The organism is Conexibacter sp. CPCC 205762, from assembly GCF_030646155.1.
Classification (GTDB): Bacteria; Actinomycetota; Thermoleophilia; order Solirubrobacterales; family Solirubrobacteraceae; genus Conexibacter.
Genome location: NZ_JAUTDN010000007.1, coordinates 53,856 through 107,828 on the forward strand (window position 1 = coordinate 53,856; position 53,973 = coordinate 107,828).

The window sequence follows — 53,973 nt, forward strand, 5'->3', positions numbered from 1 at the left end:
GGTCGTGATCCAGGCCCGCGACGACGGGCTCGTCGCGCCCGCGGTCGGGGCGCGGCTGGCGCGCGGGCTGCCGCGGGCGCGGCTCGTGACGGTGCCCGGCGGCCACATGGTCCCGCTCGTCCACCCCGCCGTGGTGGCCGAGGCAGTGCGTGCCTGCGCCGCCGGTTGTGGTACCAATAAAAGCGCTCGATGAGCGACGCCGCCCTAGACGAACCTCCCGGTAGCAGTCCCAAGCGCATCCGTTCCCGACGGTCTCGGACGGGTGCGCGATGATCGAGCTGCTGCTTCTGCTTGCAGCGATAGCCCTCGTGGTGATCTGCGGCGTCTTCGTCGCGGCCGAGTTCGCGTTCGTGACGATCGACCGGGCGACCGTCGACCGCGCCGCCGAATCCGGTGACGCAAGATCCAGAGGCGTCCAGCAGGCGCTCAAGACCCTTTCGACGCAGCTGTCGGGCGCTCAGCTCGGCATCACCGTCACCAACCTGCTGATCGGCTACCTGTCCGAGCCGGCGATCGCGGAGCTGATCAAGGGCCCGCTGGAGACCGCCGGCGTCCCGCACGGCGGCGTCCACGGCGTCGCGATCGCGATCGCGCTCGTGCTCTCGACCGTCTTCACGATGGTGCTCGGCGAGCTGGTGCCGAAGAACCTCGCGATCGCCAGGCCGCTCGCGACCGCGCGTGCGGTGCAGGGCTTCATGCGCGCCTTCACGCTCGTCAACCACGGTCTCATCAACTGGTTCAACGGCGTCGCCAACGCGATCCTGCACCGGCTCGGGATCGAGCCGCAGGAGGAGCTGGCGTCGGCCCGCTCGGCCGAGGAGCTGACCTCGCTCGTGCGCCGCTCGGCCGAGCAGGGGACGCTGGAGCTGGAGACCGCGACGCTGTTGCAGCGCTCGCTGACCTTCGGCGACCGCCGCGCCGACGACGTGATGACGCCGCGCGTGCGGATGCGCACGCTGGAGGCCGACGAGCCGGTCATCAAGGTGATCGAGGCGGCGCGCGAGAGCGGCTTCAGCCGCTTCCCCGTCGTCGGCGAGTCGCACGACGAGGTCGTCGGCATCGTCCACGTCAAGCACGCGGTCGGCGTCGACCACGAACGGCGCGGCGAGGTCCCGATCAGCGAGGTGATGGCGAGACCGGTGATGGTCCCCTCCTCGATCGAGCTCGACCCGCTGCTCGCGATCCTGCGCGAGGGCGGTCTCCAGATCGCCGTCGTGGTCGACGAGTTCGGCGGCGTCGACGGGCTCGTGACGCTCGAGGACGTCGTCGAGGAGATCGTCGGCGAGGTCGTCGACGAGCACGATCGCCGCGACATGAGCGCGCGCAGACGGCCCGACGGCAGCTGGATCCTCTCCGGCCTGCTGCGGCCCGACGAGGCCGCGCGCGCGACCGGCATCCTGTTCCCGGAGGACGAGGAGTACGAGACGCTCGGCGGCCTGATCCAGGACGAGCTGAACCGTCTTCCGAGAGCGAACGACGAGGTGATCCTCGAGACGAGAGACCTCGACGGCCACCGCTGCGCGGTGACGCTGACGGTCGTGCGGCTCGACGGCATGCGCGTCGATCGCGTCCTGTTCGAGTCCGAGCGGATCCACAGCGAAGAGGACGAGGACGACTGATGGGCGGCGACCTGATCGCGATCGGCCTGACGGTCCTGCTGCTGGCGCTCAACGCCTTCTTCGTCGGCGCCGAGTTCGCGCTGATCTCGGCCCGCCGCAGCTCGATCGAGCCGCGCGCCGAGGAGGGCGGGCGGATGGCGAGAATCACGCTCTACGCGATGGAGCGGGTCTCGCTGATGATGGCCGGCGCGCAGCTCGGCATCACGATCTGCACGCTCGGCCTCGGTGTCCTCGGCGAGCCGGCGATCGCGCACCTGCTGGAGGACCCGTTCCACTCGATCGGGATCCCCGAGGCGCTGATCCACCCGATCGCGTTCGCGATCGCGCTCGGCCTGATCGGCTTCCTGCACGTCGTGCTCGGCGAGATGGTGCCGAAGAACATCGCGCTCGCCGGGCCCGACCGCGCCGCGCTCGTGCTGGCGCCGCCGATGGTGCTGATCGTGAGAGTGCTGCACCCGGCGATCGCGCTGCTGAACTGGATCGCCAACACGGTCCTGCGGCTCGGCGGCATCAGAGCCAAGGACGAGGTGACGAGCGCCTTCACGCGCGACGAGGTCGCCGGCCTGGTCGAGGAGTCGCGCCGCGAGGGCCTGCTCGACCCGTCGGAGGGCCACGTGCTGGTCGAGGCGCTGAAGTTCGCCGAGCGCGACGCCAGCTCGGTGCTGCTGCCGCTCGACACGCTCGTCTCCGTCGTCAACACGATCACGCCCGCCGAGCTGGAGCAGATCGCCGCCAGAACGAGCTTCTCGCGCTTCCCGGTGCGCGACGCCGACGACGACTTCATCGGCTACCTCCACCTGAAGGACGCGCTCGAGCTGAGAGAGCGCCACCGCACGCGGCCGATCGCGCAGCGCTGGATCCGCCCGCTGCCGCCGGTCCAGCTGTCCGACAGGCTGCGCGCCGTGCTCGCGACGATGCAGCGCTCCGGCGCCCACCTCGCGCAGGTGCTCGACGGCGACGGCAGAACGGTCGGCGTCGTCGCGCTCGAGGACGTGCTCGAAGAGCTGGTCGGCGAGATCCGCGACGAGGCCGCGGCCGCCTAGCCCTCGGCGGCGCCGCCGCGGCGCCGCGCGAGCAGCAGCAGCGTGCCGAGCGTGCCGGCCGCGATCGAGGCGATGAAGATGCCGACCTTGGCGGCATCGGTCAACGCCGGGTCGTCGAAGGCGAGGTCGGCGACGAACAGCGCGACGGTGAAGCCGATCCCGCCGAGCGCGCCGACGCCGACGACCTGGCCGCGCGCCATCCCCGCCGGCAGCCGCCCGGCGCGCAGCTTCAGCGCGACGAGCGTCGCGGCCGAGATCCCCGCCAGCTTCCCGACGACGAGGCCGCCTGCGACCGCCCACGTGACCGGCTCGCTCAGCGCCTCGCCCAGCACGCCGTCGCGGAAGTCGACGCCGGCGTTGGCGAGCGCGAACAGCGGCACGATCACGTAGGCGCTCAACGGGTGGATGCGGTGCTCGATCGCGCTGTGGACGTCGCGGCCGCGGAAGGGGCGCGCCGGCATCAGCAGGCCGAGCAGGACGCCGGCGATCGTCGCGTGGACGCCCGATTCGTAGACCGCGACCCACAGCAGTGCGGCCGGCAGCACGTACGCGAGCGGCCGGGCGACGCCGAGCCGCTGCAGCAGGACGACGACGGCGACCGCCGCGATCGCGACCGCGAACCAGCCGGCCGACAGCCCGGCGCTGTAGACGACCGCGATGATCGCGATCGCGATCAGGTCGTCGACGATCGCGATCGACAGCAGGAACAGCCGCACGCCGGCGGCGACGCGCGCGCCCAGCAGCGCCAGCACGCCGACCGCGAAGGCGATGTCGGTCGCGGCCGGGATCGCCCAGCCGCGCGCCGCGTCGCCGTCGCTGCCGCTGACGACGAGCAGGTAGATCAGCGCCGGCAGCAGCACCCCGCCGGCCGCCGCGACCGCCGGCAGCGCGGCGGTGCGCGGGTCGCGCAGCTCGCCGGTCACCAGCTCGCGCTTGATCTCCATCCCGACGACGAAGAAGAAGACCGCCATCAGCAGGTCGTTGACCCAGCCGTGCAGGTCGAGGTCGATCCCCGCCACCGCGACGTGCGTGTGCCAGAGGTCGAAGTAGGCGTCGCTCCAGGGGCTGTTCGCCCACGCGACCGCGACGACCGCCGCGATCAGCAGCAGCAGGCCGCCGAGCACCTCGTCGTCGAGGAAGTCGGTCAGCGGGTCGACGACCTTCGCGCGCAGTCCCATCGACTGGAGCCTATGGGGCGCTCGCCGTCACGACGGCAGCGGGCCGCCGGCGAGCGCGAGCAGCGCGCCGAGCGCGCCGGCGGTCAGCAGCGTCAGCACGACGCCGCGTCTGAGCACGAGCAGCAGCACGACGCCGGCCGCCAGCAGCGCGATCTGCCACCACTCGCTCAGCCCGGCCGCGAGCGGGATCGCGGAGCCGAGGATCGCGCCGATCGCGGCCGGGCCGGCGCCGTCGAGGAAGGCGCGCGCCGACGGCAGCGTCCGCAGCCGCTCGAAGCGGGCGCCGCCGAGCAGCACGAAGCTGAACGACGGCAGGAAGGCGACCAGCGACGCCAGCAGCGCGCCGCCGAGCCCGTGCGCGGCGTAGCCGACGACGGCGACGGTGTGCGTGACCGGGCCGGGCGTCGCCTGACCGAGCGCGACCGCGTTGAGGAACTCGGCGTCGGTCATCCAGTGGTGACGATCGACCGCGTCGCCCTGCATCAGCGGGATCGTCACGAAGCCGCCGCCGTACGACAGCGCGCCGACCTTGAACGCCATCCAGCAGAGCGCCAGCAGCCCGCCGCTCGCCGCGACCGCGGCGGCCGCCAGCAGCAGCGGCGGCCAGGCGTGGAGGCGGAGGTCGCGGGGGGAGGAAGCGCGCCCGCCGCGCTGCCAGCCCAGCTCGACGCCGCCGCAGGCGAGCAGCACGACGATCAGCCACGGGCCCAGCAACGCCGCCGCCGCACCGCCCGCGACCAGGTAGCCGATCCAGCGGGCGCGCGCCGGCGTCCGCTCCCAGCTGCTCGGCAGCAGCCCGATCCCCGCGTGCAGCGCGATCGCCGCGACGACCGCGCCCGCGCCCGCGCCGACCCCGCGCACCCAGGCCGGCGGGTCGCCGAGGAAGAGCGCGGCGAGCGCGAGGATCACCAGCAGCCCGGGGAGGATGAAGGCGGCGCCGCCGGCGAGCGCGCCGGGCAGGCCGCGAACCCGCCAGGCGCACCAGATCGCCAACTGCGTCGAGCCCGGACCCGGCAGCACGTTCGTCGCCGCGAGGCCGTGCTCGAAGTCGTCGCCGCCGATCCACGCGCGTCTGTCGACGACCAGCTCGCGCAGCATCGCGACGTGGGCCGGGGGGCCGCCGAAGCCGAGGCAGCCGATCCGTCCGAAGTCGCGCAGCAGCGTCGCCAGCGAAGGTGGCGTGTCCCCGATCCGCACGGTGCGGCGGACGATAGTCGAGCGGCCTTCTCAGGTAGCCTCCGGGGCCGCATGGATCTGTGGCACGCGATCGTCCTCGGCGCCGTCGAGGGCGTCACCGAGTTCCTGCCGATCTCGAGCACGGGCCACCTGACGATCCTCGAGTCGGCCTTCGGCTACAGAATCGACGACCCGGACATCACCGCCTTCACGGCGATCATCCAGGTCGGCGCGGTGTTCGCGACGCTGCTCTACCTGCGCAACGACATCATCCGCATCCTGCGGGCCTTCTTCGGCGGGCTGCGCTCGCCCGAGCAGCGCGCGACGCTCGACTTCCGCTTCGCGATCGCGGTGCTGATCGGCTCGATCCCGATCGGCATCGTCGGCCTGCTGTTCAAGGACCAGATCGAGACGACGTTGCGCAGCCTCTGGTTCGTCGGCTCGGCGCTGATCCTCTGGAGCTTCGTGATGTTCTGGGCGGACCTCAACGCCAGACAGGATCGCGGCGAGAGAGACGTCACCCGCAAGGACACGCTGCTGATCGGTCTCGCGCAGTGCCTCGCGCTGATCCCGGGCGTCTCGCGCTCGGGCGCGACGATGTCGGCCGGCCTGCTGCGCGGGCTCGACCGCGTCACCGTCACCCGCCTGTCGTTCTTCCTCTCGATCCCCGCGCTGACCGCCGCCGGTGTGCTGCAGTCGGTGACCGAGTACGACAACATCGCCAACGGGGTCGGCTGGGGGCCGACGATCGCGGCGACCGTCGTCAGCTTCGTGGTCGCCTGGTTCGCGATCTCGTGGCTGCTGCGCTACATCGCCGGTCACAGCTACGCGATCTTCATCGTCTACCGCGTCGCGCTCGGCCTGATCGTGCTGCTGCTGGCCGCGACCGGCGTCCTGAGCGCGACCTGATCCTGTCCGAAAAGGTGGGGTGCGCGTCATTGCTGCCAGCGGGCGGCGGCGCGATGATGGGACGATGCACCGGGTTCTCTTCGTCCTCTTCGACGAGCTCCAGTCGCTCGACCTGACCGGTCCGCTGGAGGCGTTCGCCGGTGCCGACCAGGCGGCCGGCGGCGGCGTCTACGAGCTGGCGACGGCGAGCCTCGACGGCGCGCCGGTGCGGACCACCAGCGGGCTGACGATCGTGCCCGACGGCGCGCTCGGCGCCGGGCTCGCGCCCGACACGCTGGTCGTTCCCGGCGGCGAGGGGACGCGCACGGCCGACCCGCGGCTGGTCGACTGGCTGAGGCAGAACGGCCCGCGCGCCGGCCGGCTCGTCTCGGTCTGCTCCGGCGCTTTCCTGCTCGCGGCCGCCGGTCTGCTCGACGGCCGCCGCGCGACGACCCACTGGGCCTACGCGCACCTGCTCGCCGAGCGCTACCCGCAGGTGGAGGTCGACCCGGAGCCGATCTGGGTCCGCGACGGCGACGTCGTCACCTCGGCCGGCGTCACGGCCGGGATCGACGTCGCGCTCGCGCTGGTCGAGCACGACCTCGGCCGCGAGCTGGCGCTGACGGTCGCGCGCCACCTCGTCGTCTACCTGCGCCGGCCCGGCGGGCAGACGCAGTTCAGCGCCCACCTCGCCGCGCAGGTCGCCGAGCGCGAGCCGCTGCGCGAGCTGCAGCAGTGGATCGCCGACAACCCCGGCGCCGACCTGTCGGTCGAGGCGCTGGCCGAGCGGATCGCGCTGTCGCCGCGCCACCTCGCGCGGCTGTTCGCGGCCGAGGTCGGGGTCACGCCCGGCCGCTACGTCGACCGCGTGCGGCTGGAGACGGCGCGGCGGCTGCTGGAGGAGTCGGCCGACGGCGTCGAGACGGTCGCGCGCCGCTGCGGCTACGGCACGCCGGAGACGATGCGGCGCGCCTTCGTGCGGGCGCTCGGGGTCGCGCCGGCCGACTACCGCGCCCGTTTCGCCCCTGAACCCGTCTGAGGAGGAGGTCTTGTCATGCAGATCGCCATCTACGTCTATGACCGCCTGACAGCGCTCGACGCGATCGGCCCCTACGAGGTGCTGAGCCGCCTGCCGGAGGCGGAGCTGGTCTTCGTCGGCGCGCAGGCGGGACCGGTGCGGACCGACACCGGCAGGCTTTCGCTCGTCGCCGACGCGGCCCGCGACGAGGTGACCGCGCCGGACATCGTGCTGGTGCCGGGCGGCCCCGGCCAGACCGATCTGATGGGCGACGAGGGGCTGCGCGCGTGGCTGCGGGCGGTCGACGCGACCTCGACCTGGACGACCTCCGTCTGCACCGGCTCGCTGCTGCTCGCCGACGCCGGCCTGCTCGACGGCCGCCGCGCGACCTCGCACTGGCTGGCGCTGGAGCAGCTCGGCGAGCTGGGCGCGGTGCCGGTCGCCGAGCGCGTCGTCGAGGACGGCAAGGTCGTCACCGCCGCCGGCGTCTCGGCCGGCATCGACATGTCGCTGACGCTCGCCGGCCGGATCGCCGGCGACGTCGTCGCGCAGGGGATCCAGCTCGGGATCGAGTACGACCCGCAGCCCCCGTTCACCGCCGGCTCCCCCGCGAGAGCGCCCGCCGACCTGGTCGAGCTGCTGCGCGCCGCCAGCCGTTTCGTGCTGGAAGGCGACGGCAGGGCGCCGGCGGCCTAGCGGATCTGTCGCAGTTCGACGTCGACCGCGACGTGCTCCCAGGCGCGGTCGGCGGTCAGCGCGGTCGCGTCGAGCCGGCGCGCGAGCGCGAGGCAGGCGCGATCGCCGAGCGACAGCCCGGCGTCGAGCGTCAACGGCCGCAGGCGGCCGATCTCGATCGCATCGACGTCCGTCAGCGGCTCGACCTCGATCGCGCCGTCGAGCAGGCCGTCGCGGCGGAAGTCGTCGGCGAGCTGCGCCGGATCAAGGCCGCTGCGGGCGATCGTGCTGAGCGCCTCGGCGAGGTTGACCGCGCTGATCGTCGTGCCGTTCGCGATCGCGTCGGCGACGACCTCTGCGCCGGGTTCCTCGTGCAGATAGGCGAGCAGCGCCGATGCATCGAGCACCGTCGGCGGCATCTCCTAGCCGTCCTCTGCGGCGGCCTCGCGGCGTCGCTCGGCGAGCAGCTCGTCGACCGCCGAACCGCTGCCGCGTCTGGCGAGGATCCCGCGATGCCGGTCGGCGACGGCGCGATACGGGCGCAGCCGCAACGAGCCGTCGGGCTCCGTCGTGAGCAGCATTCTCGTGCCGGGGGTGAGCCCGAGCTGATTGCGTATCGCTGCCGGCAGCACGACGCGGCCGCGCTCGCCGATCGTGACGTGTCGCTCCGCGTGGGCCATGGGATCCAACGTACCACGCACTGCAAACGTCCCACGCGTGTCTGTTCAGCCCACAGATCTCTCGTGCTCGGCCAGCCAGGCGTCGAGCGCGAGGCTTCTCTCGGTGTCCTCGTAGACCTCGTACTCGCGCAGCAGGCCCCAGGCGACGCGGCCCCAGAGGACGGCGCGGTTGGTGTAGACGCGGGTGCCGTCGGGTGCGTCGAGGTGGTCGCTGCAGCGCAGGGCTATCGTCGTGTTCCAGGGCGGGCCGGTGACGACGACCTCGTCGGCGTGGAGCTGGAGGCCGATCTCGAGGAAGCGGCCGATCCAGTCGCGCAGCTCGGCCTTCGAGTGGAGCGTGCCAGCCCACGAGCTGGAGCCGGGGAAGGTGAAGCGGACGTCGTCGGCGTCGAGCTTGAGCAGCGGCTCGGGGTCCCCGGCGCGCAGCGCGGCGAGGTTGCGCTGGAGCAGCAGCTCGACGGCGCGCGGGTAGAGCAGCGACCAGGCGCCGGCGCCGGCTGCGCCCCACAGCGCGACCTCACGCGCGCGCGGCATCGGCGGGCTCCTCGGGGGTGGCGGCGGGCGCGGCGGCGGGCGTGGTCGCGGTTGCGAATGCCAGCAGCTCCTCGCGCACCAGCTGCGGGCGGTCGAGCTGCATCAGCGTGCGGCTGTCGTCGACCTCGACGAGGCGCGCGTGTGGCAGCAGCTCCGCCAGTCGCCGGCCGTGGTCGCGGGGCATCAGCTTGTCCTCGCGCGCCCACAGCACCAGCGCCGGGCGGTCGAACGCGCGCAGGCGCTCGGTCGCGCGGGCCGTCCAGGCGCGGTCGAGCGGGCCGCCGGCGTACTTGGCGAGGTCTCGCCGGATCGCGTGGTCGTGCAGGATCGGCGCGAACCAGCCGTCGGTCAGCGCGTGCGGCAGCGGCCGCTTCGACATCCAGCCGAACAGCAGCGGAAAGCGCCGCAGCGGACGCAGCGCGAGCGGCTGCAGCGCCAGCTTGACGCCGAGCGGGCCGCCCTTGCCGGCCAGCTGCGCGAGGCGGCCGTTGATGCCGGGCGGGAAGTTGTCGAACGCCTCGCTCGGCGTGATCGCGAGGCGGCCGACGCGGTCGAGGCCGCCGGGCACGTCGCCGAGCAGCAGCGCGCCGCCCCAGTCGTTGGAGACGAGCACGACGTCGCGCAGGTCGAGCGCCTCCAGCAGCTCTGTCAGCAGCCGCACCATCGCCGGCAGCGACAGGTCGGCGTCGGCGCGCATGGCTCGCCTGTGGCCGCCGAGCGGGAGCGTCGGCGCGATCACGCGACAGTGCGCGGCGAGCGCCGGGGCGACCTCGCGCCAGACGGTCGCATTCATCAGCAGGCCGTGCAGCAGGACGACGGTGGGCACCTCGCCGCCGCCCGGCGCGTCCGCGCGGCCGAACGCGACGTCGCCCGCGGACGCGTCGCCTCGCCCGCTGGCCGCGCCGCTGCCGCCCGGCGGCGGCCCGCTGTCCTCGTACTCGATCGTCCCGGCGCTCAGCTCGATCTCGGGCATCGCTCCAGCCTCCACTAGATAGATCGCTCTAGCGGCCAGCCTAGCTATGCTGACGGGCGATGTCGAGCGAGACCGTCACCACGAAGGAGCGGATCGTCTACGCCGCCGCCGACCTCTTCCGCCGCCACGGCTACGCCGGCACCGGGATGAGACAGGTCGTCGCCGCCGCGCAGGCGCCGTTCGGCTCGCTCTACCACCACTTCCCGGGCGGCAAGGAGCAGCTCGGCGAGGAGGTGATCCGCGTCGCCGGGGGCATGTACGGCCAGCTCGTCGCGGCGATCCTCGACAGCGGTCCCGGCGACCTCGTCGCCGCGACCGAGCAGGCGTTCGCGCTCGCCGCCCAGCACCTGGAGGAGAGCGGCTGGGAGGACGCCTGCCCGATCGCGACGATCACGCTCGAGGTCGCCTCCACGAGCGAGCCGATGCGGATCGCCAGCGCCGAGGTCTTCGAGCAGTGGCTCGCCGCTCTCTCCGCCCGCTTCACCACCGCCGGCATCGACGCGCCGCCCGCCCGTGAGCTGGCGCTCGCATGGCTGATGCTGCTCGAAGGCGGCTTCCTCTTCTGCCGCGCCGCCCGCACCCGCGAGGCGCTCCTCGTCGCCGGCAGACAGGCCGCGGCGGCGGTCGCCGTCGCGCTGACGGCGCGCTGACGCGCGGCGCTCGCAGACTTGAACCGCACTTGAAGTTCTGCTTCGCTTTGAGGCCATGTCGGAGACGCTCACGATCGGCGAGGTCGCGGAGCGCAGCGGGGTCGCGACCTCGGCGCTGCGCTACTACGAGGAGCGCGGGCTGATCCGTGCCGAGCGCAACAGCTCCGGCCACCGCCGCTACGGCCGGCCGGTGATCCGGCGCGTCGCCTTCATCGTCTTCGCCCAGCGCGTCGGGCTGACGCTGGAGGAGATCGGCGATGAGCTGGGGCGGCTGCCCGAGGACCGCGTGCCGAGAAGGGCCGACTGGGCGAGGCTGTCGTCGCGCTGGAGCGAGCGGATCGACGAGCGGATCGCGGAGCTGGAGCGGCTCAAGGAGGGGCTGACCGACTGCATCGGCTGCGGCTGCCTGTCGCTCGCCCGCTGCAAGCTCGCCAACCCCGACGACCGCGTCGCCCGCTTCGGCCCCGGTCCGGTCGTCTGGACCGGCGGCCGCGGGCTCTAGCGGCGCGGCCCGTCGTTGGGGTGCGGTTCGCTCCAGCGGTCGAGCTCGGCGTCGGCGTAGGAGGCGGGGTCCTCCAGCGGCTCGAGGTGGGTGAAGACCGTCGCGTGGCCGAGCGCCTCGCGCAGCGCCGCGTCGACCTGCTCGGCGAGGTCGTGGCCCTGCTGCACGCTCCACTCGCCCGGCACCAGCACGTGCGTGGAGACGAACGCGCGGCTGCCGGCGCGGCGCGTGCGCAGCGCGTGGAACTGGACCTCGTCGGAGGCGAAGGTGCCGAGCACGGCTCTGATCCGCTCCAGCTCGGCGTCGCTCAGCGCGCGGTCGAGCAGGCCGTCGGTCGAGCGCCGCACCAGCCTCACGCCGGTCACGACGATGTTGGCGGCGACCGCGAGCGCGATCAGCGGGTCCAGCGGCTCCCAGCCGCTGACCGCGACCGCGATCACGGCGACGACGACGCCGGCGGAGGTCCACACGTCGGTCAGCAGGTGGCGGCCGTCGGCCTCCAGCGTCATCGACGTGTACTCGCGCCCGGCGCGGATCAGCCGCTGCCCGACGACGAGGTTGACGAGCGAGGCGACGACGGCGATCGCGACGCCGATGCCGACGTCGCTGATCTCGCCCGGGTTGATCAGGCGGTCGATCGCGGTGAAGCAGATCGTCGCCGCGGCCAGCAGGATCAGCGCGCCCTCGACGCCGGCCGACAGGTAGTCGGCCTTCTCGTGACCGTAGGTGTGCTCCTCGTCGGGCGGCCGTGTCGACCACTGCACGACGACGAGCGCGAACAGCGCCGCGACGAGGTTGACGACCGACTCGGCCGCGTCGGACAGCAGGCCGACCGAGCCGGTGACGGCGAACGCACCGAACTTCAGCGCGATCGTGACGATCGCCGCGGCGATCGAGAGATAGACGAGCCGGCGCAGCCGGACGCGTCGCTCTGCCATCAGGTCGGGGCCGGCCATCGGACGGGCCAGTCTAACCCGTCCGATCTGCCGGCTCCGGGCGTGCGGTCAGCGGCGGACGAGCCCCGACAGCCGTTCGATCACGTCGAAGTAGCGGACCGGCGCGGTCCGCGTCAGCAGCGAGATCGCGGTCGCGTCCGGCCCGATCAGGATCCGTTGGCGGCCCTTCAGGACGCCCTCGTGGATCGTCTTCGCCGCCTTCTCTGGCGAGGTCCGCGCCAGTCTCGCGAACTCGCGCACCATTCTCTCGTGGTCGGTGCCGCCCTGGTCGTCGACGTGGAAGCGGGCGTTTCTGACGATGTTGGTCTTGATCCCGCCGGGGTGGATCGTCGTCGCGTGCACGCCGCTGCCGCGCAGCTCGTGGCGCAGCGACTCGGTGTAGCCGCGGACCGCGAACTTCGAGGCGCAGTAGGCGCTCTGGGTCGGGAAGCCCATCAGGCCGAAGACGCTGGAGACGTTCGCGATCGTGCCGCTTCTCTGTCTCAGCAGGATCGGCAGGTAGGCGCGCGTGCCGTGCACGACGCCCCAGAAGTTGACGTTGACGACCCACTCGTCGTCCTCGACGGCGGCGTCGGCGGCCGTCTGCGAGACGGTCACGCCGGCGTTGTTGACGACCAGCCCGATCGGCGCCGGCGCCCACTCCTGCACCGCGGCGGCGAACTGCAGCTGCGCCTGGCGGTCGCTGACGTCGAGCTTGCGCGCGAAGACGGGGCCGGCGATCGCGGCCGCGGTCTCCTCGAGGCCGTCCTCGTTCCAGTCGCAGATCGCGACCGGGCTGCCGTGTCTCGCGAGCCGCTGCGCGAGCGCTCGCCCTATGCCGGACGCGGCGCCGGTGACGACCGCCGTGCGGCCGGCGAGGGGGGCCGCGCCATTCGTTCCCTGTGCCATGGTACGCGAAGGTACCAGTCGCGTCGCCGCGGTGCGCCGGGTCGGTCGCGGCGGTGGGGCGGCGCTCAGTCGCGGCGCCAGGCGGAGACGCCGAGCGCGATCAGCAGCAGCTGCTTCTCGGTGTGGCGGATGACCTCCTCCTCCGCCTCGCGCGAGTCGGTCGGCGCGTCGACGATCGCCTCGGCGGTCGAGACCATCGTGTTGACGATCAGCGTCGCGACGACGCCGAGATCCTCGGTCGGCCACGTGTCGAGGTAGGGGAAGCGCGCGAGGTCGGTCGCCAGCTCGCTCGTGAAGAGGCGGATCTCGGTGCGGATCGCCTGCCGCATCGCCGGCAGCCCGCTCGACCGCTCGCGTGCGATGAAGCGGAAGTGGAGGCGGTGCTCGTGGACGTGGCGGACGAGGATCTCGACCGAGCTTCTGATCACGTGCTCGGGGCTGCGCGGTTCGGCGCGGGCGGCGCGGATCATCTGCCGCAGGGTGCGGAAGGAGTCGTCGATCAGGACGAGCCCCAGCTCCTCGATCGAGTCGAAGTGGCGGTAGAAGGCGGTCGGCGTGACGCCGGCCTCGCGCGTCACCTCGCGCAGCCCGAGGCTGCTGAAGCTCTTTCTCTCCAGCAGCCGCAATGCCGCGTCGAGCAGGGCGACGCGGGTCCGCTCCTTCTGCTCCCTCCGCGTCAGTCTCGCGCTGCTGGGTGACGGGCTGTGCACTGAGTCCGAAGTGGACATCCGGCATCAGATTGTAACTGGATGCTTGACAGAACGGCGATTGGGTAGAACTCTGTGCACAAGTGTTCACCGAATCGACAACCGAACCTCGTCCGGCGCGACTGGGCCGCCGGCTGCTCGGCTCCTCGCTGGCGCGCGCACTCGCGACGCCGCACGGCGTCGACCGCTACGTCGAGCTGGTCAAGCCGACCTTCTCGCTGCGCGACGTGCGCGCGGAGGTCGTCTCCGTGCAGCGGCGGACGCCGACCAGCGCGACGGTGACGCTGCGCCCGAACGACAACTGGCGCGGCTTCCGCGCCGGCCAGCACGTGCTGCTCAGCACCGAGATCGGCGGCGTGCGCCGCACGCGCCCGTATTCGCCGGCCAACTCCGAGCACGACGGCGGGCTGGTCGAGCTGACCGTCCACGCCCGTCCCGGCGGGGCGGTCTCGCCGCACCTGCGCACGCGGCTGCTGGCCGGGGACGTCGTCGGCCTCTCGCAGGCGCAGGGCGACTTCGCGCTGCCGCGGCGGCGCCCGCGCGAGCTGCTGCTGATCAGCGGCGGCAGCGGCATCACGCCGCTGATGGCGATGCTGCGGACGCTCTGCGACGAGGGTCACGACGGCCCGATCGCGTTCCTCCACTACGCCCGCGCGGAGCGCCACATCGCCTACGCCGAGGCGCTCGCCAGACTCGCCGCCCGTCACCCGAACGTGCGGCTGCTGCGCAGCCTGACGCGCGTCGGCGGCCTCGGCGGCGGCGAGCTGGACGGCCACTTCAGCGCCGACCACGTCGAGCTGGCGGGGATCGACCCGGAGGAGGCGGAGGCGTTCGTCTGCGGTCCGGCCGCGCTCGTCGACGCCGTCCACGGGCAGTGGGCGCGGACTGGGCTGGAGCAGCGGCTGCACGTCGAGCGCTTCGCTCCGCCGCCGCTCGCACCGCTGCCGGCCGACGCCGACGCCGCCAGCGGCGCGCTGCGCTTCGCCCGCAGCGGGGTCGAGGCCGCCAACCGCGGCGGCACGCTGCTCGACCAGGCCGAGGCGGCCGGTCTGAGACCGCAGTCCGGCTGCCGCATGGGCATCTGCCACACCTGCAGCTGCCGCAAGCTCGCCGGCGCCGTCCGCGACGTCCGCAGCGGCGAGATCTCGACCGCCCCCGACGAACAGATCCAGATCTGCGTCAGCGTCCCGCTCGGCGACGTGACGCTCGACATCTGAGAGAGGCCGGCATGTCGCAGACCGCTCCCCACCTGACCCCAGAGCAGCTCGACGCCTTCGGGCGCGAGCTGGACGCGATCCGCGAGCGCGTGCTCGACGACCTCGGCGATCGCGACGCCGCCTACATCCGGCGCGTGATCAAGGCGCAGCGGGGCCTGGAGGTCGCCGGCCGCGGGCTGCTGTTCTTCAGTCTGCTGCCGCCCGCCTGGGCCGCCGGCACGGCCGCGCTGGCGCTGTCGAAGATCCTCGACAACATGGAGATCGGCCACAACGTGATGCACGGCCAGTACGACTGGATGAACGATCCAGCCGTCAACGGCCAGAGCTTCGAGTGGGACTCCGCCTGCCCGTCGGAGCAGTGGCGCCACTCGCACAACTACATGCACCACACGCACACGAACATCGTCGGCAAGGACCGCGACATCGGCTACGGCGTGCTGCGCATGTCCGAGGATCAGAGATGGCACCCGTACTACCTCGGGAACCCGCTCTACGCGCTCGTGCTGGCGTCGTTCTTCCAGTGGGGCGTCGCCTTCCACGACCTCGAGATGGATCGTGTCGCGGCCGGCAAGGGATCGCTCAAGGACAAGGCCGGGATGGTGCGCGACATCTGGCGCAAGGGCCGGCGGCAGGCGCTGAAGGACTACCTGCTGTTCCCGCTGCTGGCGGGACCGGGAGCGCCGGCGACGCTCGCCGCCAACCTGACCGCCAACTACGCCCGCAACATGTGGGCGTTCATGATCATCTTCTGCGGTCACTTCCCCGACGGCGTCGAGGAGTTCACGCTGGAGGAGACCGAGGGCGAGAGCAGAGGCGCGTGGTACCGGCGCCAGCTGCTCGGCTCCGCCAACCTCACCGGCGGCCCGCTCTTCCACATCATGAGCGGCAACCTCAGCCACCAGATCGAGCACCACCTCTTTCCCGACCTGCCCGGCCACCGCTATGCCGAGCTGGCGGTCGAGGTGAGGGAGATCTGCGAGCGCTACGGGCTGCCGTACAACTCCGGGCCGCTGCACAAGCAGTTCGGCAGCGTCGTGCGCAAGATCGTGCGGCTGGCCCTGCCCGACGGCGACGCCGACGGGTCAGGGGCAGCGGTCGATGCGGGCGGTCGGCGGGTCGAGGTCGCGCGCGAGCCGGGCGTCGGCGTTGGGGCGGCAGACGAGCGGAGCGCCGCCCGACCGGCGCGGCCCGCTCGCGTCGCGGCCGGCGGCGCCGCCTGAGTCGCCCGGCCCGTCCGGCCCGCCCGCCGACGCGCTGCGCGCCGCGACCGCGTCGAGCAGATACGGGACGGGGTCGATCGGGGTGCCGTAGTGGCGCACCTCGAAGTGCAGGTGCGGACCGGTCGTGTGACCGGTCGAGCCGACGTAGCCGAGCACGGTGCCGCCCGTGACGCTCTCGCCGTCCGACGCCGCGATCCGCGACATGTGCGCGTACCAGGTCTCGAAGCCGAGCCGGTGGCGGACGACGACGAGGTTGCCGTAGCCGCCGCTGTTCCAGCCGGCGAACGTGACCGTGCCGACGCCGGCCGCGTGGATCGGGGTGCCGGTCCAGACGGGGAAGTCGAGCCCGGTGTGCTTGCGCCCGCCGGGGTAGCCGAAGCCGTCGCCTATCCCACCCGGGACCGGGCGCAGGAAGCGGACCGGGCCGACCGGCGAGGAGGACGACACCGGCGTCGTCGTCGGCTGCGACGGCGAGGTGACGGTGCGGGTGCGCAATGCGGCGAGCGTCGACGGGCCGACGACGCCGTCGGCCGTCAGCCCCGCCGCGCGCTGGAAGCTGCGGACGGCGCCGAGCGTGCCCGTCCCGAAGCCGCCGTCGAAGCCGCTCGGCTCGTAACCGCGCACGTGCAGCAGGAACTGCAGCGCCGCCACGTCCCAGCCGCGCATCCCGTCACGCAGCGGGCGGCTGCCGAGTCCGGGCCGGCCGCGGCGGCCGAGCACGGCGCGCGTGCGCGGGCCGGCGACGCCGTCGACAGCGAGATGGTGGCGGGCCTGCACACGCCGCACCGCCGCGCGCGTGCGCGGCCCGGTGACGCCGTCGACCGGGCCGGGACGGGCGCCGACCGCGGCCAGCGCCACCTGCAGCGCGGCGACCTGCGCGCTCGCCGCTCCTGCCGGCGAAGGCGCGACGAGCGCCGGTGCCAATAGCAGCAGCGTCGCCGCGAGCCCCGCCAGCGCATGCGCTCGCGTCGCTCTCATCTGGCGAGCATCGCCATCTCCAGCCCTGCCGAGGCGCCTGCACGAGGTCTTGCGCTCAGTTTGTCGGAGCTATGACGCCGCCACCTCCTGGCGCAGCTCGGCGACCGTCGCCGTCTCGTGCCCGTCGAGCAGCGCCTGCGCGCCGCTGACCGCCAGCCCGCGCAGCCGCGGCGCGTGTCGAGCTCCAGCAGCTCCCTCGTCGCCGGCCCGCAGGCCGGGTCGCTGGCGCGGAAGAGGTCGACACCGCCGACCTTCGGCGTCGTCGTCGACAGCGCGCTGTGGAAGGCGCCGGGCCGGCCGGCGATCGTCGCCCCGGCGGTCGCGTTCGGCGGTTGGCGCCGCACCCGACCGGCGCCCACGCAGAAGTCCGGTCGATAGCGTTCGGGCGTGGGCACGGGGAGATCTCCACAGAGGCGAAGCGGGCGGGGAGCTGGGCGTTCCGAACGTCAGTGGCTGCTGACACCTCTGCCTCAGGTCGCGGGCACGGCTATCGCTGTCGTCGCCGTCGTCGCGACAGTGCTGCCTCAGACGGACGCTCGCGTGAAGGGCGGTCTGCTGCTCGCGCTGATCACGGCCAGCACGCTCGGCGCGATCGCGATGGTCGAGGCGTACCATCGCCACGTCGCGGGCCGGAGCAGCGTGCTGCTGATGGTCGCGGGCGTGCTCGCGGTTGCTGTCCCGGTGGGCTATCCGGCCGTCGGGCCACTGCCGGCCGAGGACGGCACGGCGGATGCGGCAGACGTGGTCGACCCGAGCACCTCGACGGCGACGACACGGCCGAGCACGACGACCGCGTCAGCGCCGGCCACGACGGCGCCGACCGCGACCTCTACGCCCGCCGCGACACCGCCGTTGCGGACCGTCTTCACGCAGACCGAGCCGGACCTGTGGTCGATCGCGCTCGCAGAGGACCCGGGCGTTCCGTCCGAGACGACTGGATGGCGAGAGCTCCTCTCGCGTGGGGGAGTCGAGATCTATAGCAGCAGACTCCAGTTCACGCTCGCCAACCGCTCCGACGAGCCGATCACGGTCAGAGACATCCGTGCGGTGGTCGTCGGAGCCACGCCGCCGCCGACCACGGCCAAGGCGTCGGTCTACACCCAGGGCGACGCGCCCCTGGCCGAGTTCCTCGCCGAGCTGCCGAGCGCGACGCGAGGGGCGGTCGCCAAGCTCCACCGCTTCTACGCCAACGAATCACCGCCGTGGGATCTCGACGATCACACGCCGTTCTTCGATGACAACTACATCGAGCTCGCACCGCACGAGATCTACGAAGGCACGATCACGCTGCGGGCGCGCGCGCCGAAGCTGCTGAGCTACCGCTTCGTCACCACCGTCTCGACCGCCACGCGGACCTACACCGTCGAGGAGCCCGAGCTGCATCGGCTGTCGGGGCTGTCGGGTGACCCGGCCAACTACGCGCACGGCTATCTCGAGGGCTACGCGGCCTGGGCGAAGCAGTCGATATGCCCGACGATCGAGGTGACGCGTTGGAGCGACGCCGCGGACAACGGCCGCTGTCCCGCGCGCGATCGCACCGGCATCACCGCAGAGACGCAGTTTCATTCCCCGGGCGGGCGGGTCGCATGCCGCGTCGGGCCCGCTGCGGCTGTCTGCACGATCTTCGCGATCGGGCGAACGTTCGCGGTCGAAGACGGCATCGGCTCCTCCTACCGCGGCATCGCGGTCGCTCCCGGCATGGGTGATGAGGCCGCATGGGGCGCGAGCTTCAGAGAGGGAGACTTCGAGTGCCGGATGCCCGATGAGGCGGATCCGAGAGGAGTCATCTGCCTCAACCACGCGACGGATCACGGATTCGAGGCCAGCAGAGTGAAAAAGCGCCGCCGCGTCTTCTGAGCGGCGGGGCCTGAGGCGGCTCCGCCGCAGGCCCCGCGGTTCAGCGTCTCGCGGGCGATCTTCGGCGTCCTCTCGTTCTGCCTCTCGCTCTTCTCGCCTTCTGCTTGGGCCCGACCTTGACCTCCAGTACGCGCGAGCCGGCGCCGGCGGCGCTGAAGTTGCCGCTCCACTGCGCGACGAAGCGGCTGGTGCCGCGCGGGACGCGCCAGCTGGCGACGAAGCTGCCGTTGGCGGCGACGTCGACTCTCTGGGTCGCCCAGCCGACGCTGCCGGGCAGCAGCGCCGAGACGACGACGCGGGCGCTGCCGGCCGGGCGCGGGCGGCCGCGGATCGTCACGCGGCTGGGGCTTCTGAGCGTCCGCTGCGGGCCTGACAGCGTCAGCTGCGAAGACTCGCCGGCGCTGCCCCCGGTCGTGCTCGACAGCAGCTGTGAGTCGCCCGCGAGCAGGTAGTCGGTGCCGCCGCGGCCGGCGGCGATCCCGTCGCTGCCGATCGCGCCTCTGACGATGAACTGCGGCTGCCACGAGCGGCCGCCGTCGGTCGTGTGCAGCAGGTAGCTGTCGGCGGTGCCGTCGAAGCGGTCGCGCACGACGTAGGCCGTGTCGGCCGAGCTGATCGCGATGCCGCCGGCGATCGAGGCGCCGATCGCGTACTGCTGCTGCCACGTACGGCCGCCGTTCGTCGTCCGCCAGACGCGGCCGACGTCGTCGAGCAGCAGCACGACCGCGCGCGACCAGGCGCCGACCTGGAGGACGCGCAAGCGCGACCGCTCGGCCCTCGTCGCCCGGCAGGCCGACCGCCGTTCACGTCCGTCCGCTGTCGCCGCTGCGCACGAACGTGCGCGGGCCCCAGGCGTAGAGCGTGCGGTCACGTGCCGCGACGATGCCGCCGAACGCGCGCCGCGCGGCGGCTCTCGCGCGCACGGGCGAGAAGGTCTCGCCGCCGTCGCTCGAACGCCGCAGGCCGCTGCCGCCTGCCGTCAGCACGGTCTCGGCGGACGGCGCCAGCAGCGCCCCCGCGCGCGGTCGAGCCGGTTCCGAGCGTCTTCCACGAGCTGCCGCCGTTGGCGGTGCGGAAGAGGCCGCCGTCGCCGTCGAGCGCGTAGCCGACGGTTGCGCTCGGGAACGAGACGGCGCGCAGGCCAGCCGCGGTCGGGACGCTGCCGCGCGTCCACGCTCTGCCGCCGTCGCTCGTCTTCGCGAAGCCGCCGTTGCCGCCGACGGCGAAGGCGCTGCCGGCGTTCGCGCCGGCGAAGACGCCCGTGTACGTGCCGCCGAGCGCGCCGCCGACCGGCGCGAAGGTCGAGCCGGCGTCGTCGGAGAGGACTGTCGTCCCGCGTGCGCCGAGCGCGGCGATCCGCGTCGGCGAGGCAAACGCGGCGGCGTAGACGGCCGCGCTCGACGGCGTAATCGCCTCCGCGGGCGTGTCGCCGCCGTCGGTCGTGCGCACGAGCTTGCCGCCGTCGGCCGTCGTCAGCACGCACAGTCTCGTGCCGGCGCAGCGGATCGAGCTGTAGGCCACTCCGGCGACGCCGAGGTCCTTCGGCGTCCAGCTCGCGCCGCCGTCGTCGCTGCGCAGCACGCGCGCCGCGCCGACCGCGTAGCCATGGTCGGCGTCGGCGAACCACAGCTCCAGCCCGCCGGTCGCGTTGACCGCTCTCCAGGAGGCGCCGGCGTCGGTCGTGCGGAAGAGGCCGGCGCTGGTGCTGGCGGTGCCGGTCGTCGCGCTCGTGAAAACGACCGAATCCGGCATGTCGGCGCCGCCGCTGGCGTTCGTGCCTGGCAGCGCGGTCCGCTGCGCGAACGAGGCGCCGCCGTCGTCGGTCGTGAAGACGGTCCCGTCGGACAGCAGCAGCCAGCCGAGCGTCGGCGTCACGAACGAGAGCGAGGTCAACTGCGCGCGGCAGCTCGCCTCGATCGGCGCGAACGCCATCGCGGTGAAGCTTCTGCCGCCGTCGACCGAGCGCCGCGCGACGCAGCCGCCGCCGGCGAAGACGGTGTTCCCGTCGAGCGCCTGCACGAGCGTCAGGTTCTGGAAGGTGCCGACTGGCAGCCCGCTCCAGCTGGCGCCGCCGTCGGTCGTCTTCAGCAGCGTGCCGACGTCGCTGGCGGCGTAGCCGGTCGCGCCCGCGAACGACGCGGTGCGCAGCGTGTTTCCCTGCGGCTGCGGGTTGCCCCACTGCCAGCCTGACGCGCCGACCTGGACGTTGGCCGTTTGCGGCAGGGGTGATCGTCGCTGCCCCGGTCATCGCGATCGCGCCGGCGATCAGCGACGCGGTGAGCGCGCGCTTGCGGTTCATCTTCTGTCGCCCCTGAGTCTCAAGGAGTGTGAGTTGATGAACCAACGGCGGGTAAATCGTGGAGTTGCGAAAAGCCAATGTAGTTGCGCACGCAACGACTGCGCGCTATAGTTGCGTACGCAATCACTTGACGGGCCGATCAGGAGCCGAACCGAGATGAAGCTGGAAGGGCTGCACCACATCACGATGATCACCGGCGACGCGCAGAAGAACGTCGCGTTCTACGCCGACACGCTCGGTCTGCGGCTGGTGAAGAAGACGGTCAACTTCGACCAGCCCGAGGCGTACCACCTCTACTTCGGCGACGAGACGGGCGCGCCCGGCTCGATCCTCACCTGGTTCGAGTTCGCCGGCGCCCAGCGCGGCCGCGCCGGCCTCGGGATGGTCCACACGCTTCAGCTCGGCGTTCCCTCCGCCGCCGCGATCGACTTCTGGGAGCAGCGCCTGCGCGACGCCGGCTCCGCCAGCGAGCGCACCGCCAACGGCACCCTTGCATTCGAGGACTACGACGGCCTCGGGCTGGAGCTGGTGGTCAGCGACGACGGCAACCCGCCGCTGCAGGCGGTCCATCCGGAGGTCCCGGCGGAGCACGCGATCGTCGGCCTCGAAGGGGCGCGCGCCTACAGCCTCTACGCCAACGTCGAGGAGAGCCTTCTCACCGACGTGCTCGGCTTCGACTACGAGGGCGGCGGCGAGTACAAGCTGCAGGGCGAGCAGCGCCACTTCCACTGGGCCTACGACCAGGCCGAGGAGGTCGGCGAGGCCGGCGCCGGCACCGTTCACCACATCGCCTGGGCCTCCCAGGACGACGACCACCTGAAGTGGCAGGCGCGCGTGCGCGAGGCCGGCGGCTTCGTCACCGACGTGCGCGACCGCGACTACTTCAACGCGATCTACTTCCGCGAGCCGCGCGGGATCCTGTTCGAGATCGCGACGTTGTCGCCCGGCTTCGCTGCCGACGAGGATCCGCAGACGCTCGGCGAGGCGCTTCGCCTGCCCAAGCAGCACGAGCACCTGCGGGCCCACCTCGAGCAGACGCTGCAGCCGGTCGTCAACCCGCGCACCGCGCGGCGCGAGGCGGGGGCGACGCGATGAGCGCCCTGACCTACCAGGAGCGCCCCGCCGCGAGCGGGGCGCCCGAGGGCCTGCTCGTGCTCCACCACGGCCGTGGCGCCGACGACCACGACCTGCTGTCGCTCGGCGACGTGCTCGACCCCGAGCGGCGGCTGCACGTCGTCACTCCGCGCGCGCCGCTGACGCTGCCGGGCTGGCCGGGCTACCACTGGTACGTCGTGCCGCGTGTCGGCTATCCCGACCCGGAGACGTTCGCGGCCGCGCGCGCGAAGCTGAGCGAGTTCCACGACGAACTGTGGGAGCGGACCGGGATCGCGCCGTCGCGGACGATCTTCGGCGGCTTCTCGATGGGCTCGGTGATGAGCTACACGCTCGGCCTCTCCGGCGACCGTCCCGCCCCGGCCGGAATCATCGCCTTCGCCGGCTTCGTGCCGACCGTCGAGGGCTGGCAGCCCGACGTCGCCGGCCGCGCCGAGGCCGGCACGCGCGCCTTCGTCGCGCACGGCCGCAACGACCAGGTGATGGACGTCGAGTTCGCCCGCCGCGCGACCGCGCTGCTGGGGGCCGGCGGCCTGCCGGTCGAGTACCACGAGTCCGACGCCGCCCATCACATCGACCCGGCGCACGTGCCGGCCGCGGTCCGCTGGGTCGCCGAGACGCTGCCGGTCGAGGCGTCGCGGTGAGCGGCCCCTTCCGCCACGACGAGGCCGGGCGCACGCTGCTGTTCGGCCGCGGCGTGCTGGCCGACGGGCTGGAGCTGCTCGGCGACGGCCTGACGCTGCTGAGCACGCCGCGCGCGCTCGCCGCCGCCCCCGAGGTGGAGGAGCTGGCGGAGCGCGTCGTGCTCGTGCCGGCCGGCAAGGTCGATGCGGTCGCCGGCGACCTGCTCGCGGCGGGGGAGGATCTCGGCCCCGACGGGATGCCGCTGGTCGCGCTCGGCGGCGGCCGCGTGATCGACGTCGCCAAGGCGCTCGCCGCCGCGGCCGGGGTCGACGGCCCCCGCCGCGCCGTCGCCGCCATCCCGACGACGCTCTCCGGCGCCGAGATGACCGGCAGCCACCGTCACGCCCGCGGCGTCCCCGCCGACGCGCCGCGGGTGCGGCCGTCGCTGGTGGTCAACGACCCCGCGCTGAGCGCCTCGGCGAGCGTCGAGCAGCTGGCGGCGAGCAGCGGCAACGCGCTCGGCCACGTGCTGATCGCGCTCTCCAGCCGTCACACGACCCCGTTCGCCTCCGCCGTCGCACGCGAGTCGGCGCAGCGGTTCGCGGCGGCGTGGGCGGGGCTCGGCGCGTCCGCACCCGCGCCCGCCGACGCCTCCGTGCCCGCCGACGCCCCCGCGTCCGCTGACGCCGCCGCCCCCGACCGCGACGAGGTCGCGCTCGGCGCACTGCTGGCCGGCTGGGCGGTCGACCACAGCGGCCTCGGCTTCCACCACGTGCTCGCGCAGACGGCCGTCCGCGGCGCCGGCGTCGGCCACGCGCAGGCGAACGTCGCGCTGCTGCCGGCCTCGGTCGAGGCCGTCCGCCGCCGCCGGCCCGAGCTGCTGGCCGGGCTCGACGCCCAGCTCGCGCTCCCTTTCGCCGACCTCGCGATCCTGCTCCGCACGCAGACCGGCGGCGAAGGCCTGAGCGCCCTCGCCGCCGATGAAGACCTGCTCGACCAGCTCGTCGACACCGCGGCCAAGCGGACCGGAGAGCTGTCCCGCATCCCGCCCGCCCCCGACGCCGCCGAGCTGCGCGCGCTCTACCTCGAGGCGGCGCGCGCGGGCGCCTAGCGTGAAGGCCCGCGGCCGGGTGCGATGTTACCGATCGATCACATTTGGGCCGAAAGTGACCCAGTGATACCGATCGATCACATTGGAATGGTATCGTGGCCGTGTGATACCGATCGGTAACACGCCGATTCGCTCGGCCGACGATTTCGCACGCGCACTGCGCACCCGTCGCCAGGAACTGGAGATAACGCAAGAGGAGCTGGCGGCGGCGACCGGCGTCAATCGCCGCGTGATCGGCGAGCTGGAGCGCGGCAAGGGCACGGTCCGTCTGGAGATCGTGCTCGCACTCGCGCAGGCGCTCGGCCTCGACGTCGAGCTGCGGCCGCGTACGTGAGCGAGCTGTTCGTCTACCTCGCGGAGCGCCGCGTCGGGCGGCTGCTGCGCAAGGACAACGGCAACCTCCAGTTTCGCTACGACGCCGACTGGAGCGGCCCGCCGCTGTCGTACGCGCTGCCGCTCCAACCGGACGCGCACCCGCACGCGGTCGCGCGGGCCGTCTTCGGCGGGCTGCTGCTGGAGGGTGAGGCGCGCGGCGTCCTGGCGAGAGCGCTGGGGCTGTCGGCGACCAACGACTTCGGCTTGCTGGAGGAGGTCGGCGGCGACTGCGCCGGCGCCATCACCCTGCTCCCGGGCGACGCCGGACCGTCGATCGCGGCGGAGCCGCCGCTGCTGCGCCCGCTCGACGACCCGGCGCTCGACCGGTTGCTGCGTGAGCTGCCGCAGCGTCCGCTCGCGGCGGGCGACGGCCTGCGTCTCTCGCTCGCCGGCGCGCAGCCGAAGCTGCCGGTTGTGCTGGACGACGACGGCCGGGCGGCGCTGCCGGGCAACGCGGCGACGCCGACGACGCACATCCTCAAGCCCGAGCCGGAGCGGTTCCCCGGTCTGGTCGCGAACGAGTCGTTCTGCATGGCGCTGGCGCGCGCCTGCGGCCTGGTCGTCGCCGAGACGCGGACCACCGTCAGCTCGTCGGGGCTGCACGTCCTCGTCGTCGAACGCTACGACCGCGACCTGACGAGCGAGCCGATCCGGCGGCTGCATCAGGAGGACCTCTGCCAGGCGCTCGGCGTCCCGTCGGATCGCAAGTACCAGGCTGAGGGCGGCCCGGGGATCGGCGACGTCGTCGGCGTGATCCGGCAGGCGACCGGCGTCCCGGCGCAGGAGCTGCCGCGGCTCGTGCGCGCGCTGATCTTCAACTGGCTGATCGGCAACTGCGACGCGCACGCGAAGAACTACTCGCTGCTGTATGACGCGGGCCCGGCGACGCTGGCGCCGCTGTACGACCTCGTCAGCACCGTCGCCTACCCGCAGTTGACGACGCGGCTGGCGATGAGCATCGGCGGCGCGACGCGGCATGAGCAGGTCGACCGCGCCGCATGGGAGCAGCTCGCACGTGACGTCGGCGTGCGGCCCGCGTTCGTGACGCGCACGCTCGACGAGCTGCTGGCGCGAGCGGAGACGGAGGCGGGGCGGCTCGTCAGAACCGCCCCGCATGACAACCCCGTCGCGCGCCGGATAGCCGAGCGCGTGGCAGCGGCTCGCCTGGCTGCCTAGCGCAGCTCCGTCCGGCGCACGCGCCACCAGCCGGCGGCGAGCGGGAGCGCCATCCACAGCGCGAGCGAGACGAGCGCTCTCGCCCACTCGCCGCCGCTCAGGAGCCGGTCGGTCATCGGGTCGAGCGTCTGCGTCGAGTCGAGCCACTCGGCCGGCTTCTGCATGAACGAGAGCGAGCCGATCGCCGCCCATGCCGTCGGCAGCACGTACAGCAGCACGATCGCGGGGGCCGAGACGAGCAGCAGCGCGCCGAAGGCGATGCCGGTGATCATCGCCGTCACGACGTAGAAGAGGTCCTGCAGGAAGAGACCGGCTGAGAAGCTCCAGACGCCGTCGGCATCCGATGCGGCGATCGCCGTCGCGACACCGGCGACAGCCACGGCGAGCAGCGTCGCGGCGACGCCGAGGACGCAGCCGGCGAGCAGCTTCGCCATCAGCACGCGGCCGCGTTGCGGCACGAGCGCGAACGTCACGAGCGAGGTTCGCTGCGTCCACTCGGAGGTGACGAGCAGGATCCCCGCCACCGGCAGCAGCAGCGCGACCGGCTGGAGCGCGGCTGACAGCAGGTTCTTGAAGGTGCGGTCGCCGGCGTCGCCGGCGAGGCAGACGATCACGACGATCGCCGCCGTCAGGCCGGCCGTCGCGAGCAGCAGCCAGAGGCCGGCGCGCGTGTCGGTCATCTTGCGCAGCTCGACGTGGGTCAGGCGGCCGAGGCCGGGCCGCCGCTGCGCCGCGGCGGGGGCGGGAGAAGGTGCGGCGATCGCGCTCATCGGACGGGCTCCAGGTCGGGGGTGTCGGCAGCCGCGGCGGCCGGGTGCGCCGCTTCGTTGCCGGTCAGATCGAAGAACAGCTGCTCCAGCCCGGCGCCCTCGGCGGGGCCGAGCGCGGTCAGCACGACGCCGCCGGCGAGCGCGGCATGGCCGACCTGCTCCGGCTCGGCGTCGACGAGGAAGCCGCCGTCGCCCTGCGAGCGGGCCGACAGGCCGGCGCCGTCGAGCGCGGAGCGCAGCCGCACGCCGTCGGTCGCGCGGACGACCGTGCCGCCGCCGGCCAGCAGCTCGTCGCGCGTGCCCTGCGCGGCGATTCTGCCGTGGCCGATGATCACGAGCCGGTCGGCGACCGCCTCGACCTCGCGCAGCAGGTGGGAGGAGAGCAGCACGGTGCCGCCGCGGTCGGCGAAGTCGCGCAGCAGCTCGCGCATCCAGCGCATCCCCTCGGGATCGAGGCCGTTCGCCGGCTCGTCGAGGATCAGCACCTCCGGCTCGCCCAGCAGCGCGTGTGCGAGCCCGAGCCGCTGGCGCATGCCGAGCGAGTACTGGCGCACCCGCTTGCGGCCGGCCGAGGCGTCGAGCCCGACGCGCTCCAGCAGCTCATCGGCGCGTCTCTCGGGCACGCCGATCGTCTGCGCCGAGACCGCCAGCACCTCGCGGCCGCGGCGGCCGGCGTGCTGGGCGGAGGCATCGAGCAGGATCCCGACGCGCTGGCCGGGGTTGGGCAGCGCGCGGTAGTCGCCGCCGAGGATCGTCGCGCGGCCGCCGTCGGGCTGGGAGAGCCCGCACAGCATTCGCATCGTCGTCGTCTTGCCGGCGCCGTTCGGTCCGAGGAAGCCGGTGACGGTGCCGGGATCGCAGCGGAAGGTGACGTCTTCGACGATGGTGCGGCCGCCGAGTCGCTTGGTGAGGCCGTCGGTTTCGATCATGGACGGCAGCATGCGGCCTGCGCGCCGCCGCGCCCACGGCCCGCGGTCGAGAGCGGCATCGACTTCGGTAGGGGGTCGCGGGCCGACCGCGGTCGTACGCTGTGACGCGATGACGACGCAGGATCAACCGCTTCCGCCCTGGCTGCCGAGCGCCCGCTGGCAGCGGGCGCTGCTGCCGGGCGAGGTGCGCGGCGACAGCCTCGGCGGCCGCTCGCCGCGCGACTGGTTCATCGACGTCGTCTGCTTCCTGCTCGCGATCGGGATCAGCGCCGCGGTCCTCTCCGACACGTGGGAGGAGCACTCGGTCCCGATGCGCTGGGTCGAGGTCGCGACCGCCGTCGCCGCCTGCGTCGCGCTCTGGTGGCGCCGCTCCCATCCGCTCGCGATCGCGCTCGCGACGGCGATCCCGTCGCTCGTGCTCGGCGGTCCCGCGGGCGCCGGCGTGATCGCGCTGTTCGGCGCAGTGATCCGCGTGCCCGGCCGCTGGGTGCTGGCGCTGACGGCGATCGGCATCGCCGCCGCGTTCACCTACCCGGCCGTCTATCCGGGCAGCGACGACTACCTGACCGAGGCCAGCTTCGGCGTCCTGTTCACGCTGATCGTGGTCGGCTGGGGGCTGTTCGTGCGCGTGCAGCGGCAGCTCGTCCACTCGCTGCGCGAGCGCTTCACGCGGCTGGAGGAGGAGCAGCGGCTGCGCGTCGAGCAGGCGCGCGACGCCGAGCGGCGGCGGATCGCGCGCGAGATGCACGACGTGCTCGCGCACCGCGTCGCGCTGCTGTCGCTGCACGCCGGCGCGCTCGAGTTCCGCCCCGACGCGCCGCCGGAGGAGATCGCCGAGGCGGCCGGGGTGGTGCGCGCGTCGGCGCGCGCGGCGCTGGTCGACCTGCGCGAGGTGATCGGCGTGCTGCGCGAGCGCGACCCCGAGGCCGACCTCTCCGACGACGATCCCGAGCCGCCGCAGCCGACGCTCGTGCAGATCCCGGCGCTGGTCGAGCGCTCGCGCGCGGCCGGGCTGAAGGTCGCCTGCCGGATCGAGCTGGGCGAGGCGCAGGTCGGCGAGGCACTCGGCCGCACCGCCTACCGGATCGTCCAGGAAGGCCTGACGAACGCGCACAAGCACGCGCCCGCATCCGCGGCGGAGGTGGCGGTCGCGGTCGCGCGCGGCGAGCTGGTCGTCGAGGTCCGCAGCCGCCGCCCGGTGGGCGCGCTCGCGGCGGCGGCGCTGCCGGGCGCGGGCACCGGCCTGATCGGGCTCGCCGAGCGGGTCGAGATCGCCGGCGGCAGCTTTCGCCACGGCCCCGACGAGGCCGGCGACTTCCTGCTGCGCGCGGAGCTGCCGCTGGAGGGCGCTGCGAGGTGAGCCCCGTTCGCGTGCTGCTGGTCGACGACGACGCGCTCGTCCGCTCCGGGCTGCGGATGATGCTGGCCGGCGCCGCAGACAGGGTCGAGGTCGTCGGTGAGAGCGACGACGGCCGCGGCGTGCTGGCGGCGGTCGACAGACACCGGCCCGACGTCGTGCTGATGGACATCCGCATGCCGCAGCTCGACGGCATCGCCGCGACGAAGCTGCTGCGCGCCCAGCCGGCGCCGCCGCAGGTGCTCGTGCTGACGACCTTCGACGCCGACGAGCTGGTGCTGCAGGCGCTGCGCGCGGGCGCCGCCGGCTTCCTGCTGAAGGACACGCCGCCGCCCGAGATCGTGCGCGCGATCGAGCTGGTCGCGGCCGGCGAGGCGATGCTCTCGCCCGCCGTCACCCGTCAGCTGATCGCGCTCGTCGCCGGTGACGGCGAGGCGGCCGCCCGCGGCGATCGCGCCCGCGTCCTGCTGGCGACGTTGAGCCCGCGCGAACACGAGGTCGCGGTCGCGGTCGGCCGCGGCGCCGCCAACGCCGAGATCGCCGCCGAGCTGCACATGAGCGTCGCGACCGTGAAGGCCCACGTCTCCCGCCTGCTGGCGAAGCTCGAGGTCGACAACCGCGTCCAGATCGCCCTGCTGGTGCAGGACGCGGCGTAGCGGCTACGGTCCGAGCAGCGCCGCCGGCACGACCGCGATCCCGTCTCTGCGGCGGTAGGCGTCGGGGCCGGTCGTGACGATCACGGCGTCGAGCAGCTCGTCGCCGATCTGCCCCGCCAGCCATCTCAGGTGGCCCGTGTCGTGGTCTCTGACGGTGCGCGTCAGCTTCACCTCGACGGCGACGACGCGACCATCCGCCCGTTCGACGATCAGGTCGACCTCACGTCTGCCACCGGCGGTGCGGAGGTGCTTGACGGTCGCCTCGGCTCCCTGCGCGTACGTTCGCAGCGAGAGCGTCACGAGCGACTCGAACAGCGCGCCCGCGAGCGTGCCGTCGCGCGCGATCGGCGGGCCGGCGGGGCGGCCGTCGAGCAGCGCCTCTGCGTCGAGGCCGAGCAGGCGGGCGGCGAGCGCTGGGTCGGCGAGCTGGTGCTTCGGCGGTGACGAGATCCGGCTTATGCGGTTGCGCGTCGGCAGCCACGCCTCGACCGGGTCGACGATCCACAGCCGCTCCAGCACGGTGCGGTACGGGATCGCGGTCGACTTCGCCGGCTTGTCGCCGTGGCCGCTGGTGGCGGCGTCGCGGATCGTCTCGTAGGAGGCGGTCGTCGAGGAGGCGGCGGCGTAGGCGGTCATCCAGCGGCGCAGGCCGTCCGGGTCGCGCGGCGTGTGGCCGAGCTGCTCGAAGTCACGATCGACGATCCGCAGCAGGTAGCCGTCGAGCTGCGCGCGCAGCGCCCGTCCGTGCAGCGAGCGCAGGCCCGGGAAGCCGGAGCCGACGATCTCCTCGACGTAGTGTTCGAGGCCGACCGCGGTGGTTCCGGCGACGGCTGGGCGGGTGCCGTCGAGCAGCGCGGCGAGGCTGACGGTCGGCTCGTCGAGCGCGCGCTCGACGAGCGCGAGCGGTCGCATCCGCAGGCTGATGATCCGCCCCGCGCCGGAGTGCGCGCCGCGCTCGGCGGGGCGCGCGGACCCGGTCAGCAGGAAGCTGCCCGGCTCCGCACCGCGGTCTACGGCGCGGCGCACGAGATCCCACGACTCCGGCAGCTCCTGCCACTCGTCGATCAGCAGCGGCGACGGTCCGTCGAGCAGCCGCGCCGGGTCGGCGGTCCCGAGCTGCCGCTGCTGCGGGTCGTCCAGCTCGCGCGCGGCGGCGGCGCGCTGAAGCGCGGTCGCGGTCTTGCCGACGCCCTTCGCCCCTTCGAGTGCGATCGCGGGCAGCACGCTCAGCAGCTCGTCCAGCTCGCGATCGACGACACGAGCGGCGTAGGGACGGGATCTGAGCGCTTCTGCACTACCGTTCTGCACGGTTCAACACTACCGTTATGCACGGTTCAACGCTACCGTTCTGCACGCTTGAGCACTACCGTTCTGCACGCGCACCGATGACGGCGCGCCGGGCGGGTGCGGTCGTGCGGGAGTTCAGCCGCCGGCGAGGACGGCGTCGAAGCCGTCGGCGCGGAGGACGTCCATGACCGCGTCGCGGTGGTCGCCCTGCAGCTCGATCACGCCGTCCTTCGCCGAGCCGCCGACGCCGCAGCGCTTCTTCAGGCGGGCGGCGAGGTCGCGCAGGGCGTCGTCGCCGAGCGGGACGTTGGTGATCGTCGTGACGGTCTTGCCGCGGCGACCGGAGGTCTCGCGGCGAACCTTGACGCGGCCGCCCTGCTGCGGGCGCTGCGCCGGCTGCGCGTCGCGCGCCTTGCGCTGGTCGCCGCCGCTGGAGGACCAGACGACGGCGGAGTCGCGGTTGGGGGCGCGCTTCGGCATCGCCTGAAACGTTAGAGGCTCGCGGGAGGAAGCGCGGGGCGGGCCGCTCGGAACCGCCCCGCGTCCCCCGAACCGCCTTCGCCACGAAACGGCTCGTACTGACAGGAGCCAGCTTCCCGCGGAAGCGGCAGGGCGTCTGTCACGCGCGCGACGGAGCGGATGTCGAAGGCGCGACAGAGGTCGGCGGTAGGCTCGCGCGATGGGTTCTCCCTTCGAGGCGGCGGTGGCGGCCGCGCGGGAGCTGGGGCTGGCGGTGAGCGATCCGGTCGTGCTGCGGGACCGCTCGAACCTGCTGATCCACCTGCGGCCGGCGCCGGTCGTCGCGCGGGTCGCGACGGCGACGGCGGTGGCGCGACCGGGCGGGGAAGGGATCGTGCGCGAGCTGGCGGTCGCAGGCGCGCTCGCGGCGGCTGGCGCGGCTGTCGTCGCGCCGAGTGCGCTGCTGCCGCCGGGGCCGCATCGGCGCGGCGGCTTCGCGCTCAGCTTCTGGGAGTGGATCGAGCCGCGTCCCGGGCCGGTCGACGCCTTCGTCGCCGGCGCGCGGCTGCGTGAGTGTCACGAGGCGCTCGCCGCTGCGAACATCGCAGGGCTGGAGGAATGGGGCGCGCTGCGGGAGGCGGAGGCGCTCGTGGCGGGGCTCGGGGACGAGCATGGGCTCGATCCCGCCGACGTCGAGCTGCTGCGCGCGACCGGCGAGCGGGAGGTGACGCGGGCGACCGGGCTCGGCCTGCCGCTGCAGCCGGTCCACGGCGACGCGCACCTGCGCAACGTCCTGACCGGCGCCGACGGGCCGCTGTGGAACGACTGGGAGGACAGCTTCCGCGGCCCGCGCGGCTGGGATCTCGCCTGCTTCTTCGCGACGCTGCCGCCGTTCGACACGCAGGATCCGGCGCTCGCGGGGCAGGCCTACCGCGGCTACGGCGAGCCGCTCCACGCCGACGTGCTGCGCGCCCTCGTCGGCGCGCGCCGCTTCCAGATGCTCGCCTGGGGCGCGGCCTGGGCGCGCGACAGAGATCCCGCCGAGCGCGAGTGGTTCGCGACCCGCATGGCGGCGCTGCGCGAGCGGAACGCCGCGCGCTGAGGCCGGCGCCCGGCGCGGCGAACGCCGCGTCCGGAAACCGCTAGCGGCGGCGGCGGGTCGCGAGCGACTGTGTCGGAGCACCACGCATCCGACACGAAAGGACTCACCATGGATCTCGACCTCGCCGGACGCACCGCCGTCGTCACCGGCGCCAGCCGCGGCATCGGCCTGGAGATCGTGTGCGCGCTCGTCGCCGAGGGCGTCACCGTCGTCGCCGGCGCGCGCACCCCGACCGACGAGCTGCGCGCGCTGACCGACCGTGTCGTCGCGGTCGACCTCGCGCTCGCCGGCGGCCCGGAGGAGCTGATCGCCGCCGCGCTCGCCGACGGCGACGGGATCGACCTGCTCGTCAACAACGTCGGCGGCAACCCGGCCCCGTTCGACGGCTTCCTCTCGGTCACCGACGAGCACTGGGACCACGTGCTGGAGCTGAACCTGATGAGCACCGTGCGCGCGACCCGCGCCGCGCTGCCGAGCCTGGTGCAGCGGCGCGGGGCGATCGTCAACGTCGCCTCCGCCAACGCCCACCTCGCACAGCCGGTCGTGGTCGCCTACGCCGCCGCGAAGGCCGCGATGCTCAACCTCGGCAAGGCGCTCGCCGACGAGTTCGGCCCGCAGGGCGTGCGCGTCAACACGATCTCGCCCGGTCCGACGCTGACCTCGCTGTGGACCGCCGAAGGCAGCGCCGGCGCGGCGATGGCGACCGCGATGGGGCTGACGCAGCAGCAGCTGATCGAGCAGCTGCCGGCGATGGCCGGAATGACGAACGGCGCGATGACCGATCCGGCCGAGGTCGCCGCGCTCGTGCTGCTGCTCGCCTCCGGCGCCGCGCCGAGCATGCGCGGCGCGGAGCTGGTGATCGACGGCGGCCTGCTGAAGGCGGTCTAGACGGAGGCGCGGAGGATCGCGCAGTCGAGCTCGAACAGGACCGCGTCGGCCTCGTGCGCGAAGCCGCAGCGGTCGAGCACCGCGAGCGCGGGCGCGTTGTCCTGCGTCGCGAAGGCGACGACCGAGCTGAGCCCCTTCAGCGACGGCGCGTGCTGGAGCGCCAGCCGCGTCAGCTCGGTCGCGTAGCCGCGCCGCTGCAGGTCGGCGGCGACGATGAAGCCGGCCTCGACCTCAGCGCGGCCCGCGACGATCGTGTGACCGAGACCGACCTGGCCGACGAAGGCGCCGCCGTCGCGCTCGCGCACCGTCCACGGGCCGAAGCCGTGACAGCGCCAATGGGCGTCGAAGTGACCGACGAACGCCTCGCTCTGCTCGCGCGTGCGGACGCCGCCGAGGTGCTTGGGCCACAGCGGCTCGGCGACGCGCGGGTCGGCGAACAGCACGGCGTAGTCGTCGACGTCGGCGGCAAGGTCGACGCGCGTCGCGACGAGGCGGTCGGTCGTCAGCTCAGCGGGGAACGGGGAGGGGGCCATCGCGTCAGCGTACGTCGCACCGCGCGCCGGTCGGCGGGCTGGCGGCGCGCGGCGCGGCGCCGCGAGCCGTCGCGTGCGCCTCTACTCCGGCTGCTCCTCGCCGCCGGCCCACTGCGCCCACGGACCGAGTCTGTCGAGCAGCGGGCCGCGCGCCTCCAGCGCCCAGCGCGCCTGCTGCGGCCAGTCGCCGAACGGGTCGCCGGCCGGCTGGGCGCCGAGCGCCTGCTGCGCGTGCAGCGGCCAGTCGGGGTCGTCGAGCGCGGTGCGGCCCATCGCGACGAGGTCGGCCTCACCGTCGGCGACGATCGCCTGCGCGTGCTCGGGGTCGACGACGAGGCCGACGGCCATCGTCGCGATCCCGGCCTCGGCGCGCACGCGCGCGGCGTACGGCACCTGGTAGCCGTAGTGCTCCGGGTGGGCGTAGCGGCGGCCGACGCCGCCGGAGGAGCAGTCGACCACGTCGACGCCGCGCGCCGCCAGCTCGCGCGCGAAGGCGACGGTGTCGTCGGCGGTCGTGCCGCTGTCGGGGTCGCCGTCGACGGCGGAGACGCGCACGAACAGCGGCAGCTCGTCGGGCCACTCGGCGCGCAGCCGCTCGGCGATCTCCAGCGGCAGCCGCATGCGGCCGGCGAGGTCGCCGCCGTACTGGTCGTCGCGTCTGTTGGAGATCGGCGACAGGAAGGCGTTCATCAGGTAACCGTGGGCGCAGTGCAGCTCGATCGCCTTGAAGCCGGCGGCGCGCGCCCGCCGCGCGGCCGCGACGAACTGCTCGGTCACCTCTGAGATCTCCTCGATCGTCAGCGCGTGCGGCACGTGCCAGCCGGGGACGGCCGCCTCGGCGCTCGCCGAGACCGTCTGCCAGGGCGCCTCGCCGCGGGCGGCGTCGTCGGCGTCGAGCGGCCCGCCGCCCTGCCACGGCCGGCGCGTGCTCGCCTTCGGCCCGGCGTGCGCGAGCTGGATCGCGGGCGCGGCGCCGTGCTGTTCGAGGAAGGCGACGATCCGCTTCAGCGGCTCGACGTGGTCGTCGGACCAGATGCCGAGGTCGCCGGGGGTGATGCGGCCCTCCGGCGCGACGCCGGTCGCCTCGACGACGACGAGCCCGAAGCCGCCGAGCGCGAAGCGGCCGAGATGGACGAGGTGGAAGTCGTTCGCGAGCCCGTCGACCGCGGAGTACTGGCACATCGGCGAGACGGCGAGGCGGTTGCGCAGCCTCAGCTCGCGCAGCTGGAGCGGGTGGAAGAGGTGGGCCGTCGCGGCGATGTCAGCCATCGGTTCTCCTGACTCAAACTAATAAGTGCGCAAGCCGCACAGACGTGCGATGATCGCACAATGACCGATCTTTCGCCCGCGACGACCGCCCTCCCGGCGCTGCTGCGCGATCGTGTCGCGCTCGTCACCGGTGCCGCCAACGGGCTCGGAGCCACGATAGCCGCGACGCTCGCGGCCGCCGGCGCGCGCGGCGTCGCGCTCGACCGCGAGCCGGTCGCCGAGCCGCCGGCGGACTGGCTCGGCCTCGCCGCCGACGTCACCGACCCGGCGGCGCTGCGCGCCGCCCTGACGACGACCGTCGAGCGCTTCGGCCGCCTCGACGTCGTCGTCGCCAACGCCGGCGTCGTGCCGCCCTGGCGCGCGACCGCGGAGCTCGACGCGGCCGAGTGGGACCGCGTCAGCAGCGTCAACGTGCGCGGCGTCGCCGACACGATCGCGGCCGCCGCGCCCGCGCTCGCCAAGGCGGCGCGCACGCCGCTGCCGGGTGCTGCCGCCGCACTCGTGCGCGCCGGTGAGCGCGGCGCGCCGACGCCGCCGCGCGGAGGCGCTTCCGTCATCGCGATCGCCTCGATCAACGCGCGCAAGGCGCACCCGCGCCAGGCGCTCTACAGCGCGACCAAGCACGCCGTCGTCGGCGTCGTGCGCGCGACCGCGCTCGACCTCGGCGCCGACGGGATCCGCGTCAACGCCGTCGCGCCCGGCGCGATCGCGACCGACGCGCTGCTCGGCCGGATGGCGAGACGCGCCGCCGCCGGCGGGCTCGCGGCAGACGACGCGCTCGCCGCTGCGGCCCAAGAGACCGCGCTCGGCCGCATCGCGACCGCCGAGGAGGTCGCGCAGACCGTCCTCTTCCTCGCCAGCGACCTCGCCTCGGGCGTCACCGGCCAGGTGATCCCGGTCGACGCCGGCATCGCATGACCTGCATCGAAGGAGCCACGCACCATGCATGACCTGACCGGACGAACCGTCCTGCTGACCGGCGCCTCGAAGGGCATCGGCGCCGCGACCGCGGAGGCGCTCGGCGCCGCCGGCGCCAACGTCGTCGCCCACTACGGCGGCGACCGCGCCGGCGCCGAGGCGGCGACCGCGCAGATCCCGCAGGAGCGGAAGCTGCTGCTGCAGGCCGACCTCGCCGACCTCGGTGCGGTGCGCGCGATGTGGGAGGAGGCGGTCGCCTGGCAGGGGCGCGTCGACGTGCTCGTCAACAACGCCGCCGTGATGCTCGACTCGCCGCTGAACGGCAGCGACGACGAGTGGGACGCCTCGTGGGCGCGCCAGCTCGACGTCAACGTCAAGGGCCCGGCGGCGCTGCTGCGCGCCGCGACCCGCCACCACCTCGAGCACGCCGGCGGCGTGATCGTGACGCTGTCGAGCTGGGCCGCGCAGCGCGGCGCCGGCAATCCGGACCTGATCGCCTACTCCGGCTCGAAGGCCGCGATCAAGGCGGCGACGCAGACGATCGCGCGCGCCCACGCGGCCGACGGCGTGCTCGCGTACGTCGTCGCGCCGGGCGTGGTGCGGACGCAGATGTCGGAGGTCTCGGCGCAGCGGACCGGCGGCGAGGAAGCCCTCACCGCCAGCCTGACGATGAAGGAGTGGGTGCCGCCGAGCGACCTCGCCGACCTCGTCACCTACCTGGCGAGCGGCCGCTGCCGGCACCTGACGGGCGCCACCCTCGATGTGAATGGCGCCTCGTACGTCCGGTGAGCTGAGGTCAGACCGCCGCGGTCGCCGACTCGATGCGCGCGGTGAGCGCGTCGAGCTGGTCGATCACGGCGGTCAGCTTCGCCAGCTTCTCGGTGCCCTCGGCGCCGAGCGATCTGAACGTCTTCAGCGGCGCCCGCACGTCGCCGACCGGGTAGCCGACGGCGGCCGCGAGCGCCTTCGAGTAGCACTGGTAGCCGTAGAGCGGATGGCCCTCCTGCAGCACGTGGTCGATCGTGTCGAGCAGTCTCTCGATCTGCTTCGCCTCCTCGACGCGGCCCTCGGCCATCAGGTCGCAGATCACGCGCGAGGGGCGCGGCGTGTAGTTCCCGAACGGGTTGACGTAGCCGATCGCGCCGAGCAGATAGGACTCGACGATCCGCTCGCCGGCGAAGACGTTCATGACGCCCTCGGTCGCCTCGATCACGTCGAAGACGCGGGCGACGTCGGTCGACGCCTCCTTGATGTAGCGGATCTGCTCGTGGTCCCGCGTGAGTCTCGCGACGAGCGACGCCTTCATGTCGACGTTCGTCGTGTACGGGTTGTTGTAGAGCATGATCGGCAGCTCGACCGCGTCGCAGATCGCGCCGTAGTAGTCGGCGATCTCGTCCTCGGTCGGCGTCACGTAGTACGGCGGCGAGATCATCAGGCCGTCGGCGCCCAGCGTCTGCGCCTCGCGGGCGTAGCGGACGGCGTTGGGCGTGTGCGTGTTGGCGGCGCCGACCAGCACCGGGACGCGCCCGTCGACGTGCTTGACGGTCGTCTCGACGAGCGCGGTCCGCTCGTCGTCGCTGACCGACAGGAACTCGCCGGTCGTGCCGAAGACGATCAGCCCGGGAACGCCCTCTTCCAGCTGCCAGTCGATGAAGCGCTTCATCGCGTCGAGGTCGACGGACGAGCCGTCCTCGGTGAAGGGCGTGATCGTGACGGTGTAGCTCCCGCGAAACTCCGGCATGGTCTCCTCTGCGAACGAACGTGCGAACTGCGAACTTCGCCTACGATACGCCCTCACCGTGAGAACCGCACCTTCTGATCAGACACAGGTCCTCGTGGTCGGCGGCGGGATCGCCGGCGCCGCGACCGCCTACCGGCTCGCCCAGGCCGGCGTCGAGACCGTCCTGCTCGAGCGCTTCGACCTCGGCACGCAGGCCTCCGGCGCCAACGCCGGCTCGATGCACGGGCAGATCCAGTTCACCCCCTTCCGCGACTTCGGCTGGGAGTGGGCGCGTCGCTGGGCGCCGACGCTGAGACTGCTGGAGGCGTCGGTCGAGATCTGGAAGGGCCTCGACAGGGAGCTGGGCGTCGACGTCGAGCTGAGACTGGGCGGCGGGCTGCTGGTCGCGTCAGACGAAAGACAGCTGCGGCTGATCGAAAGAAAGGTGGCGCTGGAGAACGAGCACGGCGTCGCCTCGCAGCTGCTCGACCGCGCCGCGCTGCGCGCGGTCGCGCCGTACGTCGCCGACGAGATGGTCGGCGGCGAGCTGTGCCCGATCGAGGGCAAGGCGAACCCGCTGCTGGCGACGCCGGCGTTCGCCGCCGCGGCCGAGCGGGCCGGCGCCCGCATCGTCCGCAACGCCGAGGTGACGGCGATCGAACGGACCCGCGACGGCTTCGAGCTGACGACGACGCGCGGTCGCTTCCGCTCCCCGAAGCTGGTCCTGTGCGCCGGCGCGGCGACCGCGCCGCTCGCGCGCATGCTCGGGATCGAGCTGCCGATCGAGGGCCATCCGATGCAGGTCAACGTGACCGAGGCGGTCGCGCCGCTGGTGCCGCACCTCGTCTACTTCGCCGGCGACAGACTGACGCTGAAGCAGGCGCGGATCGGCTCGCTGCTGATCGGCGGCGGCTGGCCCGCTACCGTTCATCCCGGAACCGGCAGATTGACCGTCGACCTCCACGGCGTCCGTCGCAACCTCGCCGTCGCCCGCCGGGTCGTGCCCGCCGTCGGCGCCGCGCGACTGCTGCGGACGTGGGTCGGCGTCAACAACGGCGTCCCCGACGAGACCCCGATCGTCGCGGCGCTGGACGAGGTCGCACCGGGTCTGGTCGTCGGCACGTTCCCCTATCTCGGCTTCTCCGCCGGGCCGATCATGGGCGAGCTGCTGGCCGATCTGGCGCGTGGGCGCGAGCCCCGCTTCGACCTCTCTCCGTATCACCCCTCGCGGTTTTAACTGACAACTCCATTTCGTTCGCATTGCGCCCCGTCGCGCGATATGCGAACATCGACATCGCCGTCACTACGGAACCGGAAGCAGGAGAGAGCAGTGGATCACGACCAGAGTGCTCCGATCGACGCGCCGAAGTCGGCCAGTCGCCGGCGGATGCTGCTGGCCAGCGCGGGCATCCTCGCGGCGGGCGCCGCGACCGGCTGCGGGCTCACGAGCAGCGATGACAGCTCGGCTGACACCGGCAGCAGCAAGGGCGGGTCGAGCTCGAGCGTGCTCGACCGCATCAAGAAGGACAGAAAGGTCCGCTTCGGCGTCGACCTCTCCTTCAAGCCGCTGCAGTACCGCGACCCGAAGACGAAGGAGCCGACCGGCTATTCGATCGAGGTCTCGAAGCTGCTCGCGGCGGCGCTCGGCGCCGAGCCCGAGTGGGTCGAGGTTCCCTTCCAGGAGCTGATCGCGGCGCAGTCGGCCGGTCGCTTCGACCTCACCGGCATCCCGGTCGTCAATACCGCCGAGCGCGCGCTCCAGGTCGGCTTCGCCGCCGCCCCCGCCTTCCTCGAGGGCACCTACCTGTTCAAGCGCAGAGGCCTGAACGTCAGCAACGTCGAGGACCTCAACGACTCCTCGGTCACGATCGCGCTGCTGGCCGGCTCGGCCCAGGTCGGCACCGCCAAGCTGCTGTTCCCGAAGGCCAAGCGCAAAGAGCTGCCCGACGACGTCGCGGCCACCTCCGACGTCACGACCGGCCGCTCGGACGCGCTCTTCATCGGCGACTACGCCGTCGGCGACGCGCGCGCGAGAGGTCTGGAGCTGATCCAGGAGAGACCGGTCGCGACCGCCTGGAACACGTACTTCCTGCCGCAGGGCGACTTCGCGCTCGCGCAGTTCGTGACGACCTTCCTGCAGCAGAAGGCGAGCGACCTGACGCTCGCCGGCCTGTGGCAGCAGTTCGTCGCCAGCGAGATCGAGAGATACGGCGTCAAGTCCGCGCCGGTCAAGGACCCCTACCTGGCTGCCGCCTACGCCTGATGAGTGCCACGACGACCTCGTCGCTGCTGGAGCTCCAGCAGGTGACCAAGCAGTTCGGCACGACGACCGTGCTCCAGCCGACGGACCTGCAGGTCCGCAGAGGCGAGGTCGTCTGTGTGATCGGGCCGTCCGGCTCGGGCAAGTCGACGCTGCTGCGCTGCGTCAACTTCATCGCCCCGCCGAGCACCGGCACGATCGTCTTCGACGGCGCCGAGTACAAGCCGCCGACCGACCACCGCTGGGTGCCCGCGCTCGGGATGAGCGAGGAGAAGCGGCTGACGCGACTGCGCTCGGAGATCGGGATGGTCTTCCAGCAGTTCAACGTCTTCCCGCACCTGACCGTGCGCGAGAACGTCGCGCTCGGCTGTCGCAAGACCTGCGGCCTCAGCCGCGCGCAGGCGAACGAGCGCGCGCTCGCCGAGCTGACGAGAGTCGGCATGGCCGAGAAGGCCGACGCCTACCCGGAGAGACTGTCGGGCGGGCAGAAGCAGCGTGTCGCGATCGCGCGGGCGCTGGCGCTGGACCCGAAGCTGATGCTGTTCGACGAGGCGACCTCCGCGCTCGACCCCGAGCTCGTCAACGGCATCCTCGCGATCATGCGCGAGCTGGCCGAGGGCGGCATGACGATGATGGTCGTGACGCACGAGATGCGCTTCGCGATGGAGGTCGCCGACCGCGTCATCTTCATGGACAGAGGCGCGATCGTCGAAGAGGGGACGCCGGAGCAGTTCAAGGCGCCGCAGCACGAGCGCACGCAGACGTTCCTGCGCTCGATCAACCACGGGTGATCGCCGTGTTGCCCTTCGCCTTCGACTACTCGGTCGTCAGCGAGCACAGCGGCGAGCTGCTGCGCGGCCTGCTGCTGACCGTCGAGGTCGCCGCCTGCGGCTTCGCGCTCGCCGCGGTGCTCGGCCTGCCGCTCGCGCTCGCCGGCCGCTCGCGCACACCGCTGCTGCGGATCCCGGCGACGATGTGGATCGCGCTCGCGCGCGGCGTGCCGCTGCTGATCGTGATCTTCTGGCTCTACTACGCCGCCGCGCAGGAGGGGCTGTTCAGCCTCACCGCCTTCATCGCCGGCATGCTGTCGCTCGGCCTCACCGGCTCCGGCTACATGGCCGAGATCTACCGCTCGGCGCTGTCGGCGGTGCCGACCGGCCAGTTCGAGTCGGCCGCGGCGATCGGCCTCTCACGCGCGCAGGCGTTCCGCGTCGTGATCCTGCCGCAGGCGCTGCGGACCGCGATCCCGCCCGCGATGAACACCTTCGTGATGCTGCTGAAGGGCGCGACGCTGCTGTCGGTCATCGGCCTCGCCGACATGTTCTACGCGGCCAAGCTCGTCGCGGTGAACGAGTTCAAGCCGTTCGAGCTGTACACCGCCGCCGCCGTGCTCGTGATCGCCGTGACGCTCGTCGCCGCGATCGGCTCCGGGCTCGTCGAGCGCCGTCTGTCGAAGGGAGTGCGTCGATGACGACGCTGTTTGCGGCGCTCGACTTCGGGCCCGTCTGGGAGATGCGCAGCGAGCTGCTGAAGGGCATCGGCAACATGGCCCTGATCGCGGTCGTCTCGTTCGCGCTGGCGATCGTCGGCGGCCTGCTGCTGGCCGGCATGCGCCAGTCGAGATCGCGCCCGATCGCCTGGGGCGGCTTCCTGCTGATCCAGTTCCTGCGCGGCATCGCCCTGTACGTGCTGCTGCTGTGGATGTTCTTCGGCCTCGCCTCCGCTGGCGGCTTCCAGTTCCAGCCGATCCCGGCCGGCATCCTCGCGCTGTCGCTGCTCAACTCTGCCTACCTGGCGGAGATCTTCCGCGCTGGCTACGAGGCCGTGCCGACGGGGCAGAAGGAGGCCGCGATGGCCTGCGGCCTGCCGCGGCGGACGTGGTTCTTCCGCATCCACCTGCCGCAGGTCACGCAGATCACGCTGCCGGCGATGGGCAACGTCTTCGTCGACATCATCAAGGACACCTCGATCCTGTCGGCGATCGGCGTCACCGAGCTGCTGCGCGAGAGCCAGCGGTGGGCGCAATTCTACCAGCTGCCGTTCGAGTTCTACACGGCCGCCGCGCTGATCTACCTGGCGATCGTGACGCTGGTGACGTTCGGCTGGCGGCGCCTGGAGAGACGCGCCGGGCGCCACCTGCAGACGCAGGCGACGGTCCGCCGCTCGCGCTCGCTGCTGTTCGGCATCGGCGCGAGATCGGAGACCGCTCCCGCGCCCTGACCGTCGGCTCGTTGTCCCCCCGACGCGCCCTCGCGCCGCCCCACTCCTCCGGGCGGCGCGAGGTCGTTAACGAGAGGCGCTACGGGCGCTCGGCGATCGCGTCGATCGGGAGCGGCTTGAAGGGGGCGCTGGGGGCGAACAGGTCGTGCTCGTCCAGCTCGCGGCCGGCGGCGCGGGCGCCGACCTCGGCCAGCAGGCCGCCGCAGTAGCGGCCCTGGCAGCCGCCCATGCCGGCGCGCGTGACGCGCTTGACGGCGCCGATGTGGCCGATGCCGCTGGCGAAGGCCTCCTGCACCGCGCTCAGCGGCACGTTCTCGCAGCGGCAGATCGGCGTCTGCGGCTCGGCCAGCTGGTCGACCAGGCGCGGCGCCGCGTAGGCGCTCCAGAGCGCGTGCTGGAAGCGGCGCGCGCGGGCGTGGTCGCGGCGGGCGCTCGCCTCCTCCTGGGCTTGGACGGACCCGAGCGTGCGGCCGAGGCTGCGGGCGGCGTCGAGGCCGGCGAGCAGGCCGGCGGCCTGGGCGACGCGCGCGCCCCCGATGCCGCCGCCGTCGCCGACGACCCAGAGGTCCTCGACGGAGGTGCGGCCGTCGCCGTGGCGGTCGACGGCGAAGCCGCCGGCGACCGCGTCGAAGCGGTGGGCGGCGCCGAGCGAGCGCGCCAGCTCGTTGGAGGGCAGGAAGCCGAAGCCGACGCAGACGGCGTCGACCTCGTAGCTCTTCTCGCTGCCCGCGACCGGCGTGCCGTCGGCGGCGATCTTCGCGACCGTCGCGCGCTGCACGCGGCCGTCGCCCTCGGCGCGGATCAGCGCGCGGCCGTGCAGGACCGGCACGCGGGCGCGCGCGAGCGCGGCGCCGTAGCCGGCCCCCTGGAGGATCAGGTCGGGCGCGGCGGCGGCCATCCTGGCGACCGCCGGCAGCCGGCGCGGGTCGGTCAATCTCGCCAGCTCGGCGAGCGCGACGACCTTCGCCCCGCCCTTCACCAGCTCGGCGGCGACCTGCATGTTGAGCGGGCCGTTGCCGGAGACGAGCACGCGCGTGCCCGGGGAGACCTGGTAGGCGCGCAGCAGCGTCTGCGCGGCGCCGGTGCTCATCACGCCCGGCAGCGTCCAGCCGGGCAGCGGCACGCCGCGCTCGTAGGCGCCGGTCGCGAGGATCAGCGCGCGCGGGCGCAGCGTGATCTCGCCGTCGGCGTCGGTCGCCAGCAGCTCGTCGCGGCTCGGTGCGCCCCAGACCTGCAGGCCGCTGCGCAGGTCGACGCCGGCTGCGCGCGCCCGTGCGATCAGCGAACGGCCGGAGCGGTACTGCGGGTCGAGCTTGGAGGCGTCGTCGACGAGCGCCTCGGGCGGCTGCTTGTAATACTGGCCGCCGGGCTTGGGCCGCTCGTCCGCGAGCACCACCGAGATGCCCGCCTCGGCCGCCGCGACCGCCGCCGCGAGCCCCGCCGGGCCGCCGCCGACGACGAGCAGCTCGCAGGCCAGCTCGCGCGGCTGCTGCTTCGGCCGCGGGGGGATGACGCTCAGCGGGGAGGGCGGCGCGCCGGCGTCGGAAGCGGTCGCGCCGGCGGCGTCGCGCGCGCCGTGCGCGGCCGCGAGCGAGGCGAGATCGGGCCGCGCCGGCTGGCGATCGACCGTCATGCCGGCCCGCACCGGGGTCATGCAGGCGCGCTGACCGGGCTCGCCGTCGATCGCGACGAGGCACTCCTGGCAGACGCCCATGCCGCAGAAGAGGCCGCGCTGGTCGCCGTCGAGCGTCTCGCGGCAGGCCAGCTCGCCGGCGGCGGTCAGCGCGGAGGCGACGGTGTCGGTCGCGCGGGCGCGCAGCGGGCGGCCCGCGAAGGTGATCTCGACCTCGTCGGCGGGGGCGCCGAGGCCGCGGCTGCGGATGCGCACGTCAGCGGCTCCTGGGCGGTCGGGTGAAGCTGTAGAGTGTTCGCATAGCGATCATTCGGTGCGACCACCGAACGATTGCACATTCCGTCAGTGTCGTCCATGCCGCAGGAGCGCCCCCCGATGCCCGTGCCCGCCGCTACAGTTCCCCGCCACCGTGGCCGCCGCTGACGTTGAACCGGAGGGGACCGATCGCGACTACGTCGCGTCGCTCGCGCGCGGTCTCAGCGTGATCCGCGCCTTCAGCAGGTCGCGCCCGTCGATGACGCTGTCCGAGGTCGCCCAGCGCGCCGACATGAACCGCGCCGCCGCCCGCCGCTTCCTGCTCACGCTCGTGCGCGAGGGCTACGCGGAGACCGACGGCAAGTACTTCCGCCTGCGCCCGAAGATCCTCGAGCTGGGCTTCTCCGCGCTCTCCTCGCTGAGCTTCGCGGAGATCGCCGAGCCGCCTATGGAGGACCTCTCGGCCGAGCTGGGCGAGACCTGCCTCGCGGCCGTGCTCGACGGCGACCTGTGCGTCTACATCGCGAGAGCGTCGGCGTCGCGCGTCGTCTCGGTCGACCTCGACGTCGGCTCGACGCTGCCGGCCTTCACGATGTCGACCGGCCGCGTGCTGCTGGCGGCGATGAGCGACGACGAGCTCGACCGCTGGCTGGACGAGTTCCGCCCCGTCAGATACACCGACCACACGGTGATGTCGCGCGCGAAGCTGCGCGACGACGTCGTCGCGGTGCGCGAGAAGGGCTGGTCGATTGTCGACCAGGAGTACGAGATCGGCTTCCGCTCGCTGTCGGTCCCGATCAGGGACCAGGGCGACGCCGTCGTCGCCGCTCTCAACGTCTGCTGCCCGAGCCCGCGCGTCTCGCTGGAGAAGATGCAGGAGGAGTTCCTGCCGGCGACGCAGGCGACCGCCGCCGAGATCCAGCGCTCGCTGCCGGAGGCCTACCGCCGCCGCGCGAGAGACCTGCGCGTCAGCTCGCGCTGACGCGCTCAGCGCGTCAGCCCCGCCTCGATCCCCGCCGCCGCGCGTCTGAGCGCCGGCAGCAGCAGCTCGCGCGCCTCGCCGACGGTGCGGCGCGCGACGTGGGTCGAGAGGTTAATCGCCGCGACCGTCGCGCCGGAGCGGTCGCAGACCGGCACGGCGATCGCCAGCAGACCCTCCTCCAGCTCCTGGTCGACCAGCGCGTAGCCCTGCGCGCGCACGCGCAGCAGCTCGGCGCGCAGCGCATCGCGATCCACGATCGTGTTCGGCAGGAAGCGCCGCAGCGTCACCTGCGCGAGGTAGGCGTCGAGCTGCTCGTCGGGCAGGCCGGCGAGCAGCGCGCGGCCGAGCGCGGTCGCCGCCGCCGGCATCCGCGAGCCGATCGGCACGGTCGCGTTCATGATCGCCGGGCCGGCGACGCGCACGACGTAGACGATCTCGTCGCCGTCGAGGATCGCGCCCTCGCTCGACTCCTGCGACTCGCGCACGAGCTGCTCCAGCAGCGGCAGCGCGACCTCCGGCAGCGACAGGCTGGAGAGGAAGGCGTAGCCCAGCTCCAGCACGCGCGGCGTGAGGCTGAAGAGACGGCCGTCGCTGCGCACGTAGCCCAGCTCGACCAGCGTCAGCAGGAAGCGGCGGGCGGCGGCGCGCGTGAGGCCGGTGCTGGTGGCGATCTCGGAGGCGGTCAGCGCCGGCGTCTGCGGGCCGAAGGCGCGGATGATCGCGAGCGCCCGCTCGACCGACTGGACGAAGTCGCGCGGGCGGGCGGCGGCGGCGTCGTCACCCGCGGGGGCGTCGCCGTTCGCGGGCGCCTCGTCGCGCCTGCTCACGCGTCCAGCTCCCGCCGCGCGCGCTCCAGCGTCATCAGCGCCTCGTCGCGCCAGGCGACGCGGCGCTCCCACTGCTCCAGCGGCAGCCGCTCGCGCCGCTCGGCGTCGACCCGCGCGACCAGCGCCGGCGTCCACGGATCGTCCTGGCCGCGCTCGGCGCCCATGCGCGCGTACGCCGGGCCCATCTTCTCCGCGTGCGAGACGATCCCGCCGCGGGTGTTGAGGTCGACCGTCTCGAACGGGCCGATCAGCGCCCAGCGGCGGCCGAGGCCGTCGCGCATCACGCGGTCGATCTCCTCCGCCGTCGCGACGCCGTCGCGCACGAGCGCGTAGGCCTCGCGCAGGACCGCGCCCTGGAGACGGTTGAAGAGGAAGCCCTCGACCTCGGCCGCGACCCGCACCGGCGCCATCCCGGCGCCCGCCATCAGCGCCTCGCAGCGGTCGACCGTCGCTGCCGCGGTGAACGGCGCCGGCACCAGCTCGACCACCGGCAGCAGGTACGGCGGGTTGCCGGGGTGGGCGATCAGCACACGCGCGCGGCCGGGCAGCTCGGCGGCGAAGCACGAGGCCGGCAGCGCGGAGGAGGAGGAGGCGAGCGTCGCGCCGGCGTCGGCCAGCATGTCGAGCCGCTCGAACAGCTCCCGCTTCAGCTCGACCCGCTCCGGCGCGCACTCCTGCACGTGGACGGCGCCGGCGAGCGCGTCGGCGAGGTCCCCGCTCGTGCGCACGCGCGCCGCGACCGTCTGCACCGGCTCGTCGAGCAGGCCGTGCGCACGCAGTCTCGCGAGCCGCTCGTCCAGCTCGCGCGGAGCGGCCGCGAGCCGGCCCGGGTCGGGGTCGTGCAGCGCGACCGGATGGCCGGCGCGGGCGAAGACGAGCGCCCAGGCGACGCCGATCGAGCCGGCGCCGACGATCGCGACCGGCGCGCTCACGCCGGCGCCTCCGCGCCCGCCGCGCCGCGCGGCCCGCCCGGCACCACGCCCTTCCGCACCGCCGCGCGCCAGGTCGTCGCCCACTGAGAGGGGGCGTCCACGCGTGACGCGTCGACCTGCGCGATCGGGTGGCTGTGGGGAGCGGTCTTGACGAGGTCGGGGTCGGCGTACGCCTCCTCGATCACGCGTTCGAGCACGTCGATCCAGGTGTCGACGTCCTCCTTGGACCACAGCTCGCCCGGTTCCGGCGTGACCGGCTCCGGCACCAGCCACGGCTCGTGCGCGAGCCACGGCGCGTCGACGCCGTAGTCGACCATTCGGTTGGAGATGTCGTGGACGTCGACGCCGGTCTCCTCCAGCACCTGCGCCAGCGACCAGCGCGTCATCTCCAGGCGGTGCTGCGTCACCTGCGGGTTCGAGCGCGCGACGCCTCTCACCTGCGCCAGGCGCGTGTCCATGTAGTTGTTGGCGAGGACCGAGAGGTCGGCGGCGTCGCGGATCCCCTCGGCGCCGAGCGCGCGCGTCCACGCGTAGGCCTTCACGACGACCGGCACGTTGCCCCAGAACTCGCGCACCTTGCCGATCGACTGCGGCGCCTCTGCGGCCGTCTCCAGGCCGTACGACCCCGTCGCGTCGTCGCGCGTGACCAGAGGCCGCGGCAGGAACGGCTCCAGCTCCGCCGAGCAGCCGTAGGCGCCGACGGCCGGCCCGCCGCCGCCCTTCGGCGCGCCGAAGGTCTTGTGCAGCATGTACATGCAGGCGTCGAAGCCCAGCTCGCGGCCGCGGATCCGGCTCATCACGCCGTTGAAGTTGGCGTTGTCGTAGAAGGCGAGCCCGCCGGCCTCGTGGACCAGCTCGATCCAGCGCTTGATCTCGGGGTTGTAGATCCCCATGTCGTCCGGGTTGCCGACCATCAGCGCGGCCGTTCTGTCCGACACCGCCGCCTCCAGCGAGGCGAGCGTCGGGTAGCCGTCGGGGCCGAGCGGAAGCGTGATCACGTCGAAGCCGGCGGCAGCCGCGGTCGCGGCGTTGCACGGGTGCGTCTGGATCGTCGTGATCACCTCGGTGCGCTGCTCCAGCTCGCCGCGCGCGGCGTGGTAGGCGCGCGTCACGCACGCGTGCGTGTAGGCGGCGTCGGCGCCGCCGCCGGCCTGGAAGACGAAGCGGTCCATCCCGCTCAGCTCGCAGAGGATCTGCTCGAACGCGTGGACGATTCTCAGCACGCCCTGGAGCGTCTGCAACGGCTGCCCGGGGTGGATCTCGGCCAGCTCGGGCCGCGCCGCGATCAGCTCGTTGACGCGCGCGTTGTACTTCATCGTGCACGTGCCGAAGAGGTTGACGCCCATCATCCCGAGCGTCATCTGCGAGAGGTGGAGGTAGTGGCGCTGGACCTCGAACTCGGACAGCTCGGGGAGCGCGGGCGCCTGCTCGCGCGCGACGCCGGCGGGCAGCAGGTCGGCGAGCGGGAGCGCGACCTCGTCCTCCACCTCGGGCGCCAGCTGCGCGCGGCGGCCGGGTCGGCCCAGCTCCAGCACCAGCGGCTCGTCCCACGCGGCCGCCTGGAATCTCGGGAAGCTCACGCCGTCACCTCCGCCAGCGCGGCGACGAGCCGCTCGACGTCCTCGCGCGCGTGCACCTCGGTCACGCAGTACAGCGCGCTCTGGCCGAGCTGCGGGTGGTCGGCGGAGAGGTCGGCGCCGCCGAAGATCCCGCGCTCCAGCAGCGCGGCGTTGACCTCGGCGACGGTTCTGCCGGTGCCGTCGAAGCTCACGACGAACTCCTTGAAGAAGTGGGGGAAGCGGATCTCGACGCCGGGCAGCGCGCCGATCCGGCGGGCGGCGTCGTGCGAGCGGCGCAGGATCGTCGTGCCGAGGTCGGCGAAGCCCTGTGGGCCGAGCAGCGACATGTAGACGGCGTTGACGATCGCCCACAGGTAGACCGAGTTGCCGGTCCAGTCGTTGCCCTCCTCGCGGCGGCCGTAGGAGGACTGCTCGAACAGCGTCATCGCGAAGCCGCGCTCGCCGGGCACGCGCGTCGGCGCGATGCTGACCTGCAGCGTCGGGTACTGGCGCGCGTAGCGCTCCTCGTCGCGTGTGGCGATGAAGCCGCCGACGCCGCCGCCGCAGTTCATGTGGATCCCGAGCGGCTGCGTCGGGCCGACCGCGATGTCGGCGCCCCAGGCGCCGGGCGGCGCGATCACGCCGAGGCTGAGCGGGTCGACGCCGGCGATCGTCTCCGCACCGGCGGCGCGCGCGAGCCGCGCGATCTCGGCGCCGTTGGGCTCCAGCGCGCCGAGCCCGGTCGGCGTCTCGACGTAGACGGCGGCGGTGCGGCTCGACAGCTTCGCCTCCAGGTCGGCGAGCCGCAGCGCGTCCGTCTCCGGCTCGGTCGCGACCTCGACGATCGCGATGTGGTCGGCCATCTGCGGCGGCGCGCAGTAGGAGCGGATGACGGCGAGCCGCTCGCGGTCGAGCGTCGCCGGCACGAGCACCTCGCGGCGGCCGCTGATGCGCGCCGCCATGCGGATCGCGTGGCCGGCGGCGCAGCCCCACGAGTAGACCGGCAGGCCGGCGAAGTCGAGCTGCAGCAGCTCGCCGAGCTGCGAGGCGAACTCGAACCACGCCTGGTTGCGGCCGAGGTCGGAGGCCGGCGTGCCCCACTCGGAGGTGACGAACTCGGTCCGCTGCGCGATCTCGTCGCAGACGGCCGGCACGTAGTGCTGCCAGACGCCGCCGCCGAGGAACGACAGGTTCGCCTCGCACGAGACGTTCGCCGCGAGCGTCGTGCGCAGGTGGCGCTGGAGCTGCGCCTCGGAGCGCAGCGCGGGCGGGAGCTGAAAGGCGTGCCGCGTGCGGTGATCGGCCGGGATCTGCTCGAACAGCGCGTCCGGGTCGCTGACGCCGACGGCATCGAGCAGCTCCTGGCGCAGCGCCGGCGCCGAGTTGGCCATGTACGGGTGGGCGGTGCGGGTCACGGTGCGGGTGCCTCCATCAGGCAGCGATCTCGGCGAGCAGGCTCTCGCGCGGTCCGACGCGGACGCGGAGGTGGCCGCCGAGGTCTTGGTCGAGTCGTGGGTCGCCGGTGTCGACGTGCAGCAGCAGCGGATCGAGCGCGAGCAGCTTGGCGCGGTCGGCGACGACGGTGATCGCCTCGCGCGGGATCCGCCGCAGCACCGCGGGCGACAGCTGCTGGTTGCCGCGCCCGAGCAGCGCGCCCTGGCCGCCGACGACGCCGAGCAGCAGTCGCGGGCCGGCCGGCAGCGGCGCGGCGGCGTCGTGCGCGAGCGCAGCGGCGACGCAGGCGGCGTGCGCGTCGAGCAGCGCCAGCAGCTCCTGCTCGGAGGCGTCGCGGGCGACCAGCGCGCCGTCGCGCACGACGTCGACGCCGAGCGGGGTGGCGTCGAGCTCCAGCTCGCGCAGGACGCGCGCGGTCGTCGTGCCGGGGCCGACGAGCGTCAGCGTCCCGGGCGGGGCGGTGCGCAGCTCGTCCGCGATGCGGGCGCAGGCGCCGGCGAGCGCGGCGTCGCTCGCGGGCGCGCGCCCGCCTTTGCGGCCGAGCACGCTCGCGGGCGCTAGCGGGACGCGGACGGTGCCGTGGAGGACGACGTCGCTCGCGTGGCGGCCGGGCGCGTCGGCGTCATGGCGGGCGATGGCGGCCGGGCCGCGGCGGCGTGTCGTCGCGTCGTCGTTGTCGCGCTCCGCGCGGTCGGCGATCTCCGCCTCGATCGTGCGGGCGCGGGCGCCGTCGCGCAGGAACGCCGCCGCGACCTCGCCGGCGGCCTCCGGCGTCGCGGCGAAGCAGGCCGAGTGCATCTTCACGCCGGCCGGGATCCCGAGCAGCGGCGGGCGCTGCTCCTGCGGCAGCTCCTGCAGGGCCGCCAGCAGGTCGCGCGCGGTGCCGTCGCCGCCGGCGAACAGCAGCAGATCGACACGCGCCTGCGCGAGCGCGCGAGCGGCGGCGCGCGTGCCGGCCGGGCTGTCGGGCCCGTCGTGCTGCAGCAGCTGCACCGCGCCGCCGAGCCGCTGCTCGATCCGTTCCAGCGCGCGCGCCGCGCGGGCCGGCGCGGCCGGGGTCGCGCCGCGCTCCAGCGCGCGGCGCAGCAGCTCGGGCCCGTCGGTTCCCTTCAGCCCGACGCGCCCGCCCATGCCGGCGATCGGGTTGACGACGAGCCCCAGCCGCATCGCGCTCAGGCGGTCTCGCGCGCCAGCTCGCCGGCGACCTGGTCGACCGCCTCGCGCGCGACCGCGACGATCGTGTCGATCTCGTCGTCGGTGACGACGAACGGCGGCGAGAAGGAGATCGTGTCGGCGGCCGGCAGCGCGCGCGTGATCATGCCGCGCTCCAGGCAGGCGCGCGTGATGCGCGCGCCGACCGTCAGCGCCGGGTCGAAGCGGACCGGCCGCTCGCCCCGCTCGGCGACGAACTCCAGCGCCGCGACGAGCCCGATCCCGCGCACCTCGCCGACCAGCTCGTGGTCGGCGAAGGCGGCGTTCAGCTCGCTGCGCAGGCGCTCGCCGCGGCGCGCGACCTGCTCGACCAGCTGCTCGTTCTCGACGATGTCGAGGTTCGTCAGCGCGGCGGCGGCCGCGAGCGGATGGGCGCTGTAGGTGTAGCCGTGCTGGAAGGCGCCGCCGTCGTCGGCGAGCGTCTCCCACACCTTGCTGCCGACGAGCACGCCGGAGAGCGGCACGTAGGCGGAGGTGACGCCCTTTGCGATCGTCATCAGGTCGGGCTCGATCCCGAGCACGTGGCTGCCGAACCAGCCGCCGAGGCGGCCGAAGCCGGAGACGACCTCGTCGGCGATCAGCAGCACGTCGTACCTGCGCAGGACCGCCTGGATCGCGGGGAAGTAGCCGTCCGGGGGCGGCAGCACGCCGCCGGCCGCCTGGACCGGCTCGGCGATGAAGGCGGCGACCGTCTCCGGCCCTTCGGCGACGATTCTCGCCTCCAGGTCGGCCGCCAGGCGGGCGACGAAGGCGGCGTCGTCCTCGCCCGGCTCGCGCTCCCACAGCGAGTACGGTGGCGTGACGTGTCTGACCTGCGGCAGCGGCAGGTCGAACTGGGCGTGCATCGCCGGCAGGCCGGTGAGGCTGGCGGAGGCGATCGTGACGCCGTGGTAGCCGCGGTGGCGGGCGATGATCTTCTTCTTCTCGGGTCGCCCGAGCAGGTTGTTGTAGTGCCAGACGAGCTTCATCTGCGTGTCGTTGGCGTCGGAGCCGGAGGAGCCGAAGAAGACCTTCTGCATGCCGAGGTCGCCGGTCAGGCCGATGATCCGCTCCGCCAGCAGCGCCGGCGTGTCGGTCGCCATGTGCGAGAAGCCGTGGTAGTAGGGCAGCTTCAGCGCCTGCTCGCGCAGTGTCTCGGCCAGCTCCGGGCGGCCGTAGCCGACGTTGACGCACCAGAGGCCGGCCATCGCGTCGAGGTAGGTGCGGCCGTCGGCGGCGGTCAGCGTCGAGCCCTTGCCGGAGACGATCATCGCCGGCCCGCCGTCGCGCTCGTGCGCGCCCGGGGCGGTGAAGGGATGGAAGACGTAGCGGCGGTCCAGCTCGTCGAGTGCGGGAGTGGTGGCGGTCATCTCAACGTCCGTCAGTCGATGTTCGCATTGCGGTCAAATGCGCGGTATGCGAACCTTTGCACACGCCTTGGACGGCGTCTAGTACGCATCGCGAACGTCCGTCCGCATCGTGACACAAGGAGAACCGCTCCATGACTGCCGCCGCCACCTCTGCGCTTGCCCGTCTGTCCGACCCCGCGCTGCTGCGCACGCAGCTCTATGTCGGCGGCACGTGGAGTGACGGCAGCGGCGGCGAGACGGCGCCGGTGATCGACCCGGCGACGGGCGCGTCGCTCGCCGACGTCGCCGAGGGCACGCGCTTCGACGCGCAGCGCGCGGTCGACGCCGCGGCGGCGGCGCTGCCTGCCTGGTCGGGGCTGACCGCGAAGGAGCGCGCCGGCATCATGCGGCGCTGGTACGACCTGATCGTCGCGCACGCCGACGACCTCGCCGTGCTGCTGACGGCCGAGCAGGGCAAGCCGCTGGCCGAGGCGCGCGGCGAGATCCTCTACGGCGCCGGCTTCGTCGAGTGGTACGCGGAGGAGGGCAAGCGCGCCTACGGCGACGTGATCCCGACCAACGACGGCAGCCGCCGCCTGTTCGCGATCCGTCAGCCGGTCGGCGTCTGCGCCGCGATCACGCCGTGGAACTTCCCGATGGCGATGATCGCCCGCAAGGTCGCGCCCGCTCTGGGCGCCGGCTGCACGATCGTCGTCAAGCCCGCTCCCTCGACACCGCTGTCGGCGCTCGCGATGGCCGAGCTGGCCGCGCGGGCCGGGATTCCCGCCGGCGTGCTGAACGTCGTCACCGGGCCGGCCGAGGAGGTCGGTCACGAGCTGGCGACGAGCCCGACCGTGCGCAAGCTGACCTTCACCGGCTCGACGCCGGTCGGCCGCCTGCTGATGCGCCAGGCGAGCGACACGGTCAAGAAGGTCTCGCTGGAGCTGGGCGGCAACGCCCCCTTCATCGTCTTCGACGACGCCGACCTCGACGCCGCCGTCGCGGGCGCGATCGCCTCCAAGTTCCGCAACGCCGGCCAGACCTGCGTCTGCGCCAACCGCGTGCTCGTGCAGGCGGGGATCCACGACGCGTTCGTTCGGCGGTTCGCGGAGGCGACCGCCGAGCTGACAGTCGCCAACGGCTTCGACGCCGGTGCCGAGCAGGGGCCGCTGATCGACGCGCGCGCGCTCGCGAAGGTCGAGGACCACGTCGCCGACGCGGTCGCGCACGGCGCCGTCGTCGAGACCGGCGGGGCGCGCCATGCGCTCGGCGGCACCTTCTTCCAGCCGACCGTGCTGAGCGGCGCGACCGGCGAGATGAGGATCGCCGTCGAGGAGACCTTCGGCCCGGTCGCGCCGGTCTTCCGCTTCGAGACCGAGCAGGAGGCGATCGCGCTGGCGAACGCGACCGAGTCCGGCCTCGCCGCCTACCTCTACACGCGCGACTCGGGCCGCGTCTGGCGCGTGGGCGAGGCGCTGGAGTTCGGCGTCGTCGGCATCAACACCGGCGCGATCTCCTACGAGGGCGCGCCGTTCGGCGGCGTCAAGCAGTCCGGTCTCGGCCGCGAGGGATCGCGCCACGGGCTGGAGGACTTCATGGAGCTGAAGTACATCTGCCTCGACGGGGTCGCGTAGGCCGGCACCGGGCGTGGCCGGCGTGTCAGGCGGGTCCGGTGCGGCGGAAGCGCTCGACCGGCCCGTCCGGCCCCGCGACCTGCTCGCTCCACATCGCCAGCGGCCGCACCCAGACCGACTCCGGTCTCGCCAGCGGCCGGTAGACGACCATCCACTCCTCCGTCTCGGAGTGACGCGCGAGCTGCAGCAGCTCGTAGTCGTTGCCCTTGAAGTGACGGTAGATGCCGGGCTCGGGAAGAGACATGCCCGCCATCATCCCGCCTCGCCCGGCGGCCGGAACCACCACTTAACGACATCGACCCGCTCCGTGGAGCGGGTCGAGCGCGGGTGG

56 protein-coding genes and 1 pseudogene (1 of these 57 cut by a window edge) are annotated in these 53,973 nt (G+C 73.4%); 30 read left to right on the forward strand and 27 right to left on the reverse strand.

All coding sequences use genetic code 11. The features are described 5' to 3' along the window. The 3 genes from Q7L73_RS08950 to Q7L73_RS08960 all read left to right on the forward strand — a co-directional run. Positions 1–193: the 3' end of an alpha/beta fold hydrolase gene (locus tag Q7L73_RS08950; RefSeq protein WP_304688844.1), read on the forward strand. 788 nt of this gene lie to the left of the window's left edge; only the last 193 of its 981 coding nucleotides appear in the window; its start codon lies beyond the left edge, outside the window; its stop codon occupies positions 191–193. A 76-nt stretch (positions 194–269) separates the two neighbouring features. Then, on the forward strand, positions 270–1,619 hold the full coding sequence (locus Q7L73_RS08955; protein ID WP_304688846.1) for a hemolysin family protein: 1,350 nt from the start codon (positions 270–272) through the stop codon (positions 1,617–1,619). Continuing rightward, positions 1,619–2,662 carry a hemolysin family protein gene (locus tag Q7L73_RS08960; protein WP_304688848.1) on the forward strand — a complete coding sequence of 348 codons (1,044 nt, stop codon included), beginning with the start codon at positions 1,619–1,621 and terminating at the stop codon, positions 2,660–2,662. The genes Q7L73_RS08955 and Q7L73_RS08960 overlap by 1 nt, the downstream gene beginning before the upstream one ends. Here Q7L73_RS08960 and nhaA read toward each other — a convergent pair. Both nhaA and chrA read right to left on the reverse strand, forming a co-directional pair. Further along, positions 2,659–3,840, reverse strand: coding sequence for a Na+/H+ antiporter NhaA (nhaA, locus tag Q7L73_RS08965; RefSeq protein ID WP_304688850.1), 1,182 nt, complete (start codon positions 3,838–3,840; stop codon positions 2,659–2,661). The genes Q7L73_RS08960 and nhaA overlap by 4 nt on opposite strands. 27 nt (positions 3,841–3,867) lie before the next feature. After that, the gene (gene chrA, locus Q7L73_RS08970) at positions 3,868–5,037 is read right to left on the reverse strand and encodes a chromate efflux transporter (protein WP_304688852.1); all 1,170 of its coding nucleotides are present in this window, start codon (positions 5,035–5,037) and stop codon (positions 3,868–3,870) included. Between the two features lie 51 nt (positions 5,038–5,088). Here chrA and Q7L73_RS08975 point away from each other — a divergent pair, with 51 nt between their 5' ends. The 3 genes from Q7L73_RS08975 to Q7L73_RS08985 all read left to right on the forward strand — a co-directional run bounded on the left by Q7L73_RS08975 (position 5,089) and on the right by Q7L73_RS08985 (position 7,618). Then, positions 5,089–5,925 (forward strand): undecaprenyl-diphosphate phosphatase, encoded by an 837-nt coding sequence (locus Q7L73_RS08975; RefSeq protein WP_304688853.1) that lies wholly within the window; start codon positions 5,089–5,091, stop codon positions 5,923–5,925. 64 nt (positions 5,926–5,989) lie between these two features. Continuing rightward, positions 5,990–6,943: a GlxA family transcriptional regulator gene (locus Q7L73_RS08980; RefSeq protein WP_304688855.1), complete on the forward strand. Its 954-nt coding sequence runs from the start codon at positions 5,990–5,992 to the stop codon at positions 6,941–6,943. Between the two features lie 15 nt (positions 6,944–6,958). Then, positions 6,959–7,618, forward strand: a complete 660-nt coding sequence (locus Q7L73_RS08985) for a DJ-1/PfpI family protein (protein WP_304688857.1) — start codon at positions 6,959–6,961, stop codon at positions 7,616–7,618. Here the strand turns inward: Q7L73_RS08985 and Q7L73_RS08990 are convergent. The 4 genes from Q7L73_RS08990 to Q7L73_RS09005 are packed head-to-tail and all read right to left on the reverse strand — an operon-like array spanning position 7,615 to position 9,784. After that, complete coding sequence (locus tag Q7L73_RS08990; RefSeq protein ID WP_304688859.1) at positions 7,615–8,016, reverse strand: type II toxin-antitoxin system VapC family toxin; 402 nt, start codon at positions 8,014–8,016, stop codon at positions 7,615–7,617. The genes Q7L73_RS08985 and Q7L73_RS08990 overlap by 4 nt on opposite strands. Positions 8,017–8,019: 3 nt before the next feature. Then, positions 8,020–8,277 carry an AbrB/MazE/SpoVT family DNA-binding domain-containing protein gene (locus tag Q7L73_RS08995; RefSeq protein WP_304688861.1) on the reverse strand — a complete coding sequence of 86 codons (258 nt, stop codon included), beginning with the start codon at positions 8,275–8,277 and terminating at the stop codon, positions 8,020–8,022. Between the two features lie 45 nt (positions 8,278–8,322). Next, the gene (locus Q7L73_RS09000) at positions 8,323–8,811 is read right to left on the reverse strand and encodes a nuclear transport factor 2 family protein (RefSeq protein ID WP_304688863.1); all 489 of its coding nucleotides are present in this window, start codon (positions 8,809–8,811) and stop codon (positions 8,323–8,325) included. Then, positions 8,795–9,784: an alpha/beta fold hydrolase gene (locus Q7L73_RS09005; protein WP_304688865.1), complete on the reverse strand. Its 990-nt coding sequence runs from the start codon at positions 9,782–9,784 to the stop codon at positions 8,795–8,797. The genes Q7L73_RS09000 and Q7L73_RS09005 overlap by 17 nt, the downstream gene beginning before the upstream one ends. A 59-nt stretch (positions 9,785–9,843) precedes the next feature. On the opposite strand from Q7L73_RS09005, the gene Q7L73_RS09010 reads away from it, so the two are divergent. Together Q7L73_RS09010 and soxR are read left to right on the forward strand one after the other, a co-directional pair. Then, a complete protein-coding gene (locus Q7L73_RS09010) occupies positions 9,844–10,434 on the forward strand; it encodes a TetR/AcrR family transcriptional regulator (RefSeq protein ID WP_304688867.1) in 591 nt (196 codons plus the stop codon). Positions 10,435–10,489: 55 nt separating this feature from the next. After that, positions 10,490–10,936, forward strand: a complete 447-nt coding sequence (soxR, locus tag Q7L73_RS09015) for a redox-sensitive transcriptional activator SoxR (RefSeq protein ID WP_304688870.1) — start codon at positions 10,490–10,492, stop codon at positions 10,934–10,936. On the opposite strand, the gene Q7L73_RS09020 is transcribed toward soxR, so the two are convergent. The 3 genes from Q7L73_RS09020 to Q7L73_RS09030 form a co-directional block, all read right to left on the reverse strand. Next, positions 10,933–11,892: a cation diffusion facilitator family transporter gene (locus Q7L73_RS09020; protein ID WP_304688872.1), complete on the reverse strand. Its 960-nt coding sequence runs from the start codon at positions 11,890–11,892 to the stop codon at positions 10,933–10,935. The genes soxR and Q7L73_RS09020 overlap by 4 nt on opposite strands. Before the next feature lie 48 nt (positions 11,893–11,940). Then, positions 11,941–12,780 (reverse strand): SDR family oxidoreductase, encoded by an 840-nt coding sequence (locus Q7L73_RS09025; RefSeq protein ID WP_304688874.1) that lies wholly within the window; start codon positions 12,778–12,780, stop codon positions 11,941–11,943. Between the two features lie 65 nt (positions 12,781–12,845). Then, positions 12,846–13,508 (reverse strand): TetR family transcriptional regulator, encoded by a 663-nt coding sequence (locus Q7L73_RS09030; RefSeq protein WP_304688876.1) that lies wholly within the window; start codon positions 13,506–13,508, stop codon positions 12,846–12,848. Between the two features lie 62 nt (positions 13,509–13,570). Between Q7L73_RS09030 and Q7L73_RS09035 the strand changes: the two genes are divergently transcribed. Continuing rightward, a complete protein-coding gene (locus tag Q7L73_RS09035; RefSeq protein WP_304688878.1) occupies positions 13,571–14,704 on the forward strand; it encodes a ferredoxin reductase in 1,134 nt (377 codons plus the stop codon). Between the two features lie 11 nt (positions 14,705–14,715). Beyond that, positions 14,716–15,924, forward strand: a complete 1,209-nt coding sequence (locus Q7L73_RS09040) for an acyl-CoA desaturase (protein WP_304688880.1) — start codon at positions 14,716–14,718, stop codon at positions 15,922–15,924. An 81-nt stretch (positions 15,925–16,005) separates the two neighbouring features. Here the strand turns inward: Q7L73_RS09040 and Q7L73_RS09045 are convergent. Continuing rightward, positions 16,006–16,902, reverse strand: a pseudogene (locus Q7L73_RS09045) (peptidoglycan-binding protein); the annotation flags it as partial. Positions 16,903–17,019: 117 nt separating this feature from the next. On the opposite strand from Q7L73_RS09045, the gene Q7L73_RS09050 reads away from it, so the two are divergent. Together Q7L73_RS09050 and Q7L73_RS09055 are read left to right on the forward strand one after the other, a co-directional pair. Beyond that, positions 17,020–17,280 carry a hypothetical protein gene (locus Q7L73_RS09050; protein ID WP_304688882.1) on the forward strand — a complete coding sequence of 87 codons (261 nt, stop codon included), beginning with the start codon at positions 17,020–17,022 and terminating at the stop codon, positions 17,278–17,280. A gap of 9 nt (positions 17,281–17,289) precedes the next feature. Further along, positions 17,290–18,759 carry a hypothetical protein gene (locus Q7L73_RS09055; RefSeq protein WP_304688884.1) on the forward strand — a complete coding sequence of 490 codons (1,470 nt, stop codon included), beginning with the start codon at positions 17,290–17,292 and terminating at the stop codon, positions 18,757–18,759. Between the two features lie 40 nt (positions 18,760–18,799). Here Q7L73_RS09055 and Q7L73_RS09060 read toward each other — a convergent pair whose 3' ends face one another. Both Q7L73_RS09060 and Q7L73_RS09065 read right to left on the reverse strand, forming a co-directional pair. Further along, the gene (locus Q7L73_RS09060) at positions 18,800–19,519 is read right to left on the reverse strand and encodes a hypothetical protein (RefSeq protein WP_304688886.1); all 720 of its coding nucleotides are present in this window, start codon (positions 19,517–19,519) and stop codon (positions 18,800–18,802) included. A gap of 107 nt (positions 19,520–19,626) precedes the next feature. Beyond that, the gene (locus Q7L73_RS09065; protein ID WP_304688888.1) at positions 19,627–20,778 is read right to left on the reverse strand and encodes a hypothetical protein; all 1,152 of its coding nucleotides are present in this window, start codon (positions 20,776–20,778) and stop codon (positions 19,627–19,629) included. Between the two features lie 436 nt (positions 20,779–21,214). On the opposite strand from Q7L73_RS09065, the gene Q7L73_RS09070 reads away from it, so the two are divergent. The 5 genes from Q7L73_RS09070 (at position 21,215) to Q7L73_RS09090 (ending at position 25,457) form a co-directional block, all read left to right on the forward strand. After that, positions 21,215–22,153: a VOC family protein gene (locus Q7L73_RS09070; protein ID WP_304688890.1), complete on the forward strand. Its 939-nt coding sequence runs from the start codon at positions 21,215–21,217 to the stop codon at positions 22,151–22,153. Next, a complete protein-coding gene (locus Q7L73_RS09075; protein WP_304688892.1) occupies positions 22,150–22,815 on the forward strand; it encodes an alpha/beta hydrolase in 666 nt (221 codons plus the stop codon). The genes Q7L73_RS09070 and Q7L73_RS09075 overlap by 4 nt, the downstream gene beginning before the upstream one ends. After that, on the forward strand, positions 22,812–23,906 hold the full coding sequence (locus Q7L73_RS09080; RefSeq protein WP_304688894.1) for an iron-containing alcohol dehydrogenase: 1,095 nt from the start codon (positions 22,812–22,814) through the stop codon (positions 23,904–23,906). The genes Q7L73_RS09075 and Q7L73_RS09080 overlap by 4 nt, the downstream gene beginning before the upstream one ends. 103 nt (positions 23,907–24,009) lie before the next feature. Beyond that, positions 24,010–24,240, forward strand: a complete 231-nt coding sequence (locus Q7L73_RS09085; protein ID WP_304688896.1) for a helix-turn-helix transcriptional regulator — start codon at positions 24,010–24,012, stop codon at positions 24,238–24,240. Continuing rightward, entirely contained in the window at positions 24,237–25,457 is a 1,221-nt protein-coding gene (locus tag Q7L73_RS09090; protein ID WP_304688898.1) for a type II toxin-antitoxin system HipA family toxin, read from the forward strand. Before Q7L73_RS09085 ends, Q7L73_RS09090 begins: the two co-directional genes overlap by 4 nt. Here Q7L73_RS09090 and Q7L73_RS09095 read toward each other — a convergent pair. Together Q7L73_RS09095 and Q7L73_RS09100 are read right to left on the reverse strand one after the other, a co-directional pair. Continuing rightward, positions 25,454–26,227: a hypothetical protein gene (locus Q7L73_RS09095; RefSeq protein ID WP_304688902.1), complete on the reverse strand. Its 774-nt coding sequence runs from the start codon at positions 26,225–26,227 to the stop codon at positions 25,454–25,456. The two genes, Q7L73_RS09090 and Q7L73_RS09095, sit on opposite strands and share 4 nt — an antisense overlap. Then, on the reverse strand, positions 26,224–27,156 hold the full coding sequence (locus Q7L73_RS09100; RefSeq protein ID WP_304688908.1) for an ABC transporter ATP-binding protein: 933 nt from the start codon (positions 27,154–27,156) through the stop codon (positions 26,224–26,226). The genes Q7L73_RS09095 and Q7L73_RS09100 overlap by 4 nt, the downstream gene beginning before the upstream one ends. Positions 27,157–27,265: 109 nt before the next feature. Here Q7L73_RS09100 and Q7L73_RS09105 point away from each other — a divergent pair, with 109 nt between their 5' ends. Both Q7L73_RS09105 and Q7L73_RS09110 read left to right on the forward strand, forming a co-directional pair. Continuing rightward, on the forward strand, positions 27,266–28,516 hold the full coding sequence (locus Q7L73_RS09105; RefSeq protein ID WP_304688915.1) for a sensor histidine kinase: 1,251 nt from the start codon (positions 27,266–27,268) through the stop codon (positions 28,514–28,516). Then, on the forward strand, positions 28,513–29,169 hold the full coding sequence (locus tag Q7L73_RS09110; RefSeq protein ID WP_304688919.1) for a response regulator transcription factor: 657 nt from the start codon (positions 28,513–28,515) through the stop codon (positions 29,167–29,169). The genes Q7L73_RS09105 and Q7L73_RS09110 overlap by 4 nt, the downstream gene beginning before the upstream one ends. Positions 29,170–29,172: 3 nt before the next feature. Here Q7L73_RS09110 and Q7L73_RS09115 read toward each other — a convergent pair whose 3' ends face one another. Then, complete coding sequence (locus tag Q7L73_RS09115; protein ID WP_304688923.1) at positions 29,173–30,477, reverse strand: ATP-binding protein; 1,305 nt, start codon at positions 30,475–30,477, stop codon at positions 29,173–29,175. A gap of 114 nt (positions 30,478–30,591) precedes the next feature. Beyond that, positions 30,592–30,936: a translation initiation factor gene (locus tag Q7L73_RS09120; protein WP_304688925.1), complete on the reverse strand. Its 345-nt coding sequence runs from the start codon at positions 30,934–30,936 to the stop codon at positions 30,592–30,594. Between the two features lie 199 nt (positions 30,937–31,135). Between Q7L73_RS09120 and Q7L73_RS09125 the strand changes: the two genes are divergently transcribed. Both Q7L73_RS09125 and Q7L73_RS09130 read left to right on the forward strand, forming a co-directional pair. Beyond that, on the forward strand, positions 31,136–32,017 hold the full coding sequence (locus tag Q7L73_RS09125; RefSeq protein ID WP_304688927.1) for a phosphotransferase family protein: 882 nt from the start codon (positions 31,136–31,138) through the stop codon (positions 32,015–32,017). Between the two features lie 108 nt (positions 32,018–32,125). Next, on the forward strand, positions 32,126–32,905 hold the full coding sequence (locus tag Q7L73_RS09130; protein ID WP_304688932.1) for an SDR family NAD(P)-dependent oxidoreductase: 780 nt from the start codon (positions 32,126–32,128) through the stop codon (positions 32,903–32,905). On the opposite strand, the gene Q7L73_RS09135 is transcribed toward Q7L73_RS09130, so the two are convergent. Both Q7L73_RS09135 and Q7L73_RS09140 read right to left on the reverse strand, forming a co-directional pair. Further along, the gene (locus Q7L73_RS09135; RefSeq protein WP_304688938.1) at positions 32,902–33,438 is read right to left on the reverse strand and encodes a GNAT family N-acetyltransferase; all 537 of its coding nucleotides are present in this window, start codon (positions 33,436–33,438) and stop codon (positions 32,902–32,904) included. The two genes, Q7L73_RS09130 and Q7L73_RS09135, sit on opposite strands and share 4 nt — an antisense overlap. A gap of 81 nt (positions 33,439–33,519) precedes the next feature. Next, positions 33,520–34,707 (reverse strand): NADH:flavin oxidoreductase/NADH oxidase, encoded by a 1,188-nt coding sequence (locus tag Q7L73_RS09140; RefSeq protein WP_304688945.1) that lies wholly within the window; start codon positions 34,705–34,707, stop codon positions 33,520–33,522. Positions 34,708–34,767: 60 nt separating this feature from the next. Here Q7L73_RS09140 and Q7L73_RS09145 point away from each other — a divergent pair, with 60 nt between their 5' ends. After that, positions 34,768–35,625 carry an SDR family NAD(P)-dependent oxidoreductase gene (locus Q7L73_RS09145; RefSeq protein WP_304688950.1) on the forward strand — a complete coding sequence of 286 codons (858 nt, stop codon included), beginning with the start codon at positions 34,768–34,770 and terminating at the stop codon, positions 35,623–35,625. Between the two features lie 24 nt (positions 35,626–35,649). Beyond that, positions 35,650–36,414 carry an SDR family NAD(P)-dependent oxidoreductase gene (locus tag Q7L73_RS09150; RefSeq protein WP_304688955.1) on the forward strand — a complete coding sequence of 255 codons (765 nt, stop codon included), beginning with the start codon at positions 35,650–35,652 and terminating at the stop codon, positions 36,412–36,414. 7 nt (positions 36,415–36,421) lie between these two features. On the opposite strand, the gene Q7L73_RS09155 is transcribed toward Q7L73_RS09150, so the two are convergent. Then, complete coding sequence (locus Q7L73_RS09155; RefSeq protein WP_304688960.1) at positions 36,422–37,366, reverse strand: dihydrodipicolinate synthase family protein; 945 nt, start codon at positions 37,364–37,366, stop codon at positions 36,422–36,424. Positions 37,367–37,424: 58 nt separating this feature from the next. On the opposite strand from Q7L73_RS09155, the gene Q7L73_RS09160 reads away from it, so the two are divergent. The 5 genes from Q7L73_RS09160 (at position 37,425) to Q7L73_RS09180 (ending at position 41,825) form a co-directional block, all read left to right on the forward strand. Continuing rightward, a complete protein-coding gene (locus Q7L73_RS09160; protein WP_304688963.1) occupies positions 37,425–38,582 on the forward strand; it encodes an FAD-binding oxidoreductase in 1,158 nt (385 codons plus the stop codon). 93 nt (positions 38,583–38,675) lie between these two features. Then, positions 38,676–39,608: an ABC transporter substrate-binding protein gene (locus Q7L73_RS09165; protein ID WP_304688965.1), complete on the forward strand. Its 933-nt coding sequence runs from the start codon at positions 38,676–38,678 to the stop codon at positions 39,606–39,608. After that, positions 39,608–40,396, forward strand: a complete 789-nt coding sequence (locus tag Q7L73_RS09170) for an amino acid ABC transporter ATP-binding protein (protein WP_304688967.1) — start codon at positions 39,608–39,610, stop codon at positions 40,394–40,396. Before Q7L73_RS09165 ends, Q7L73_RS09170 begins: the two co-directional genes overlap by 1 nt. Next, complete coding sequence (locus Q7L73_RS09175; RefSeq protein WP_304688970.1) at positions 40,393–41,076, forward strand: amino acid ABC transporter permease; 684 nt, start codon at positions 40,393–40,395, stop codon at positions 41,074–41,076. The genes Q7L73_RS09170 and Q7L73_RS09175 overlap by 4 nt, the downstream gene beginning before the upstream one ends. Then, positions 41,073–41,825: an amino acid ABC transporter permease gene (locus tag Q7L73_RS09180; RefSeq protein WP_304688972.1), complete on the forward strand. Its 753-nt coding sequence runs from the start codon at positions 41,073–41,075 to the stop codon at positions 41,823–41,825. Before Q7L73_RS09175 ends, Q7L73_RS09180 begins: the two co-directional genes overlap by 4 nt. 79 nt (positions 41,826–41,904) lie before the next feature. Here the strand turns inward: Q7L73_RS09180 and Q7L73_RS09185 are convergent, their stop codons facing one another. Further along, positions 41,905–43,713 carry an FAD-dependent oxidoreductase gene (locus tag Q7L73_RS09185; protein WP_304688974.1) on the reverse strand — a complete coding sequence of 603 codons (1,809 nt, stop codon included), beginning with the start codon at positions 43,711–43,713 and terminating at the stop codon, positions 41,905–41,907. Between the two features lie 154 nt (positions 43,714–43,867). Here Q7L73_RS09185 and Q7L73_RS09190 point away from each other — a divergent pair, with 154 nt between their 5' ends. Continuing rightward, a complete protein-coding gene (locus Q7L73_RS09190) occupies positions 43,868–44,695 on the forward strand; it encodes an IclR family transcriptional regulator C-terminal domain-containing protein (protein ID WP_304688980.1) in 828 nt (275 codons plus the stop codon). A 5-nt stretch (positions 44,696–44,700) separates the two neighbouring features. Here Q7L73_RS09190 and Q7L73_RS09195 read toward each other — a convergent pair whose 3' ends face one another. The 6 genes from Q7L73_RS09195 to Q7L73_RS09220 are packed head-to-tail and all read right to left on the reverse strand — an operon-like array spanning position 44,701 to position 52,029. Continuing rightward, entirely contained in the window at positions 44,701–45,522 is an 822-nt protein-coding gene (locus Q7L73_RS09195) for an IclR family transcriptional regulator C-terminal domain-containing protein (protein WP_304688985.1), read from the reverse strand. Beyond that, positions 45,519–46,454, reverse strand: coding sequence for a 3-hydroxyacyl-CoA dehydrogenase (locus tag Q7L73_RS09200; protein WP_304688992.1), 936 nt, complete (start codon positions 46,452–46,454; stop codon positions 45,519–45,521). The genes Q7L73_RS09195 and Q7L73_RS09200 overlap by 4 nt, the downstream gene beginning before the upstream one ends. Further along, entirely contained in the window at positions 46,451–48,034 is a 1,584-nt protein-coding gene (gene gcvPB / locus Q7L73_RS09205) for an aminomethyl-transferring glycine dehydrogenase subunit GcvPB (RefSeq protein WP_304688996.1), read from the reverse strand. Before gcvPB ends, Q7L73_RS09200 begins: the two co-directional genes overlap by 4 nt. Next, complete coding sequence (gene gcvPA / locus Q7L73_RS09210; protein ID WP_304689001.1) at positions 48,031–49,428, reverse strand: aminomethyl-transferring glycine dehydrogenase subunit GcvPA; 1,398 nt, start codon at positions 49,426–49,428, stop codon at positions 48,031–48,033. Before gcvPA ends, gcvPB begins: the two co-directional genes overlap by 4 nt. A 16-nt stretch (positions 49,429–49,444) precedes the next feature. Beyond that, positions 49,445–50,635: an ATP-NAD kinase family protein gene (locus Q7L73_RS09215; protein WP_304689007.1), complete on the reverse strand. Its 1,191-nt coding sequence runs from the start codon at positions 50,633–50,635 to the stop codon at positions 49,445–49,447. Positions 50,636–50,640: 5 nt separating this feature from the next. Next, positions 50,641–52,029 (reverse strand): aminotransferase, encoded by a 1,389-nt coding sequence (locus Q7L73_RS09220; RefSeq protein ID WP_304689009.1) that lies wholly within the window; start codon positions 52,027–52,029, stop codon positions 50,641–50,643. 131 nt (positions 52,030–52,160) lie between these two features. Here Q7L73_RS09220 and Q7L73_RS09225 point away from each other — a divergent pair, with 131 nt between their 5' ends. Next, complete coding sequence (locus Q7L73_RS09225) at positions 52,161–53,642, forward strand: NAD-dependent succinate-semialdehyde dehydrogenase (protein WP_304689016.1); 1,482 nt, start codon at positions 52,161–52,163, stop codon at positions 53,640–53,642. Positions 53,643–53,667: 25 nt separating this feature from the next. Here Q7L73_RS09225 and Q7L73_RS09230 read toward each other — a convergent pair whose 3' ends face one another. After that, a complete protein-coding gene (locus Q7L73_RS09230) occupies positions 53,668–53,886 on the reverse strand; it encodes a DUF1653 domain-containing protein (protein ID WP_304689023.1) in 219 nt (72 codons plus the stop codon). Between the last annotated feature and the right edge of the window lie 87 nt (positions 53,887–53,973).

Excerpts from the sequence above, each read along its gene's own strand:
- Q7L73_RS09120 (WP_304688925.1), bottom strand. The coding sequence starts at position 30,936 with ATGCCGAAGCGCGCCCCCAACCGCGACTCCGCCGTCGTCTGGTCCTCC.
- Q7L73_RS09140 (WP_304688945.1), bottom strand. The coding sequence starts at position 34,707 with ATGGCTGACATCGCCGCGACGGCCCACCTCTTCCACCCGCTCCAGCTG.
- Q7L73_RS09005 (WP_304688865.1), bottom strand. The coding sequence starts at position 9,784 with ATGCCCGAGATCGAGCTGAGCGCCGGGACGATCGAGTACGAGGACAGC.
- Q7L73_RS09170 (WP_304688967.1), top strand. The coding sequence starts at position 39,608 with ATGAGTGCCACGACGACCTCGTCGCTGCTGGAGCTCCAGCAGGTGACC.
- Q7L73_RS08985 (WP_304688857.1), top strand. The coding sequence starts at position 6,959 with ATGCAGATCGCCATCTACGTCTATGACCGCCTGACAGCGCTCGACGCG.
- Q7L73_RS08995 (WP_304688861.1), bottom strand. The coding sequence starts at position 8,277 with ATGGCCCACGCGGAGCGACACGTCACGATCGGCGAGCGCGGCCGCGTC.
- Q7L73_RS08975 (WP_304688853.1), top strand. The coding sequence starts at position 5,089 with ATGGATCTGTGGCACGCGATCGTCCTCGGCGCCGTCGAGGGCGTCACC.
- Q7L73_RS09030 (WP_304688876.1), bottom strand. The coding sequence starts at position 13,508 with ATGTCCACTTCGGACTCAGTGCACAGCCCGTCACCCAGCAGCGCGAGA.
- Q7L73_RS09135 (WP_304688938.1), bottom strand. The coding sequence starts at position 33,438 with ATGGCCCCCTCCCCGTTCCCCGCTGAGCTGACGACCGACCGCCTCGTC.
- Q7L73_RS09125 (WP_304688927.1), top strand. The coding sequence starts at position 31,136 with ATGGGTTCTCCCTTCGAGGCGGCGGTGGCGGCCGCGCGGGAGCTGGGG.
- Q7L73_RS09075 (WP_304688892.1), top strand. The coding sequence starts at position 22,150 with ATGAGCGCCCTGACCTACCAGGAGCGCCCCGCCGCGAGCGGGGCGCCC.
- Q7L73_RS09230 (WP_304689023.1), bottom strand. The coding sequence starts at position 53,886 with ATGTCTCTTCCCGAGCCCGGCATCTACCGTCACTTCAAGGGCAACGAC.
- Q7L73_RS09100 (WP_304688908.1), bottom strand. The coding sequence starts at position 27,156 with ATGATCGAAACCGACGGCCTCACCAAGCGACTCGGCGGCCGCACCATC.
- Q7L73_RS09020 (WP_304688872.1), bottom strand. The coding sequence starts at position 11,892 with ATGGCCGGCCCCGACCTGATGGCAGAGCGACGCGTCCGGCTGCGCCGG.
- Q7L73_RS09130 (WP_304688932.1), top strand. The coding sequence starts at position 32,126 with ATGGATCTCGACCTCGCCGGACGCACCGCCGTCGTCACCGGCGCCAGC.
- Q7L73_RS09095 (WP_304688902.1), bottom strand. The coding sequence starts at position 26,227 with ATGAGCGCGATCGCCGCACCTTCTCCCGCCCCCGCCGCGGCGCAGCGG.
- Q7L73_RS09010 (WP_304688867.1), top strand. The coding sequence starts at position 9,844 with ATGTCGAGCGAGACCGTCACCACGAAGGAGCGGATCGTCTACGCCGCC.
- Q7L73_RS08960 (WP_304688848.1), top strand. The coding sequence starts at position 1,619 with ATGGGCGGCGACCTGATCGCGATCGGCCTGACGGTCCTGCTGCTGGCG.
- Q7L73_RS09070 (WP_304688890.1), top strand. The coding sequence starts at position 21,215 with ATGAAGCTGGAAGGGCTGCACCACATCACGATGATCACCGGCGACGCG.
- Q7L73_RS08990 (WP_304688859.1), bottom strand. The coding sequence starts at position 8,016 with ATGCCGCCGACGGTGCTCGATGCATCGGCGCTGCTCGCCTATCTGCAC.
- Q7L73_RS09215 (WP_304689007.1), bottom strand. The coding sequence starts at position 50,635 with ATGCGGCTGGGGCTCGTCGTCAACCCGATCGCCGGCATGGGCGGGCGC.
- Q7L73_RS09025 (WP_304688874.1), bottom strand. The coding sequence starts at position 12,780 with ATGGCACAGGGAACGAATGGCGCGGCCCCCCTCGCCGGCCGCACGGCG.
- Q7L73_RS09040 (WP_304688880.1), top strand. The coding sequence starts at position 14,716 with ATGTCGCAGACCGCTCCCCACCTGACCCCAGAGCAGCTCGACGCCTTC.
- Q7L73_RS09105 (WP_304688915.1), top strand. The coding sequence starts at position 27,266 with ATGACGACGCAGGATCAACCGCTTCCGCCCTGGCTGCCGAGCGCCCGC.
- Q7L73_RS09150 (WP_304688955.1), top strand. The coding sequence starts at position 35,650 with ATGCATGACCTGACCGGACGAACCGTCCTGCTGACCGGCGCCTCGAAG.
- Q7L73_RS09220 (WP_304689009.1), bottom strand. The coding sequence starts at position 52,029 with ATGACCGCCACCACTCCCGCACTCGACGAGCTGGACCGCCGCTACGTC.
- soxR (WP_304688870.1), top strand. The coding sequence starts at position 10,490 with ATGTCGGAGACGCTCACGATCGGCGAGGTCGCGGAGCGCAGCGGGGTC.
- Q7L73_RS09145 (WP_304688950.1), top strand. The coding sequence starts at position 34,768 with ATGACCGATCTTTCGCCCGCGACGACCGCCCTCCCGGCGCTGCTGCGC.
- nhaA (WP_304688850.1), bottom strand. The coding sequence starts at position 3,840 with ATGGGACTGCGCGCGAAGGTCGTCGACCCGCTGACCGACTTCCTCGAC.
- Q7L73_RS08955 (WP_304688846.1), top strand. The coding sequence starts at position 270 with ATGATCGAGCTGCTGCTTCTGCTTGCAGCGATAGCCCTCGTGGTGATC.
- Q7L73_RS09155 (WP_304688960.1), bottom strand. The coding sequence starts at position 37,366 with ATGCCGGAGTTTCGCGGGAGCTACACCGTCACGATCACGCCCTTCACC.
- Q7L73_RS08980 (WP_304688855.1), top strand. The coding sequence starts at position 5,990 with ATGCACCGGGTTCTCTTCGTCCTCTTCGACGAGCTCCAGTCGCTCGAC.
- Q7L73_RS09225 (WP_304689016.1), top strand. The coding sequence starts at position 52,161 with ATGACTGCCGCCGCCACCTCTGCGCTTGCCCGTCTGTCCGACCCCGCG.
- Q7L73_RS09000 (WP_304688863.1), bottom strand. The coding sequence starts at position 8,811 with ATGCCGCGCGCGCGTGAGGTCGCGCTGTGGGGCGCAGCCGGCGCCGGC.
- Q7L73_RS09180 (WP_304688972.1), top strand. The coding sequence starts at position 41,073 with ATGACGACGCTGTTTGCGGCGCTCGACTTCGGGCCCGTCTGGGAGATG.